The organism is Amycolatopsis sp. NPDC114478 (genome assembly GCF_055633805.1).
Genome location: NZ_JBVKDO010000004.1, coordinates 306085 through 362072, shown reverse-complemented (window position 1 = coordinate 362072; position 55988 = coordinate 306085). Strand labels below are relative to the sequence as shown.

Sequence of the window (55988 nt, the reverse complement as noted above, 5' to 3'; positions counted from 1 at the left end):
CGAGCTCCGCACAGCCCGTGAAGCAGCTCGAGGGCGTCACGGCGGACTGCCTCGGCGACGGCGCGAGCGTCGACGTCGGCAAGGCCCTCGCCGGGGCTCCGGTGCTGGTCAACGTGTGGGCGTCGTGGTGCCAGCCGTGCCGGACCGAGCTGCCCGTGCTCCAGGAGTACGCGAAGCAGCCGGGTGCCGTGCGCGTGCTCGGCGTCCAGGTGCAGAGTCCGGCGAAGGACGGCTTGAACCTGCTCGCCCAGCTGGGCGTGCACCTACCGTCGGTCTTCGACGGCGAAGGGCAGACGGGGCCGGTCCGCACGGCCCTAAAGGTGCCGTCGTCGCTGCCGGCGTCCTACCTGGTCACCGCCGCCGGTGAGGTGCGGTTCATCGCGAATCCCCGCACGTTCGGGAACACTGACCAGGTGCGTGCAGCAGTGGGAGGGACTTCATGATCGGACCGCTGGTCGAGCCGGAGTCCGTCCCCGAGTGGCTCCGGCCGCTGGTCAAGGTCAGCGGCGAGGTCGATTCGAAGACGTTCACCCGGTTCAGCCCGCCCGAGGACAGCTACACGCGCGCCGCCGCGGTGCTCATCCTCTTCGGCGAGCGCGAGGCCGACGGCGAGCCCGACGTCCTGCTGCAGCGCCGCGCCGACACCCTGGGCTCGCACGCGGGCCAGGTCGCCTTCCCGGGCGGCGGCGCCGAAGACGGCGACGGCGGCCCGATCGGCACCGCGCTGCGCGAGGCCGAGGAGGAGACCGGGGTCGTCCCGTCCGGCGTCCGGCCGGTCGCGGTGCTGCCGGAGCTGTTCGTCCCGGTCTCGAAGTTCGCCGTGACGCCGGTGCTGGCGCACTGGGACGTCCCGTCGCCGGTGCACGCCGTGGACCCCGGCGAGACGGCGTCCGTCGCCCGCGTCGCGCTCGCCGACCTGGCCGACCCGGCCAACCGGTTCATGGTCCAGAAGGCCGGCGCGCCGTGGAAGGGCCCGGCGTTCGAGGTGTCGGGCCTGTTCGTCTGGGGTTTCACCGCCGGGTTGCTGTCCGTCCTGCTCGGCCTGGGAGGCTGGGAGCGCGAATGGGACTCGGGCGACGTCCGGGACCTCGACGAAGCGCTCGCCGCGTACCAGGCGCGGTTGACGGAAGGGTGACGCGGTGAACTGGGTCGATGTGCTGGTCCTGCTGCTGGCCGTCTTGGCGGCGGTGTCCGGCGCATACCAGGGCGTGATCGTCGCGCTGCCGTCGCTCGTCGGCGTCGTGCTCGGCGCGCTCGTCGGCATCAAGCTCGCGCCGGTGGTCGTCGCCTTCTTCGACGACCCGGTCTGGAAAGTCGCCTTCGCGGTCGCGACCGTCGTCTTCCTGGTCGCCTTCGGCGAGGCGGTCGGCGTCTACGCCGGCCGCAGGCTCCGCCAGAAGATCAACCCGGACAAGCTGTCCGGCATCGACAAGACGCTCGGCGCGGTCGTGCAGGCCCTCGTCGTCTTCGTGGTGGCGTGGCTGATCGCGACCCCGCTGACGACCGTGTCCGGCGTGCCGGGGCTCGCCAAGGCGATCAACGGCTCGGTGGTGCTCGGCAAGGTCAACGACGCCATGCCGGAGGCCGCGCAGGGCTTCCCGAGCCAGCTGCGCAAGCTGCTCGACGCGTCCGGCTTCCCGTCCATCGTCGACCCGTTCCAGAAGGCCCCGACGGCCGACACCTCGCCCCCGGACCCGACGCTGCAGAGCAGCGGGACCGTCCAGCAGCTGCACGGCAGCGTCGTCAAGATCCGCGGCAGCGCCAGCTCGTGCTCGCGGTCGCTGGAAGGCAGCGGGTTCGTGATCGCGCCGCAGCGGGTGATGACGAACGCGCACGTCGTCGCCGGTACCGACACCGTCGGCATCGAGACCACCCAGGGCGACTTCCCGGCTCGCGTCGTCTACTTCGACCCGGAGGTCGACATCGCGGTGCTCGCCGTGCCCCGGCTGCGCGCCGAGCCCCTCCGGTTCGCGACCGAAACAGCCACGGCGGGCGACAGCGCGATCGTGCTCGGCTACCCGCTCGACGGCCCGTACCGCGCGACGCCCGCCCGCGTGCGCGGCCGGATCAACCTGCGCGGCCCGGACATCTACGACGCCAACACCGTGCAGCGGGACGTCTTCACGGTCCGCGCGGAAATCCGCAGCGGCAACTCGGGCGGTCCGATGGTGACACCGGACGGCCGGGTCATCGGCGTCGTGTTCGGCGCGGCGGTCGAGGACCCCGAAACCGGCTTCACGCTGACCGCCGAGCAGGTGCGCGCCGAGGTCGACGCGGCACCGTCGCAGACGGCGAACGTCTCCACCGGCTCCTGCGCCGCCTAACGCCCGTACCGCATCGCGAGACCGTCCAGCAGCGCCGGCTCGGAACCGCTGCCGCGGATGGCCGTCCCGGAGCAGAAGCGGCTCGCCGCGGACGTCTGCTACTTCGACGCGATGGCTCAGATCCACTTGGACCGCTGGTCGGCCGGCCGGGTCGCGCTCGTCGGCGCGTACGTCCTCGCGCAGGAACTCGGCCGCGCGGAGCACGAAACCGCCTTCGCGGTTTACGAACGGCGGATGCGGCCCTTCGTCGCGCTCAACCAGGCGCTGGCCACGGAGAATCCGACCGAGCACGCGAAGAACGCCATCTCACTTGAGGAAGCCCACTAGCGCCGCCGATGTGCGGTCCGGTGCCTCGAGGTGGGGGAAGTGCCCGACGCCCGGCCAGAGCTCCGGCTCGGCGTGCGGGCCCGCCCAGCGCACCGACGCCGCCGCCGTCTCGGGGAGGATGCAGGTGTCGTCGGCGCCGTGCAGCTGCAGGGTCGGCGCCGCGATCCGCCCGCCCAGGGCGACCGTGAACCGGCGGCCCTCACCGCGGAACTGGGCGCGGAACGCCCACCGGTAGTACTCGAGTGCGCTGTGCGCGACGCCGGGCACGAGCATCGCCTGCCGGAAGGCCCCGACGCTGCGGTCGAAGTCCGAAGTGGACCGCCAGCCGCTGCCGGCCCAGGCGCCGAACAGGTCCGCGACGGCCTGGGCGTCGTCCTTCACGAGCCACTTCTCCGGCGCCATCGGCACCTGGAAGCGGAAGAGGTGCCCGGCCGCGCGGCCCTGGCCGCGCCACGGGCGGACCGACGAGCGCAGCGCGAGGGGGTGGGCGGCGCCGATCGCCGTCACCGAAGCCACGAGCCGGGGGTGCAGCGCCGCGACCGTCCACGCGAGCAGGCCGCCCCACGCGTGCCCGACGAGGTGCGCGCGGCGCGCCCCGAGCGACTTGATCAGGCCGCCGACGTCACCGGCGAGCGTCCACGCGTCGTAGCCGCGGGGCGGCTTGTCCGAGTCGCCGTAGCCGCGCAGGTCGACGGCGACCGCGCGGAACCCGGCGTCGGCCAGCGCCCGCAGCTGGTGGTGCCAGGTCCACCAGAACTCGGCGAACCCGTGCAGCAGCACCACGACGGGCCCCTCGCCGAGCTCGGCGACGTGCAGCCGGATGCCGTTCGCGGACACGTCGCGGTGCGCCCACGGGCCGTCGAGCCGGACGCTCGACGGGTCGGGGGACGGGTGCAACGACTCAGTCGCGCGTGGTCGTCAGGTCGGCGTCGGGCGCCTTGTGCGGCTTGAGCGCGGCGGCCGTCTCCTTGACGCTGGCGATCGTCCGCTCGGGGGCCTTGAACTTCTTCACCTTGCGGTAGCCCAGGAACCCGGCCGCGGCCACGACCAGCAGCATCAGGACGAACACGATGCCGAACGCGCCCCAGCGGTGCAGCGGCCGGAACCAGTCCGCGAGGCCTTCGGACAGGAAGAAAAAGAAGAAGAACGAGCTGTACAGCAGGACCGTCAGCGCGATCAGGAAGTAGATGGCCCCCTTGAGGCCCTTCTTCACCTCGCCGACCAGCTCGGACTTCGCGAGCTCCATCTCGGCCCGGACCAGGGTCGAGATGTGCTGGGTCGCGTCGCCGACGAGCCTGCCGATCGACTGGTCGCCGGGGACGTCGGTGTCGGAGGACAGCGGGAGGTAAGGCACGGCCCCCACGCCGTCGGGGCCGGTGCGTTCGTGTTTGGGGCTGCTCACCGGGTCATCGTGCCATGTGTCGGTAAACCGGGCGCGGCGGCGTCACAGTGTGTCGGAGATTCGGGCGTGCACCTTGCTACGGCGCAGTAGCAGTGCCGCCGCCAGCAGGGACGCCGCCGCCGACGCGATCAACACCGCCGCCTTGGCCAGTTCGCTCGCGCCTTCCGGCAACGCCAGCTCCGCGATCAGCAGGCTGACCGTGAACCCGACCCCGCCGAGCACGGACAACGCGGCCATGTCGCGCCAGCCCATGCCACGCGGCTTCTCCGCCAGGCGCAGCTTCACGGCGAGCGTGCTGGCCCCGAGAATCCCGACGACCTTGCCGCCGAGCAGCCCGGCGAGCACCGCGAGCGGCAACGCCGTCGTGAACACCGCGCCGAGCGCGTCGCCGCTGACCGAGATCCCGGCCGCGAACAACGCGAACACCGGCACGGCGACGGCCGCCGACCAGGGCTGGAGCCGGTGCTCGAGCCGCACCGCGGGCGCCTCGGCCTCGCCTTCGTCGGCGCGGACGCGGGTGAGCAGGCCCAGCGCGACCCCGGCGATCGTCGCGTGGATGCCCGCCGAGTGCACGGCGACCCAGACGACCAGCGCGAGCGGCACGTACAGCCACGGCGTCCGGATCCGGCGGTGCTGCAGGAAGGCGTACAGCGCGAGCCCGGCCACCGCCACGGCCGCCGCGACCAGGTCGAAGCCGGTCGTGAAGACGAGGGCGATGACGACGATGGCGCCGAGGTCGTCCACCACGGCCAGCGACAGCAGGAAGACCCGCGCGCTCGAGGGCAGGTTCGACGCGGTCAGCGCGAGCACGCCGAGCGCGAACGCGATGTCCGTGGCGACCGGGATCGCCCAGGCCCGCTCGATGCCCGGCGTCCCCCAGCCGACCGACAGCGCGACGAGCGCGGGCACGACCATGCCGCCGGCCGCGGCCACGACCGGCAGGATCGCCTGCTTGAACCGCGACAGCTCACCGACGACGAGCTCGCGCTTGAGCTCGAGCCCGGCGACGAAGAAGAACAGCGCGAGGAGGCCGTCCTTCGCCCAGTCGCCGAGTGTCAGGTTCAGGTGCAGGAACTCCGGGCCGAGCCGGAAGTCGCGCAGGGCGTGGTAGCTGTCGCGCAGCGGCGAGTTGGCCCAGAGCAGGGCGACGGCGGTCGCGGCGAGCAGGATCAGACCGCCGGTCGTCTCGGTGCGCAGGTAGCGGGCGAACTCGGTCAGCGGGCGGGACACGGGCGGCTCCAGGGGTCGTCGATCACCGTTGCCGACCAGACTTCCCGGCGCACCGTGTCGTTATTTTAGTACTTTTTGTCACGGATCGTTATGGCCATCGCCACACGGGGTGCCGGTGGTGGGTCACCAAGTGGGCTCATAGCATGCCAAGCGACAACGAAGTCCGAGACAAAGGAAGACAGAGTTGTGAGCACCTCCACCGAGGTCCAGCAGGACACGAGGTTCTTCGGGCACCCACGAGGGCTGGCGAACCTCTTCGGCGTCGAGATGTGGGAGCGCTTCTCCTACTACGGGATGCTCGGCATCCTGCCGATCTACCTCTACTACAAGGTCGAACAGGGCGGCTTGGGCCTGGCGCAGGAGTCGGCGCTCGGCATCGTCGGCGCGTACGGCGGTCTCGTCTACCTCTCCGCCGTCGTCGGGGCGTGGGTGGCCGACCGGCTGCTCGGCTCGGAACGGACGTTGTTCTACAGCGCCGTGCTGATCATGATCGGCCACATCAGCCTGGCGCTGCTGCCGGGCCTGGCCGGCATCGGCGTCGGCCTCGTGTGCGTCGCGGTCGGCAGCGGCGGGCTGAAGTCCAACGCGACGGCGATCGTCGGCACGCTCTACGCCGACGGCGACGAGCGGCGCGACGCCGGTTTCACGATCTTCTACATGGGCGTCAACCTCGGCGGCTTCGTCGGCCCGCTGCTGACCGGGCTGGCGCAGACCGAGGTCGGCTTCCACCTCGGGTTCGGCCTCGCGGCGATCGGCATGGCGCTCGGCCTGATCCAGTACACGCTGGGCCGCAAGAACCTCGGCGAGAAGGCCAAGGAGATCCCGAACCCGCTGCCGTCGTCGCGGCGCGCGCTCGCGGTCGGCGGCGCCCTCCTGCTGGTCGCCGCGATCGTAGTGCTGGTGGTCACCGGGGTCGTCAACCCGGGCAACCTCGCCGACGTCGTCGTGTGGGTGGTCGGCGTGATCTCGGTGATCTACTTCCTCGTCATCCTGACCAGCAGCAAGATCACCGGCGTCGAGCGCAGCCGGGTGTTCTCGTTCATTCCGATGTTCATCGCCAGCGCGGTGTTCTTCTCGCTGTACCAGCAGCAGTTCACGGTCGTCGCGGCCTACACCGACCAGCGGCTGAACCGGAACCTGTTCGGCTGGGAGATGCCGGTGTCCTGGGTCAACTCGATCAACCCGGTGTTCATCATCGTCTTCGCCCCGATCCTGGCGGCGCTGTGGACGAAGCTCGGCGAGCGCCAGCCGTCGACGCCGATGAAGTTCGTCCTCGGCACCGTGCTGATGGGCGCGGCGTTCCTGCTGTTCCTGCCGATGGTGGGCAGCGGCAAGAACGCGAGCCCGATGCTCGCGATGGTCGGCATCCTGTTCGTCTTCACGATCGCCGAGCTGTGCCTCTCGCCGGTCGGGCTGTCGCTGTCGACGAAGCTCGCGCCGGAGGCGTTCCGGACGCAGATGGTGGCGCTGAACTTCCTGTCGATCTCGTTCGGCACCGCGATGTCCGGCAAGCTCGCCGAGTACTACTCGGTCGACGACGAAGCGCCGTACTTCAGCACGGTCGGCGGCGTCGCCATCGGGGTCGGCGTGCTGCTGTTCCTGGGCATCCCCTTCATCCGCAAGCTGATGAAGGGCGTCCACTAGCCGACGGTGACCCCGAAGATCACCCCGACGAAGTAGGTCACCACCATCGTCAGGGCGCCGACGCCGACGTTGCGGAGGATCGCGCGCCCCACCTTCGCGTCGCCGAGCCTCGCGCTGACCCACCCGGTCAGCGTGAGGCCGACGACGACCGCGGCCGCGCACGCCCACACCCGCAGGGAGACGCCGGCCCAGGCGATGGACAGGAGCGGCAGCAGCGCGCCGACGGAGAACGCGAGCAGCGACGCCCACGCGGCCTGCCACGGGCTGGTCAGGTTGCCCGGATCGATGCCCAGCTCGGCCTCGGCGTGCGCCTGCAGGGCGTCCTTTTCGGTCAGTTCGCGCGCGACCTGGCTCGCGAGCTCCGGCGAGAGCCCCTTGCCTTCGTAGATTTCGGCGAGCTCGCGCTCCTCGGCCTCGGGCATCGTCCTGAGCTCCTGCTTTTCCAGCCGGAGCAAAGCCTGTTCGGTGTCGCGCTGGGTGCTCACGGAGACGTATTCCCCGCCGGCCATGGAAAAGGCGCCGGCGACGAGCCCGGCGATTCCGGCGGTGAGGATCGTGGTGCTTTCGGTGGTCGCGCCGGCGACCCCGACGACGATGCCGGCGACGGACACGATCCCGTCGTTGGCCCCGAGAACCCCGGCCCGCAGCCAGTTCAGCTTCCCGCCCACGTCCTGGTGCGGTTCGTGGGTGTGCTCCACGGCGTCACCGTCAATCGTTTCGGTCACCCGACAAGTGAAACACGAACGGGGAATCGTGGCGAGACTTGGGCTTTTTGTCAGGTACGCCTAATTAACGTCTGCCTTACCTAAGCCGTCCTGTGTGGACTCTCAGCCGGCATGGGTCATCATGGCGAGTATGGAGGAGCAGGTGTGGCAGCCGCTGCGGACGGTGGAGGGCCTCCCGCTGAACGGCGGCGAGGGCCGCTTCCGGCTGCTGGAGACGGCGTCGAGCGGGCTGGCGTATTTGATCCACTACCCGGCGGGGGTGGCCTCGCCGACGCACGCGCACGACCACGACTCGATCGCGTACGTCCTGTCGGGCCGCCTGCGGGGCGCGGTGGACGGGGTGGAGGCGGAACTGGAGCCGGGGGATTCGGTGCTGCACCCGCGCGGGGTGGCCCACCACGTCGAGGCGCTGACGGACTCGATGTGGGTGGAGTTCAAGTCACCCCTGCCGGGTAACCCGCCGATCGCCTGAGGTAGCCGTTTTCGGGCTGCGGTGCAACCGGCTATCCACAGTGGCCCTGCTTTTCCGCGGCTTGGCGGGAGTTGTCCACAGATCGCCCAGTGGCCTGTTTTGGCTGGTGGGGGCCGGTAGACTGGGATCGGGACGTCCCCCCAGGGAAGGGTGGGGGCCGCTGTCTTGGCGGGGAGGGCGGATGGGCGAAGATCGACCAGCGCCGACGCGCGGGCAGGTGCGGGACGTTCTCAGTGAACTCGCCGACGGACGGCTCACGCCCGTCGAGGCATCCGACTGGGCCGGCCGATGGTTCGGCGAAGAGGTCGACGACGACTTGGTCCACGAGACGATCGCCGCGCTGTACTCCGCGGACATGCCCGTCGCTCCGGGCGAATACCTCTACGGTCCGCTCGACTTCCAAGCGTGGCTGGACGACTTCGACGCCCAGCCGAACGCCAGCTGAAAGCGGAAACGCCCGGCCCCGCTCGAGGCGGAACCGGGCGCTTCCCTGGAGTGAAGCCTCAGGCGTCCAGCTCGGCGAGGGCCTGCTTGGCCTTCTCGAGCTCGGCCTCGAGCGCCGCGACCTTCGCCGCCTGCGCCTCGCGGGCCTGGTTGATCACCTCGTCGATCGGGCCGGACAGGTCCGCGTGCAGCTCCTTGGCCGCGCGCGACACCGCCGCCGCGGGGATCTCCAGACCCTTCGCGACCCACTTCGAGCCGTTCTTCAGCTCGGCCTGCCACTCGCCGTCGGCGGTGCCGGTGACCGTGAGGATCAGCTCGACCGTGCGGGTCTTCTTCGCCGTCGACGCCGTCGCACCCTTCGGGCGGCCGCGCTTGGGCTTGGGGGCCTCCTCGGCGGCGGGCTCGGCCGAGCCCGCCGAAGAGGGGGACGCGGACTCGGTGACGGTCGCCTCGTCGGCGGAAACCTCCGGAGTCGAAGCCGGAGCCTCGGCCGGAGCCGAAGCCGTTTCCTCGTCGTGCGTCAGGACATCCACGGTCATCGTCGTGTCGTCTCCTTGCCCGGGGAAGGGGGTGTGGTTCGCGGCACAGCGTAGAACATGCGTTCGAGCCGTGCCACTCGGGGGTCATGACAGAGCCCTCCCGGCGCGAAGCCGGAAGGGCTCTGACGGAGCGTAACGCTAGCTCACTCCTCCGACTTGCCCGACTTCAGGCCCGACGAGATCAGGTCCATCACCGACGAGTCGGCCAGCGTGGTGACGTCGCCGACCTGCCGGTTCTCCGCCACGTCGCGCAGTAGGCGGCGCATGATCTTGCCCGAACGCGTCTTCGGCAGCTCCGGCACGACCATGATCTGCCGCGGCTTCGCGATCGGCCCGATCTCCTTGGCGACGTGGTTGCGCAGCGCCTGGATGGCCTCCTCGCCGCCGTCGACCGCGTTGCCGCGCAGGATGACGAACGCGACGATGCCCTGGCCGGTCGTCGGGTCGGTCGCGCCGACGACCGCGGCCTCGGCCACCGTCGGGTGCGAAACCAGCGCCGACTCGACCTCGGTCGTCGAGATGCGGTGGCCGGACACGTTCATCACGTCGTCGACGCGGCCCAGGAGCCAGATGTCACCGTCGTTGTCGTATTTCGCGCCGTCGCCGGCGAAGTAGAAGCCCTGGTCCTTGAACCGCGACCAGTACGTCTCCTTGAAGCGCTCTTCGTCGCCCCAGACGCCCCGCAGCATCGACGGCCACGGCTTGTCGAGCACCAGGTACCCGCCACCGCCCGGCCCGACCTCCGTGCCGGTGTCGTCGACGACCTTCGCGGAGATGCCCGGCAGCGCCTTCTGCGCCGAACCCGGCTTGGTCGAGGTGACGCCCGGCAGCGGCGAGATCATGATCGCGCCGGTTTCGGTCTGCCACCACGTGTCGACGATCGGCGCCTTGCCCGCGCCGATGTTCTCGCGGTACCAGATCCACGCCTCGGGGTTGATCGGCTCGCCGACCGAGCCCAGCACCCGCAGCGACGACAGGTCGTACTTCTCCGGGATTTCCGCGCCCCACTTCATGAACGTGCGGATCAGCGTCGGAGCCGTGTAGTAGAGGGAGACCTTGTACTTCTGGACGATCTCCCAGTGCCGCCCCTCGTGCGGGGTGTTCGGCGTGCCTTCGTAGACGACCTGCGTGACGCGGTTGGCGAGCGGGCCGTAGACGATGTAGCTGTGGCCGGTGATCCAGCCGATGTCCGCGGTGCACCAGTAGACGTCTTCGCCGGCCTTGTGGTCGAAGACGTTGTGGTGCGTGTACGCCGTCTGCGTCAGGTAGCCGCCAGAGGTGTGCAGGATGCCCTTCGGCTTCCCGGTCGTCCCGGACGTGTAGAGGATGAACAGCGGGTGCTCGCTGTCGAAGGCTTCGGGAGTGTGCTCTTCGGACTGTCCGTCGACGAGCTCGTGCCACCACAGGTCGCGGCCGTCGGTCCACGGGACGTCGCCCTCGAGCTTGTCGCCCGTGCGCTTCACGACGATGACCTTCTCGACGGTTTCGGCGCCTTCGAGCGCTTCGTCGACATTGGCCTTCATCGGCGCGGCCTTGCCGCGGCGGAACTGGCCGTCGGAGGTGATCACGACCTTCGCGGCGGCGTCGTCGACGCGGGCCCGCAGCGCCGTCGGCGAGAAGCCGCCGAAGACGACGTTGTGCAGCGCGCCGATCCGCGCGCACGCGAGCATCGCGAAGATGGCCTCGGGGACCATCTGCAGCTGGATCGCCACGACGTCGCCGGCGGTGACGCCGAGGGACGCGAGTGCGTTGGCGGCCTTGGAAACCTCGGTCTTCAGCTCGGCGTAGGTGATGTCCCGCGTGTCACCCGGCTCGCCGACCCAGTGGATCGCAACCTGGTCGCCGTGCCCGGACTCGACGTGCCGGTCGACGCAGTTGTACGCGACGTTCAGCTTGCCGCCGACGAACCACTTCGCGAACGGCGCATTGGTCCAGTCCAGTACCGTGGTCCACTTCGTGTCCCACGTCAGCCGCTCCGCCTGCTTGGCCCAGAACGCTTCGCGATCGGCGTCCGCCTCGGCGTAGAGATCGGCCTTCGCATTGGCCTGGCCAGCGAATTCGTCACTGGGCGGGAACGTGCGGCTCTCGGTGAGCAGGTTGTCCAGGGCTGGGGACTGCTCGGTCATGGTTGCAAGGCCTCCTGTAGTGCGCCGACATGACGGCTAGCGGCACGCTAGCGACGTTAGTCCGCCTTGTAAAAGGTTGCACCCACGTTGCCCTGTCGTTTCACCGAGGCAGGCGAGCGCCGGTGACTAAGCGTTCGTTCAGCCGGGCCTTGGCGGCGGGCCATTCCGGCGCCACCATCGAATAGGTGACGGTGTCGCGCGACGAGCCGTCCGGCCGGATCCGGTGCGCCCGCAGGATGCCTTCGCGAAGCGCGCCAAGGCGTTCGATGGCGCGTTGCGAGCGGAGGTTGCGGATGTCGGTCTCCCACGCGACCCGTTGCGCGCCAAGGGTTTCGAACGCGTGCGTGAGCAGCAGCAGCTTCGACTCGGTGTTCAGCCCGGTGCGCTGCCAGTCCGCGCCGATCCACGTGTGGCCGATCGAGAGGATCCGGTGCGCCTCGACGACCTGGTAGTACGACGTCGTCCCGGCGACGCGGCCGGACGCGACGTCGATCTGCGCGAACGGCCGTCGCGCGGGCTCGGCGAGCGCCTGCTCGACCGTCCGCTCCGCCGCGGCAAGATCCCCCGGCTGACGGATGCTCAGCCACGCCCAGATGCCCGGGTCGGCGCCCGCCTCGAACAGGCCCTTGGCGTGCTCGGGCGTCAGCGGCTCCAGGCGGACGTGCTCGCCGGACAGGGTCGGTCGGGTGCTCCAGTCATTCACGTGATCAGCGTAAGGACGGCTTTGGCTGTCTCTGATAGCCAATTTCCGAGCGTTTCCGCAGTCCACTTCGGCGTTGCCTATGCTCGGTTGACGACGACGAAGGGCGAGATCGATGGCCGAAGAGCGCGAAGAGCTGAGCTGGGAGTTGTTCGGCACGGCGAGCCGTGAACTGGCTCACACCATCGCCGACGACGGCTTCGCGCCGGACCTCATCCTGTCCATCGCCCGCGGCGGCCTGTTCGTGGCCGGCGCGCTCGGCTACGCGCTCGACGTGAAGAACCTGCACGTGATGAACGTCGAGTTCTACACCGGCGTCGACCAGCGCCTCGACCTGCCGGTGATGCTGCCGCCGGTGCCCAACCTCGTCGACCTGACGAGCAAGAAGGTGCTGATCGCCGACGACGTCGCCGACACCGGCGCCACGCTGAAGCTGGTCCGCGACTTCTGCCTCGACCACGTCGCCGAGGTGCGCTCGGCCGTCGTCTACGAAAAGCCGCACTCGACGGTCAAGTGCGAATACGTCTGGCGCCACACCGAAAAGTGGATCAACTTCCCGTGGTCGGTGCTGCCGCCCGTGGTCGCCCGCGAAGGACAGGTGCTCGACGCATGACCGACCCGCTGAAGCCCCTCCTCGACCTCGAAGGCGTCGCCGCGGCCGCGAAGTCCGCGCAGGACGCCGTGTTCGCGGTCCACCGCCTCCCGGCCAACCTCCGCGGCGGCGCGGCGACCGCGGCCGAAGCGTCGGTCCGCGCGGCCCGCGCGTCCGCCGGCATCGAGGGCGCGAACCCCGAGCTGCCCGCCGACGGCGCGGTCGCCGACCCGGTCCTGGCCGGTGCGCTGCGCGTCGCGGAGACGCTCGAAACGCTGCTCCCGACGTGGCGCCGCGCACCGCTGCAGGCCCTGGCGCGCTTGCACGTTCTCGCCGCGGCCGACCTCGTCGACGACCTGGATGCGTTGGGGCGCCCGCATTCCGGCGGTGGGCGCCTGGAGTTGCTCGCCCAGCTCGTGACGGGCGCGACGTCGGTACCGGGGCCCGTCTTGACGGCGGTCGTGCACGGGGAACTGCTGGCGCTCAAGCCGTTCGGCAGCGCGGACGGCGTCGTGGCCCGCGCGGCCGCCCGCCTGACGATGGTCGCGACGGGCTTGGACCCGAAGGCGTTGAGCGTCCCCGAAGTCGCGTTCTTCCGCCGCGTCCCGAAGTATCTCGAGGCCGCGGAGGGATTCGCGAGCGGGAAATCCGACGGCGTGCGCGAGTGGCTGCTCTTCTGCTGCGAAGCGTTCGAAGCGGGTGCGCGCGAAGCGAAGTCCATTTCGGACGCCGCGTCCTAATTGGACAGTTTTGCCGACCACTTCTCTTCGATCCGCCCGAACCGCCACACGGCCAGCGCGACGACCCAGGTGAGCACGAACAGTCCGACGATCCCGAACCCGACGTAGTCCAGGTTCACTGACGCGATCGCGGCGAGCGGCCCGGTCGTGATGGCCAGCTTGTCGGCGAGGATCGACACCAGTTCGATCGTGCCGATGACGAACGCGACGGCGACCGACAGCGCCGTCACCGTGAGGTTGTAGAAGATCTTGCGCACCGGCTTCGCGAACGCCCAGCCGTAGGCGAAGTTCATGAAGCAGCCGTCCACGGTGTCGAACAGGCTCATCCCGGCGGCGAACAGGATCGGCAGGACGAGGATCGCGTACCAGGGCAGGGCGAACGTCGCGGCGCCCGCGGCCAGCACCAGCAGCCCGATTTCCGTCGCGGTGTCGAACCCCAGTCCGAACAGCACGCCGACGGGGTAGATGTGCCACGGCTTGCGCACGGCCTTCGTCGCGCCGCGCAGCAGCCGGTTCATGACGCCGCGGTTGTCCAGCTGGTGCTCCAGCGCGGCTTCGTCGAATTCGCCGTGGCGCATCTTCCTGAACACCCGCAGGATGCCGACGAGCACGACGAGGTTGAGGATCGCGATCACGTACAGGAACACGCCGGACACCGACGTGCCGATGAGGCCGGTGGCGTTGTGCAACGCCGAGGAGTCGTCCTCGACCTGGCCGGCCAGCGCGCGGACGCCGAGGGAGAGCAGCAGGCACAGCGCGAACACGATCGTCGAGTGCCCGAGCGAGAACCAGAACCCGACCGAGAGCGGGCGCTGGCCGTCGGCCATCAGCTTGCGGGTGGTGTTGTCGATCGCCGCGATGTGGTCGGCGTCGAACGCGTGCCGCATGCCGAGCGTGAACGCCGTGACGCCCAGCCCGATCCCGAACACGCCCGTCGTGCCCAGCGCGTAGTGGTGCGGCGCGACGAAGGCCGCCAGCACCACCCAGCCCACGACGTTGAGGAGCAGGACGAACCCCGCCATACCGCCGATCGACACCCACTCGCGACGCGAAAGCCCGCGCCGCGAGTCGTCTTCCGTACCCGTGCCCGCCATCGCCGCCCGCCCTTCCTCATCTGAGAGGTTAGACAGGTGAACAGATGACAGGCAATGAAGTTCTAGCTGGCGCGCACCCGCACCAGGTCCAGCGCCGTGCGCACGTGCCCACCGGACGCGTGCAGTGCCTTCGCGGCGCTCTTGACGTCCTCCCCGGACAGCAAGTGCACCAGCGCCACCTTGAGGTCGCCCCCGGCCTCGGTGAGCGCGTCCGAGCAGTCCGCCATCGTCATGCCGGTGGCTTCCTGCAGGATCCGGATGGTCCGGCCGCGCAGCTTCGCGTTCGTCGCCCGCATGCTGACCATCAGGTTGGAGTAGGTCCGGCCCAGCTTGATCATCGTCGCCGTCGAGAACGAGGTGAGGATCATCTTCTGCGCCGTGCCCGCCTTCATCCGGGTCGAGCCGGCGATCGCCTCCGGACCGGTGTCGACGGCGATGAGCACGTCGACGCCGGCGGGCTTGGCGGCCTTCGGGTTGCCCGAAACGAGCCCGGTGTGGGCACCCTGGCGCGACGCCGCGGCCAGCGCACCCAGCACGTACGGCGTCCTGCCCGACGCCGTCAGCCCCAGCACGAAGTCGCCCGGCTGGACCATGGCAGCCATCTCGGCCGCGCCGGCCCCGTCGTCGTCCTCCGCGTTTTCGACGGCGCTGCGCAGGGCCTTCTCGCCGCCGGCGTGGTGCGCGATGAACCAGTCCGCCGGCACGTTGAACGTCGGCACCAGCTCGGCCGCGTCCAGCGTGGCCAGGCGCCCCGAGGTGCCCGCGCCGACGTAGTGCACGCGCCCGCCCGTCCGCAGGGCCTCGACCGCGTAGTCCACCGCGCGCGCCACCTGGGGCAGCACCGCGGCGACGGCGCCGGCGACCGTGCGGTCCTCGGCGTTGATCGCGCCCAGGATCCCCGCGGTGGACATCAGATCGATGTCCGTGGTGCGGGGATTGCGGGTTTCGGTCGGCGAATCGACGTGCACCGCCTGCGTGGGGACGGTCATCATGCGCCTCACATTTTCTCCGGGCATTACTTGCCGGTTTCCCGCGGACGGCGACGACCGTCCGGCCTGACCCCCAAGCGGTGCGAGCCGACGGCGTCCCTGGTCGCGTCCAGGGCGTTGACGGACGCGTCCATGTGCCGCTGCGCGACGCCGATGAACAGGCAGTCGATGACGGTGAGCTGGGCGATGCGGCTGGCCGTCGCTCCCGAACGGAACGTGGTTTCCCGCGCTGCCGTCGTCAAAACGTAGTCGGCGACCTCGGTGATCGGGGACCGCGGGAAGTTCGTCACGGCGATGGTGATCGCGCCGTGCTCGCGGGCCACCCGCAGCGCCTCGACGGTGTCGGTGGTCGCGCCGGTGTGCGAGACGCCGATCGCGACGTCACCGGGACTCAGCACCGCGGCCGAGGTGAGCATGATGTGCGTGTCCGACCACGCGAAGCACACGCGGCCGATGCGGTGCAGCTTCTGCTGCAGGTCCGCGGCGACGAACGCGCTGGCGCCCACGCCGTAGACGTCCACGCGGCCGGCGTTCGCGACGACCTCGATCACGCGCTCCAGCGTGGCGACGTCGAGCTGGTCGGCCGTCTCCTCGACGGCACGCGCGTCGGCGAAGCTGACCTTGCCGATGACGGCCGCGAGGTCGTCCTCCGGCCCGATCTCGCCGCCGAGGTTGCGCGTGGTGCGCGCCTCGGTGCGCGCGGTGTCCGCGGCCAGCGCGATGCGCAGCTGCGGGTACCCGCCGACGCCGACCGCCTTGCAGAAGCGCGTCACCGTCGTCTCGCTCGTGTTGGCCGCCAAGGCCACTTCGGTGATGCTGCGTCTCGCGACCTGCGCGGGATCCTCCAGCACCACCTTCGCCACGCGCTGCTCGGCGCGGGCCAGGCCGGGGAGCAACGACCGGATCCGGACCAGCGGGCTCGCGTCCGCGTCCCGCACGGTCGGCTGGACCGATACGGGCTCGGACGGTGCCGTGCCGACTACGGATTCGGTATCACTCACCGTCGGAAAGTTACTAACCGTTGGCATCTGCGACAAGGCTACCCACACCCTTCGGTCGGATCGCAACCCGTCCGTGTCTGCGGATCTGGATTTGCGATTAATCACTGACCAGAAAGTCGCCAACCAGGTCGGTCTTGTTAACGAGGTCAAGCTAACGACTTGGCAACTTAGTGTCGCGGTGCAAACGGCAAGCAGACGGTAAATTCGGCCCGAAGTTCGACGGTCGGCGACAGCGCGGTCACCTTGAGCTCAACTGCCAACCCTCCGCGACGAACGCGGCGGGGTTTCGTTCACCGTCGAGGAGTGATCGGCCGCTCTCGGTGACTTTCACACCGTCGACCGAGACACCGCGGCCCGTGTAACTCGGGTCGGTGCTGTAACGCCAGCGCAGGCTCACCGCCGCGCCCTGCGGCAGCGTGCCCGCGGCCCGCCACCAGGCACGGTGCCCGTGTCCGGAGAGCGACGTCACATCTCCGGAGGGTGCGCCCGGCCCCGAAACCGATAGGGCGATCGGTTGCCAGTTCACCCCGTCGGTGGTCGCCTGCAGCTGAAGTGGATCAGTGCTTCCCTCGGTGTCCACGAAGGCGTAAAAGGTCACGTGCGCTTGATCACTTTGCGTAGTAAACGGGCCGGTACTCAGCGTGGCCACGCTCGCGTTACCCAGCGTGCTCGTCCAGGCGTCCTTGCCGACTGCCGGCTTCACCGCCATGGCCCTGGCCAGCGACGTCGCCCACACCTGGCGCGCGGTGTTGATCGAGCCCCAGCTCCGGGTCGGGTGCACGCGGTTGGTCAGCAGGATCGCGAAGGAGCGCGACTCCGGGTCGATGACCAGCGTCGTTCCGGTGAAGCCGGTGTGCCCGGCGGTCACCGGCGACGCCAGCGCGCCCATGTACCAGGGCTGGTCGAGCTCGAAGCCGAGGCCATGGGCGTTGTCCGGGAACTGCTGGTTGTAGTTCGTCAGCATCTGCCGCACGGTCTCGCCGTTCAGGACCCGGTGCCCGCGGTAGCTGCCGCCGTTGAGGATCGTCTGAGCGAGGACGGCCATGTCGTTCGCGGTGCTGAACACGCCCGCGTGCCCGGCGACGCCGCCGAGCGACCACGCGTTCTCGTCGTGCACGCTGCCGCGGACCATCCCGCGCGGCGGGTTGGCCTCGTACTCCGTCGCGGCGATCCGGTTCAGCTTCGACGCGGGCGGGTTGTACCCCGTGTCGACCATGCCGAGCGGCGCGGTGATCCGGTCGTGGACGACCTTGTCGAGGCTCTGCCCGGTCAGCTTCTCGACGATGAAGCCGAGGGTGAGCAGGTTGATGTCGGAGTAGAGGTAGGTCGTGCCCGGCTTGTTCTTCAGCGGGCTGTCGAGCACCGCCTGCCGGCGCGACGGGATGTCCGGGTAGCCGGCCCACAGCGACGGGATCGGGTCGGCGTCGAAGCCAGAGACGTGCGTGAGCAGCATCTTGACCGTGATGGCGGCCTTGTCGCCGGTGGCGAACTCCGGGAAGAAGCGGCTGACCGGGGTGTCGATGGTGAGCTGTCCGCGTTCGACCAGCTGCAGCACGGCGATCGAGGTGAACAGCTTCGAGATCGACGCCATGTCGAAGATGGTGTCGTTGCGCATCGGCACCTGCTGGTCGGCGGGCAGTTCGGTGCCCGTGGCGTCGGCGTACCGCAGCGCGCCGCCGACGGCGTAGCGGTCGACGACCACGCCGTCGTGGGCCAGCAGGCCGACCGCGCCGGAGAAGTGCGGGTGCCCGGTGGTGTCCGGTTTCGTCCAGCTCGCCAGGAAGTCCTCGGCGGCCTTGATCGGCGCCGGGTCGAGGTTGACCTCCTGCGGCCGTCCGTCGCGCAGCGTCGTCCACGGCGCGGCGAAGCCCTGCTGCGGCCGGTCGAAGCGGCCGGCGTCGTCGTCGTGGCGTCCGATGGCGCTGGCTCCCGAGGTCAACGTGGTCAGCGCGACCAGCACTCCGGTGGCCGCGGCGATGACCTTCCTAGCACGCACGAGTTCCCCCTCAGCGGTAGAGCAGGTGGCGACGACGTTTCCGGTCGAACTCGGCGAGCTCGGCCCGCCAGGCCCCGGTGACCTCGTCGACGCCCGCGCCGGCGTCGACCATGGTCCGCAGCCGGTCGGACCCGGAGAGCTTGTCGATGTAGTTGTCCGGTCGCCAGGCGAAGACGTCCGGGTGCAGCGCCTTCGCCGTCACGAGCATGGCGACCGCGGTGCGGACGGCGTCGAAGACGCGCGGGTCGTCGACGCTCAACTGCACGCCCCCGCAGGTCTGGTTGACGAACTTGCTGAACGTCGGCACGAAGTAGATTTCGCGGAACTTCGCTCCGGGCAGCCGCAGGTCTTCGAGCTTCTCGCGCCAGCGCCAGTCGAGCCCGGGCGCGCCGATGATCTCGAACGGCCTGGTCGTGCCGCGGCCTTCGGAGAACACCGTGCCTTCGAACATGCCGGTGCCCGGGTAGACGAGTGCGGTGTCCGGCGTCGGCATGTTCGGGCTCGGCAGCACCCAGTTCAGGCCGGTCTGCGCGAAGAGCGTGTCGCGCTGCCAGCCGCGGACCTGGACGACCTCGAGGTGCTGGAGCTGCACGCCTTCGCCGGGCAGGAACTCCTCGGCGAAGAAGCGGGCCAGCTCGCCGACCGTCATGCCGTGCTGCTGGACGATCGGTTTCTTGCCGATGCCCGAGGCGAACTTCGGGTCGAGCAGCGGGCCGGCCGCCCGGCCGCCGATCGGGTTCGGCCGGTCGAGCACGACGAAGGCAGCGTTCGTCTTCGCCGCGGCCACCATCGCGGTGTAGAGCGACCAGATGTAGGTGTAGAAGCGCGCGCCGACGTCGGCGATGTCGAAGACGACCGTGTCGACGCCCGCTTTGGTGAAGAGCGTCGCGAGCTTCGTCGCGTCGGCGCCGTACGCGTCGTACACGGGGACGCCGGTGCGCGGGTCCGTGTAGTCGCCTTCGGACCCGCCGGCCTGCGCGCTGCCGCGGAAGCCGTGTTCGGGCCCGAAAGCCGCGACCGGCTTGACGCCGGCCGCGACCATCGAGTCGACGATGTGGTCGCCGTTCAGCAGGACGCCGGTCGGGTTCGACAGGACACCCAGCTTGCGGCCCTTGAGGGACCGCCAGCCCTGGGCGGCCAACTGCTCCGCGCCGGTGAGGACCCTTTCCGGGCGGGCTTGGGCCTGGGGCTCGGGTTGCGCACCGGCCACCGCGGAGCCGCCCGCGAGGGCCGGGACCGCGAGCGCGCCCGCGCCGAGGAAGTGGCGCCGGTTCAGGGTCACCAGGTCAGCCCGTGGCCGAAGGGGTACTTGACGGTGTGCACGTCGGCGCCCGCCGGGATGTCGACCGGCAGCTTCCCGACCGGCTTCGTCTCGCCGAGGATCACCTTCGTCAGCGCTTGGAGCGTCGGGCCGATGTAGCCGTAGGTCGCCAGCCAGGTTTGCACGGCGCTCGGGTAACCCGCGTCGTACGGGATCTGCGCGGCGACCGCGACGACCGGCTTGCCGGTGGCGCCCAGGGCGTTCAGCAGCTTGGTCTGCAGGGGGAAGCCGCCGATGTTGTTGGTCAAAACGACGACCAGGTCGACGTTCTTGGCGTTGGCGACCGACTGCGCGATCTGGGCGTCCGTCGGGGCCTGACCGGTCGGGTACGCCGTCGCGGCCGTGCCGTGGGCGGTCAGCTTCTGCGCGAGCGTCGCCGTCGTGGAGACACCCCAGCCGGTGACGAGCGCCGTGGCGGGCTTCTGCTTCAGCGGCAGCAGGCCGGCGTCGTTCGCGACGGCCGTGATGCCGCGGTCGGCGATGTCCTGCGCGGTGGCGAGGTTCGCCGGCGTGCCGACGGTCTTCATCACGCGGTTCGGGTCGACGAACGGCGCGAAGAGGATGCCGCTCTTGAACTTCAGCTTCAGCACGCGCAGCACGCTCTGGTCGATCCGCTGCATCGGGATCTCACCGGACTTGACGGCGGCGAGCACCGAGTTGATGGCGACGTCGAGGTGCACCGGCATGAGCAGCTGGTCGACACCGGCCTTGAGCGCGAGGACGGGGATCTCGGCGTCGCTGTGCATCTCGCGCACGCCCTGCATCTCGAGGGAGTCGGTGATGACGACGCCGTTGTAGCCGAGCTCGCCCCGCAGCTTCCCGGTGACGATCGGCTTCGAGAGCGTCGCGGGCTCGAGCGAGGGGTCGAGGCTGGGGAACTGGATGTGCGCGGTCATGATCGAGTCGATGCCGGCCTTGATGGCGGCCTTGAACGGCGGCACGTCGGTGGCGCGCCACTGGTCCTCGGTGCTGTCGATCCGCGGCAGCCCGGTGTGGCTGTCGGTCGGCGCGGCACCGTGGCCGGGGAAGTGCTTCGAGGTCGCGGCCACGGACTTCTGGAAGCCCCCGACCTCGGCGGTGACGAAGTCGCTGGCCAGGCCCGGCTGCCCGGCGAAGGACCGAACGCCGATGACGGGGTTCACGGGGTTGGAGTTGACGTCGGAGTCGGGCGCGAAGTCCTGGTTGATGCCGACGGCCCGCAGCTCCTGGCCGAGGATGGTCGCGGCCTTGGTGGCGCGGCCGGTGTCCCGCCCGGCGGAGATGGCCATGGCGTTCGGGAACTCGGTCGCCGGCGCGCCCATCCGGGTGACGGTGCCACCCTCCTGGTCGGCGGCGACTTGCAGCGGGATGTGCGCCCCGCTGGTGACGGCGGCCATTTGGAGGCCGTTCGACAGCTTCGAGACCTGCACGGGGTCGTCGAAGTTGTCGCGGGTGTCGTTGTTGAAGTAGATGACGCCGCCGAGGTGGTACTTCCGGACGACCTGAGCCGGGGTGTCGACCCCGAAGTCGGTCTGGTTCTTCGGGTTCACCTCGTCGGCGGACTTGCCGTTCACCCAGGTGACGAACAGCTGCCCGACCTTCTGTTCGAGCGTCAGCCCCCGCAGCGCCTGCGTCGCCGCGGCTTCCGCCTGCGCGTCGGCGCTCACCCGCGGCGCGTCGGCCGCGGTCGCGACACCCACACCGGTGAGTGCGAGCACCCCCGCGACGGGCAGGGCGAGCGCATGGAACCTCCGATTTCGGGTCGTCACGACCAGCCTCCCAGAAAGTTGCGGGCGCCCGGCGGACGTGAGAAGTCCACTCGGAGGCGCCAGTATCGGGAAGCTACTCACCGAATCCGTCGATGTCCATCGACCGACCGCGCGAACGGTCCAGTCGTACCCGGATCGGTAGGAAAGTCGCCGTTCGCAACATGTGCGGCGGCCGAATGGTGGCGGACCACCTCGGCGAGTGGGCTGTACCCGCCTTGCCTCGCTGCCGGACTTTCCGCATAGACGAGGCGGCGCCCGTGACCCCGGAGGGTCGACGGGCGCCGCCTGCAAGCGCGAACTTCTCGGGCGACCAAGCGTGCAACTCTGGTCGTACCTACATGGACTCGGCGTGTGGCGTCCCACTACGCAGTCCCTAGACGACGAGCCTCCCGCGGCGCGCTGCGCGTGGGTACCCGGAGTCCGCGCACGGAGGTTTGCCGGGGTGGAACAGGCTTCTCTTCTACCTGTTCCCTGGCCGACCGAACGTCCGCACCTACTTTCTACGCCGTGAGCCCGGTCACTTCAAGTGCGCGGATGGGTGCACCGGTACAGAGGCTGGATCGGGTGACACCGGCACCCTGCGCGACGGACAATTCGGGGCTGGGCCAAGCAAAGCCGGCGCCCTGCGGCCGTGTGGGTGGCGACCGTGCGGCTAATGGGACCGACGGCGACGATTGAGGCCGTACCAGGTCGCCCCGGCCGCCACCGCGCCGACGCCGAGCGCGACCATTCCCGCCGATCGGACCGGGAGCCGGCTGCGCAGCGACATCGGCCGCTCGAACGCCAGGATCGGCCACCCGTGCTCGAGGGCCTCGCGCCGCAGGAGCTTGTCCGGGTTGACCGCGTGCGGGTGCCCGACGACCTCGAGCAGCGGGATGTCGGTGCTCGAATCGGTGTAGGCGAAGCACTCGGCGAGGTCGTAGCCGTGGGTCGCGGCGAGCTGCTTCGCGGCGACGGCCTTGTTGGCGCCGTAGCAGTAGAAGTCGACTTCGCCGGAGTAGCGGCCGTCGACGATCTGCATCCGCGTGGCGACGCTGCGGGTCGCGCCGAGCATTTCCGCCACCGGCGCGACGACCTCCTCACCGGTCGCCGACAGCACGATGACGTCGTGCCCGTCCTCGCGGTGGCGCGCGATCAGCTCCGCCGCCTCCGCGTACACGAGCGGGTCGACGACGTCGTGCAGGGTTTCGCGGACGATCGCCGAAACCTGGGCGACGTCCCAGCCGGCGCACAGCGCGGAAACTTCGGCCCGCAGCCGCTCGGTCTTGTTTTCGTCGGCACCGGCGAGGGAAAACACCAGCTGCGCGTAGGCGCTCCGCAACGCGGCGCGACGGTTGATCAATCCTTCTTTCAACAAGGGCTTGCTGAACGCCAGCGCGCTCGACGAGGCGATGATCGTCTTGTCCAGGTCGAAGAACGCGGCCACCGCGTGCTCCGGGCCCGGCTTCCGGATGCGCGACGGGGCGCTGCTCGGTTCGGCCACGTGCCCAGGATAGGAGCTTGATCGCGGCGCGTCCCGTTGATCCACCACCCGCGCGGCGCGGCGGGCGGAAAATCCATGACAGCAAGGCACTTCCGGCGCGCTGTGCCGTTATCGAACTGTATGCCTCGCCCGGCGCGCGAAGCGGCCATGAGCGGAGTTACAGTGAGGGAGCCCGGTGTCCAACCGGGCCGGTTCAGTCCGACCCCCCGGGGCTGAACCCACGGCGGCCCCCGTCCCTCCCCCCTGGCGGGGGCCGCCCTCTTAACTTTCCTCTTACCTTTGGCCGCGCTTTCCGCGCAGGCCTTTTGCCTTCGGCTAACCTTTCTCGATTCCGTTTTCCCCAGGCCGCGTCGCGCATTCTTGGATTCGGTCGAAACCATCGAATGCGGATATCCGTCCGGCTTTCCGCCGCACGTGCGGCGCGGGCGGGCGCGATCCTGTCACACCCAACCGGCAGAACCGGCTCGCGAGCCGCGCGCCGGACGCCAGTTGTCCACAACACCCCGGTTGTCCACAGCCGCCCATCCGCCCCGTTGCGCCCCCGAGCCGCCGCCCGCGACGGTGGAACCCGGGCCACCCACGGCCCCCACCGACGACGGGGGAGGAACGCATGACGGGGGAACGACCGCTCGTGGTCGCCGCGGACGAAACCGTGCTCGACGAGATCCTGCGCGTGGCCGCGGTAGCGGGCTGCGAGCTCGACCGGGCACCGGACCTGACGGCGGCCCGCGGCCACTGGGCCCGAGCGCCACTGGTGGTGCTCGACGAAGAAGCCGCGCGGCTGCCACCCGTGCTGCCCCGAAGGAGCGGGATCCTCCTGGTCTGCAAGGGCAACCCGGGGCCGCGGACGTGGGAGAGCGCGTTCCGCGCCGGCGTCGAACGCGTGATCTCGTTGCCGGACGAGGAGACCGAGCTCGCGGGCGCTTTCGCCGACGTCGTAGAGACCCCGGCGGAAGAGGCCGGCCTCGTGCTCGGCGTGGTCGGCGGCCGGGGCGGCGCGGGCGCGTCCGTCTTCGCCGCGACGCTGGCCCTGGCGGCCGACCGGGACCCGGGCGGCGCCCTGCTGGTCGACTGCGATCCCCTCGGCGGTGGCCTGGACCTATTGCTGGGACTGGAAAAGACACCGGGACCGCGCTGGTCGGAGGTCCGGCTGAGCGGCCGTGTCTCGGTACCGGCGCTGGCGGCGGCGCTCCCCCAGCGAAGACATCGCGGCGGCAGCCTGCCGGTGCTGGCGTGCGGCCGGGAAGGCGAAGGCCCGGCGGTCGAGTCGCTGTCGGCGGTCCTCGCCGCCGGCCGCAGGTCGGGCCGCACGGTGGTCTGCGACCTCCCGCGCACGCTGGGCGACGCGGCGGCGGAAGCGGTCGCCGTGGCCGATCTCGTCGTGCTGGTGGCGCCGGTGGAGTTCCGCGCCTGCATGGCGGCGAAACAGGTGCTGCGGTCCCTGTCGGCGCTGACGGCCCGCCTCGGAGTGGTCGCGTGTGGACGGTCGCGGGCCGGCGTCACGCCGGTCCAGACGGCCGGCCTCCTCGGCCCGCCGCTGCTGGCGTCGATGGCGCCGGAGCGGGGCCTGGCGGCGGCGATCGAGCGCGGCGAGTTCCCGGCCAAACCGGCGGGCCCGCTGGCGGCCGCGGCCGCCGACGTCCTGGCGGTAGCGCGCCGCGAAGCCCGGGCGGCGGCCCGATGAGCGCCGGCCTCCGCCCGCCGGCACCGCCGGTCAGGGTGGCCGAGCTCCTGCTGCCGACGGTCCTGGCCCTCGCCGGGCGCGGCCCGGTGAGCGCGGAGAACTTCCTGACGGTGCTGGCGGGCACCCGCGTGACCGCTCGCTCCGGCGACACCCGGCCCAGGGCGGTGCGACCGTGACCACCGACTTCGTCGACCGCGTCCGCAACCGCCTCGCCGGCGACCGCCGCCAAGCCGATCCGGTCGCGGTCGCGACGGCCGTCCGGGCCGAAGCCGGCGGCGCCCTCGGCCACGACGCGGTGCTCGACGCGGCCCGCCGGGCCCGCGACGAGTTCGTCGGCGCCGGCCCGCTGGCCCCGCTCCTGGAGGACCCGGCGACGACCGACGTGCTCGTCACCGGTCCGGCCGAGGTCTGGACGGACGGCCCGGAGGGCCTGATCCGCACGGGGATCCGGTTCCAGGACGAAGAAGCCGTCCGTCGGCTGGCGCAGCGCCTCGCACTCGCGGCGGGGCGCCGGCTCGACGACGCACAGCCCTATGTGGACGGCTGGCTCCCCGGGGCCGGCCCCCACGGCCGCATCCGCGTGCACGCCGTCCTGCCACCGGTCGCGGCGAGCGGCACGTGCCTGTCGCTGCGCGTCCTGCGCCCCGCGACGCACGACCTCGCGAAGCTGCAGGAACTCGGCGCGTTCGACGAGAACGGCGCGAAGGTGCTGCGGGCGGTCGTCTCGCGCCGGATGGCGTTCCTCGTCACCGGCGGCACGGGCGCGGGCAAGACGACGCTCCTGGCCGCGCTGCTCGGCGCGGTCGACCCGGCCGAGCGGATCGTGTGCGTCGAGGACGCCGGCGAGCTGCAGCCGGCGCACCCGCAGTTCGTCAGCCTCGTCGCCCGGCCGGCCAATGTGGAGGGTGCGGGCGCGGTGGGCCTGCCGGAGCTCGTCCGCCAGGCGCTGCGCATGCGGCCCGACCGCCTGGTGGTCGGCGAGGTCCGCGGCGCCGAGGTGGGTGCGTTGCTGGCGGCGATGAACACGGGCCACGACGGCGGCGCGTGCACGGTCCACGCGAACTCCCCGGCCGAGGTACCGGCCCGCATGGAGGCGCTGGCCGCACTCGGCGGCTTGGGCCGCGACGCGGTCCACAGCCAGCTCGTCGCGGCGATCCGCGTGGTCCTCCACATGCGCCGCGACCCGGGCGGCCGCCGACGTCTCACGGAGGTGGGCGTCCTCCGAGCGGAACACGGCCGCGCGCGAGTGGTGCCGGTGTGGCGAGCGGGCCGCTGGACGGTCGACCGCCACCTGTTCGCCGCGACGGGAGCGATCGCATGCTGAGCCTGTTTCTCACCCCATGGTTCCTGCTGGGCCTGGGAGCGGCCCTGGCGTGCTGGCCCCCGGCGCCGACCCGGCTCCAGGCCGCGGTCGAGTCCCCGACGACGTTCCGCCTCCCCGACGTGTGGGCAGCGCTCCGATGGCTGCTGCCGGCCGCCGCGGCGGCCATGCTGGCGGGCGCAGGAGGCGCGATCGCCGCGGGCGTCCTCACACTGGCCTGGCACCAGGAGCGAAGCGCCCACCGCCGCACGGCGGCGGACATCGAGCTGGCAACCCACACGGCAACGGCACTGCGCACGATGGTCTCCGAGCTGCGTTCCGGCACCCACCCGGTAACGGCAGCGGAGGCGGCGGCCGAGGTGGTACCGGCGGTAGCAGGCGACTTGCGGGCATTGGCCACATCAGCCCGCCTCGACGGCGAGCTGAAGGCACCAGTCCTCCCGCAGCTGGCGACGGCGTGGACATTGGCCAAGCGCCACGGCCTCCCCCTGGCCGAGGTGCTGCAGTCCACCCGCCGCGACGCGGAAGCAACCTTGACGTTCGCCCGCAGAACCCGGGCAAAGCTGGCAGGCCCCCGAGCAAGCGCGGCGGTCCTGACCGGCCTCCCAGCCCTGTGCGTACTGCTCGGCGAGGTGATGGGGGCATCCCCACTGAAGGTCCTGACGGAGAGCGCGCCAGGCCAGTTGCTGCTGGTGGCGGGCAGCATCCTGCTCTGGGCAGGAACAGCCTGGTGCCGAGCGCTGACGGGCCAGGTACAGCTCAAATGACCACGAGAGCCTCCTCACACGCCATCCGCGCCCACCTCAAGCGCCGGCAAACGTCACTCGCCGCGCAACGTCCCCTGAGCGGGCCGATGACCGCGACCACCCTTCGCGCAGCCCGCGCCCACCTCGAGCGCCGGCGAGCGTCAGCCCCGATCGGACGGGCCTCCTCGCACGGTGCCGGCGCTCTACTCGAGCAGCCGCGCGCCCACCAGCCAGCAGCGGCCGCACTCCCGTCCGCCGCGCAAGGTCCCCTGAGCGGCCGGAGGTGCAGCCGATGACCGCGACCGCCCTTCGCGCAGCCCGCGGCCACGTCGCGCGCCGGCGAGCGTCATCCCTGATCGGCCGGGCCGCCTCGCGCGCTGCCGGCGCTCTCCTCGATTGGCCGCGCGCGGTCTATCAGCCGGGAGCGGCCGCACTCCGGCCGGTCACGCAATGTCCCCTGAGCGGCCGGAGGTGCAGCCGATGACCGCCACCGCCCTTCGCGCAGCCTGCGGCCACCTCGAGCGCCGGCGAGCGTCAGCCCCGATCGGGCGGGCCTCTTCGCGCGCTGCTGGCGCTCTACTCGAGCGGCCGCGCGCCCACCAGCCGGCAGCGGCAGCACTTTCTTCCGCCGCGCAATTGTCCCCTGAGTGGCCGGAGGCGGGGCCGATGACCGCGACCGTCCTTCGCGCAGCCTGCGCCCACCTCGGGTGCCGGCGAGCGTCATCCCTGATCGGACGGGCCTCCTCGCGCGCTGCTGGCGCTCTACACGAGCGGCCGCACGCCCACCAGCCGGCAGCGGCCGCACTCCCGTCCGCCGCGCAAGGTCCTCTGAGCGGCCGGAGGCGAAGCCGATGACCGCGACCGCCCTCCTTCTCTGTGCCGCGGCTCTACTCATCTGGCCGAACGAAGCCGCGGCGAGGCGATTCACCTGGCTGTCCGGCGCCCCGACCCCCGTACCCCGCAAATGGCCCCGAGCGATCCCCCACCTCGCGACCACCCTCGGCGGCATCTCGACCGCGGTCCTGATCGGCGGCCTCCCCGGAGTGGTCGTCGGCGCCCTGGTGACCGCCGGCGGGTGGTGGGCTGTCCGCCGGACCCGGCGGCCGCGGGCGCCGACCCTCGACCTGGCCGCGAAGCTTCGGCTCGCCCGGACGCTTGATCTCCTCGCGGCCTGCCTCCGCGCCGGGCTGCCCGTCCCCGCGGCCCTCGACGCGGTCGCCGATACCGCGCCGGCCGAGGCGGGCGCGGCCCTCCGCTCGACCGCCGGCCTGCTCGCTCTCGGGTCCTCCGCGGAGGAGGCCTGGGCGCGAACCGGCCTCGGCGAACTGGCGGCCGCGGCGATCCGGACGTCCCGGTCCGGCGCCGCCTTCGCCACGGCGGCCGCCGATCTCGCCGGACGGTTCCGCGAGGAACTCGCCACCGAAGCCGAGGAACGCGCGGAGCGGGCCGGCGTGGCGCTGGCCCTGCCCGTCGGCCTGTGTTTCCTGCCCGCCTTCTTCTGCCTGGGCGTGCTGCCCGTCGTCCTCGGCCTGGCCGGACGTCTCGGCCCGCTCTTCTGACCCACCGACAAGCACTGAAGGGAAACCCATGCGCGCGCCCCGCTCGGACGACGGTTCCACCACGGTCGAGTACGCGATCGTCACGGTCGCCGTCGCGGCTTTCGCGGCCGTCCTCTACACCCTCCTCACCGGCGACTCGGTCGTCTCGTGGCTGACGAACCTGGTCATGAAGGCCCTGACGGTGCCGTCATGAGCCGAAGAGACGAAGGCGCCGTGACGGTCGAAGCCGCGCTCGGCCTCGCCGGACTGACCGTCGTGACGGTCCTGCTCGTCGCGGGTCTCACGATCCTGACGAGCCAGCTCCGCTGCACGGACGCCGCCCGTGAGGCCGCGCGGCTGCTGGCCAGGGGCCAGCCCCACGAGGCCGCGTCGGCGGTCCACCAGATCGCTCCACCCGGGGCGAACCTCGCCATCCGCCAGGACGGCGACGCGATAACGGTCGAGGTGAGCGCCCACCCGGCAGGCGGCCTGCTGCCGGACCTCGACCTGAACGCCACGGCGTACGCGGTGGCCGAACCAGGAACGGAGGCCGCCGATGCACCGCGGTGAACCCCGCTCGGACAGCGGCGTGGCCACGATCTGGACAGCGCTGGCCGTGGCCGCGCTGACCGGAGTCGCGGTCCTCGGCTGCTGGCTCGCCGCCGCGGTCCTCGCCCGTCACCGGGCGGAGACCGCCGCCGACCTGGGCGCGCTCGCGGCTGCGTCGCACGCCGTCGAGGGCCCGGTCCGGGCTTGCGAGCGCGCCAAGTGGGTCGCGGACCGGATGGCGGTCACCCTCGTGGCCTGCAGATGGCAACGGCTGGACGCCTTCGTCGAAGTTCAGGCGCCGGGCCTGGCGCTCGGCGGACTGCCCGGCCCGTCCGCCCGGGCTCGCGCCGGACCCACCGGCCGGCCACCGTGACCGGTCAGCGGGACACCCGGGCGCCGCCCGCTCGCCGGACGCCGACCGGTCGGTATGCCACGGTGACCGGCTGATCCGCCGGGGCGGACGATAAGTGGCGGATTGTCACGGGCAGCGGTCGGTAGTGCACGGTGAGCGGTCGAAGAAGCTGCTCACCTGGGCCGATACGCCCCGGCTCGGCTGCCGTTCGCCCGCCTCGCGGGCTCCCGATCCTGGGGATCCCGCGGTGAACGGTCCGTGGGCGGCTGCCGCTCACCGTCGATCCGCTGCCGCCGGGTTCGGTCGGGCGGTAGGGACTACCGGGCGTTCATCGCCGCGTAACCACCGGTTGTCGCGTGGGGGTTCCGGGCAATGTGCAACTTGCCGTTAAGTGAGATGTGCGACACCACGGCAGGGTTTAGCGGGTAGGTCGCGGAGAACCGGAACCTAAGGCAGGAAAGACAATGTTGGACGCGAATTGGCCGGACAGCTGGCGCGGCGCCTTCCGCATCGAACTGCGGGCGGAGGCGATCGGTCTCGCCTGGCGTGGCTGGCCGGTGCTCCCGGGCGTCAACCCCGCTCCGCTCACCGAAGGCGACGACCTCACGTGGCGCCGTCCGGTCCCGGCCAGTGACGCCTGGCGCGACCAGATCGGCACCCACGCCCACGAGGTCGCCACCTGGTTCTCCGACCGGACCCACAGCCTCCTCGTCGCCACCGGCACCGTGCTCGACGCCATCGAGGTCGACGACGAGCTCGGCAAGCGCGCTTGCCGCTTGCTGCGCGCCCTCGGGCACCCCGCGCCCATCATCGCGCTGCCGAACGGCCGGTGGCTGTTCCTCACCACCGTCGCCGACCGCATCCCGGCCGAGCTGGCCACGCGCTCGTCGATCCAGTGGCACGGCAAGGACAGCTGGATCCCGCTGCCGCCGTCGCCGTTCCAGCACGGAGTCGTGCACTGGCGCGTCAAGCCCGAGGTCTGCGGCTGGCAGCTGCCGGATGCCGCCGAGGTGCACGACGTGCTCGTCCGCGCGCTCGCCGGTGCCGAAGCCCCGCAGCTGGTCCAGTCCACCGCGGCCTGAGCCACCCCGAACCACCGCCGCCGGCCGGTCCCAGCCCGGCCGAGGCGGAGCACGACACAACTCCATGAACCACCAAAGTGGCCGTCTAGGCACCGTGTTGACGCAACGCCCCGAGCACGGTTCCCAAGACAGCCACTGCCCCCGCCTTGTCCAGCGGATCGTTGCCGTTCCCGCACTTCGGCGACTGAACGCAGGACGGGCATCCCGTCGGGCACTCGCAGGAGACGATCGCCTCCCGCGTTGCGGCCAGCCACGGGACAATCGCGGCATAACCGCGTTCGGCAAATCCCGCACCCCCGGGATGGCCGTCATGCACGAACACCGTCGCCTCCCCGGTGTCTTCGTGCCACGCGGTACTCACCCCGCCGATGTCCCATCGGTCGCACGTAGCGAACAGCGGTAGCAGGCCGATCGCCGCGTGCTCGGCGGCATGCAGGGCACCGGGGACTCGTGCCGGATCCAATCCGGCACTCCCCGGTGCCCTGCCACCCTCGTGAACGGGCCCCCGACCGTTCGCCAGGGGTTCCTCCCCGGTCCCCACCGGCCCCGCAGATTCGGTCCCCACCCGATGGCCCCCGGTCCCCGCCTCGCCATCGGCCTCCGATCCGTGGGAAACCCCGGCCGAAGCCCGCGGACGTCCGCCGGCGGCGACGGCCGGCCCCAGCAGCGCAGACGAGATCGTGTACCAGACCGCCCGCGTGTGCAGGCTCTGCTCCGGCAGGTCCAACGGCGTATGGTCCAGCACCTCACCCGACGGACGTCGTCGCAGGTAGCCGACCACCTGCGAGGTCACCGCCACCTCGCCGAGGCACACGCTCACCCCGCCGAACTGCTGCTTCTCCTGCGTGCTCAGCACCGCGATGTCCACGATCTCGCGCGGCGTCGTCGTCCAGTCCGGGTTCTCCGCGTGGACCATCGCCAGCCCCTGGTCCAGGTCCAGCTCGTCGACGACGTACGACGACCCCTGGTGCAGGTAGACCGCGCCGGGGTGGACGGCGAAGCACGCCGATCCCGGATCGACCGTGCCCAGCATCCGCCCGGAGTCCGACTCGACCACCGCGATCTGCTCGCCGCCCGTCCCGCGGATCCCGACCTCGGCGTGCGGCCGGTCCCGCGATGTCCAGTACCAGCCGCTCGACCGCCGGCGCAGCAGCTTCTGCTCCGCCAGCTCGGCCAGCACCTCCTGGGCCGCCGCCCCGCCGAACATCTCCAGCTCGGGGACGGTCAGTGGCAGCTCCGCCACCGCGCACGCCAGCTGCGGCGCCAGCACGTACGGATTCGCGGGGTCGAGCACCGCCGTCTCCACCGGCCGCGAAAGCAGCGCCGCCGGGTGGTGCACGAGGTACGTGTCGAGCGGGTCGTCCCGCGCGACGAACACCACCAGCGCCGAGTCGCCGGAACGACCCGCCCGGCCGGCCTGCTGCCAGAACGACGCGAGCGTGCCCGGGTAGCCGGCGAGCACCACCGCGTCCAGCCCCGCGATGTCGACCCCGAGCTCCAGGGCATTGGTCGTCGCGACACCCAGCAGACGGCCCGACAACAACGCCGCCTCCAACGCGCGACGCTCTTCCGGAAGGTAGCCGGACCTATACGCCGCAACGGTGTCCGTCAACGCCGGGTCCACTTCGGACAGAATGCGACGCGCGCCCAGCGCGGCCAGCTCCGCGCCCCGGCGAGACCGGATGAACGCCAGCGACCGCGCGCCTTCGACGACCAGGTCGGCCAGAATCCGTGACGTCTCGGCGCCCGCCGAACGCCGGACCGGCGCGCCGTTCTCCCCGGTCAGCTCCTCCAGTAGCGGCGGCTCCCAAAGCGCCACCGTCCGGGCGCCGCGCGGCGACGCGTCCTCCGTAACGGCCTCACAAGGAACACCGGTGAGCCGCGAGGCGAACGAAGCAGGCGAAGCCGTCGTCGCCGAGGCGAGCACGAACACCGGCGAAGCGCCGTGGTGCTCGGCTACGCGCCGAAGCCGGCGAAGCAGCAAGGCGACGTGCGAGCCGAAGACGCCGCGATAGCTGTGGCACTCGTCGACGACCACGCAGCCGAGCCGCCGGAAGAACCCCGCCCACCGCCCGTGCTGCGAAAGAATCCCGCGGTGCAGCATGTCCGGGTTGGTGAACACCCAGTTGGCGTGCGCGCGCACCCAGTCACGCTCGACCATCGGGGTGTCCCCGTCGAACGACGCCGCCCGGACCCCCGGAACGTCCAAAGAGGACACCGACCGCAGCTGGTCCGCCCCCAGTGCCTTCGTCGGCGAGAGGTACAGCGCGGTCACCTTCTCGCCCGCGGCCAGCCGGGACAGCACCGGCAGCTGGTAGGCGAGCGACTTGCCCGACGCCGTGCCGGTCGAAACCACGACGTGCCGGCCCTCGTACGCGTGCGCCGCCGCCTCCGCCTGGTGCGCCCACGGCAGCGAGACCCCGCAGTCACCGAACGCGTTCACCACGGCCGGATCGGCCCACGACGGCCACGGCACGCACGTCGCCGAGCGTCCCGGCAGGTCCGCGACGTGCGTGACCGGGTCCTCGCGCGCGGGGATGCCGGCGGTCACCCGCCCCAGCAGCCGCCGACCCCGTGATTCGTCCACCCGCCGAGCTTGGCACAGGGGTACGACAGTTCCGGAGATCCCCGGAACGCCAACGAAATCCGGCCAGAGGGATCGATCAAGTGAGGAGGCTCACAAGGTAACGGAATGTGCTGTCCCGGGGACGCCTTAAAGGTGCTGGTTGCGATACCAATACACTCCCGCAATCCACACCCTCTGTGGTGAGCGTCATGCGAGACGTGCATCGCCGCACGGCTAGCGTGTCGCTCGGTACAGGGTCCATGCCAGCGTCGGCAGTGTCGAACCCTCGGCTTGCCGTCGACGCTGGCGATCGGCGACGTCTCCTGGAGGACGAATGTCACGGCAGTTCCTCGCGGAGGGCGGGTCCATCACGCTCTCCGGAGGTGGCTACACGATTGTCGGTGTAGTCGCCGTGGTCGCGCTTGCCGCACTCGTCATCGGCTACGTCCTGCTCAAGGAGGTGCTGGCCGCAGGCCAGGGCACCGCCAAGATGCAGGACATCGCCAAGGCGGTGCAGGAAGGCGCGGCCGCTTACCTCAAGCGGCAGCGGAACACTCTCGCGATCTTCGGCGTGATCGTGTTCCTCCTGCTCTTCGCACTTCCCGCCGACGACTGGAACGAGAAGATCGGCCGTTCGATCTTCTTCCTGGTCGGTGCGGCGTTCTCGTTCGCGATCGGTTACCTCGGCATGTGGCTGGCGACGCAGGCGAACCTGCGCGTGGCCGCCGCGTCGCGCGAGGAAGGCGGCCGCGAGGTCGCCATGCGCGTGGCGTTCCGCACCGGCGGTGTCGTCGGCATGATCACCGTCGGCCTCGGCCTGTTCGGTGCCGCGGTCGTCGTGCTGGTCTACACCGGCCAGGCGCCCAAGGTGCTCGAAGGCTTCGGCTTCGGCGCCGCCCTGATCGCGATGTTCATGCGTGTCGGCGGCGGTATCTTCACCAAGGCCGCCGACGTCGGCGCGGACCTGGTCGGCAAGGTCGAGCAGGGCATCCCGGAGGACGACCCCCGCAACGCGGCCACCATCGCCGACAACGTGGGCGACAACGTCGGCGACTGCGCCGGCATGGCCGCGGACCTGTTCGAGTCCTACGCCGTCATGCTGGTCGCCGCGCTGATCCTGGGCAGCACCGCCTTCGGCGTGCACGGCCTGATCTTCCCGCTCATCGTGCCGGCCATCGGTGTCATCACCGCGGTCATCGGTGTCTACATCACCAAGGCGCGCGCGGGTGAGGGCGGCCTGGTCACGATCAACCGCTCGTTCTACATCTCCGCGGTCATCTCCGCCGTCCTGTCGGCGATCGCGGCGTTCGTCTACCTGCCGAGCAGCTTCTCCGACTTCGGCGCGGGCTACGAAAACTCCGGCAACCCGGCGGTCATCGCGACCATCGCGGTGATCATCGGCATCGTGCTCGCCGCGGTCATCCTGAAGCTGACCGGGTACTACACCGGCACCGAGTACAAGCCGGTCAAGGACGTCGCGCAGACGTCGGAGACCGGTGGCGCGACCGTCATCCTGTCCGGCATCTCGGTCGGGTTCGAGTCCGCTGTGTACACCGCGCTGGTCATCGGCGCGGCCGTTTTCGGCGCGTACCTGCTGGGCGGCGGCGTCGCGCTGTTCGCCGTGGCGCTGGCCGGCACCGGCCTGCTGACCACCGTCGGCGTCATCGTCGCGATGGACACCTTCGGCCCGGTTTCGGACAACGCGCAGGGCATCGCCGAGATGTCGGGCGACGTCGACGAGAAGGCCGCGCAGATCCTCACGGAGCTGGACGCAGTGGGCAACACCACCAAGGCCATCACCAAGGGCATCGCGATCGCGACGGCCGTTCTCGCGGCGACCGCGCTCTTCGGCTCCTACTCGGACGCGATCACGAAGACGCTGTCGGGCATGGGCAACGGCGTGGTCACCGGCCTCGACGCGACGAAGTCGTTCGTCAACGCGATCGTCAGCCCGAACACGCTCGTCGGTGTCATCATCGGTGCGGCCGTCGTGTTCATGTTCTCCGGTCTCGCGGTCAACGCGGTGTCCCGGGCCGCCGGCGCGGTCGTCTACGAAGTGCGCCGCCAGTTCCGCGACATCCCGGGGATCATGGAGGGCACCACCCGCCCCGAGTACGGCAAGGTCGTCGACATCGTCACGCGCGACTCGCTGCGTGAGCTGACGACGCCGGGCCTGCTGGCGGTCTTCGCCCCGATCGCGGTCGGCTTCGGCCTGGGCACCGGCGCGCTCGCCGGCTACCTGGCCGGCGCGATCGCCTGCGGCACCCTGATGGCGATCTTCCTCGCCAACTCCGGTGGCGCGTGGGACAACGCGAAGAAGCTGGTCGAGGACGGCAACCACGGTGGCAAGGGCTCGTCCGCGCACGAGGCCACCATCATCGGTGACACCGTGGGTGACCCGTTCAAGGACACCGCCGGCCCGGCGATCAACCCGCTGATCAAGGTCATGAACCTGGTCTCGGTGCTGATCGCGCCCGCCGTCGTCCAGTTCTCGATCGGTCCCGACGAGAACGCCGCGGTCCGCATCATCATCTCGCTGGTCGCGGTCGCCATCATCGTGGCGGCGATCGTGGTCTCGAAGCGCCGGGGAACGGTCCTTTCCGACACCCCGACGGAGATCAAGGCCTGACGCACCACCGTTCCCGGGCCCGGCACGCAGCGTCGCGTGCCGGGCCCGGGACGTGTCAGGCCATCCCACACTGGCTCGGCGACTTGCGAAGCAGCACCGAGTCGGTACCGTCGGCCCTTCCGGGACGTCGTCGAGCAGGAGGTGCGCAGGTGCGGCCGCGGTCAACCGTTTTCGCCGCCCTAACCACGACGATCACGATCGGCCTCGCCGGCTGCGGGCAGCAAGCCCCCGCGCAGTCACCGGCGCGGGACCAGGGTCTGTCGGTGACGACCGTGGTGCCGCAGGCCGATCCCGCGGCGAGATGGGCGGACGCCTACTGCGGCGCGGTGACGCACCTCGTCCGCACCCTGGCGGAACTCCCCACAGTCGACCCCAGCACGCCGCAGCAGGCGTCTCGGACGTCCAGCGACCTGCTTTCCTCGGTGGTCGGCGGGCTCGACCAGAGCCTGGCCGGGCTGACCGCGCTCGGCGCGCCCCCGGTGCCGTCCGCGGACGGCGGCCGCGAGAACGTCATCGGCCAGTTCTCCGAGATCCGCACGCAGGCCGAGCAGGCCCGCCAGCGCATCGAAGCGGTCCGCGGCGACGCGGCGGCGACCAAGGAGGCGCTCGGCGAGGCCAAGGCCACGCTCGACCGCATCGACGCCCTCGACTACCTCAAGGGCCTCAGGGGCGTGCCGGCGCTGGCCGCGGCGGAGCAGCGCGCGCCGGCGTGCCGCCAGCTCGATCAATCTCCCAGGTGAAGATCTCGCGCCGAATCGAACTTGTGTTCTAGTATGGCGCGGTGGATCGGACGATCTCGCTCTTCTCCGCCGAGGCCAGCGGGCCGGGCCTGGGCGACCTGGCCGGCCTGTTGTGCTGCCACGGCCAGATCACCGGCTTCGGGCGCACGGCCGCCCGGCTGTCGGTGGTCGTCGAGGAGCCGTGGCGGGCGCACGTCCTGGCGCGTGAGTTCCGCTGCCGCGGTGCCGACGCCCAGGTCTCGAAGGCCGACTGCGGCAACCCGCAGGTGCGCACCTCCTTCCGCGTCGACCTGCTCCCGCTGGCGCTGAGATGGCTGCGGGAGGGCTGCGCGGGCCCGGCGGAGGACGACTCGGGCAAAGCGGTGCCCGACGGCTTCCGGCTGAGCGGGGCGATGCTGCGGATGTGGGTGCTGGCCGGCGGCCGCCCCGGCACGCAGGGCTACCTGCTGGGCGTCGACCCGCTGGCGCCGGGCATGCACGAGCGGCTGGTCGAGGCGCTCACGCCGCTGGGCGTCGCGGCGAAGCTGACCGGCCCCAAGGCCGAGGTCCCGGCCGTCAAGGTCACCGGGAAACGCCGCTTGGAGGCGCTGCTGGAACTGATCGGGGAACCACCACCGGGCGCCGAAGCGGCGTGGCCGGGCGCGGAGCCGCTGCCGGTCCCGCACCCGGAGGCCGTGACGAGCACGGCCTGACCGGGCGCGGACGGCGCGTCACGGCCGGGGCAGGGTGCAGCCGGCCTGCGTGAGGGCGATTTCGTTGGCCGCGGTGAGGCACGCGGGAATGCCGTACGTCTCCTGGCCGTAGTTCGTCTTGTAGTGCACGGTGACGTTGCCGGCCTGGTCGACCTCGCACGGGTTGTTCTCCGTGCAGCGCGCGCCGTCCTCGTTGCCGGTGTTGTTCACGCCGACGACCTTGCCGCCGGACACGATCGGCGACCCCGACGTGCCTCCGATGGTCTGGCAGGCGGACGTGTAGCGGATCGAGTCCTTCCAGGTCCAGCTGCCCTCCTTCAACCGGTACACGAAACCGTCGATGTTGCAGGAGTAGATCCGCTTCCAGTAGCCGGAGACGACGTCGATCGCGGAGCCGGCCGCCGGGTGCGCGTTGGACAGCTCCAGCGGCGAAATCCCGTAGCTCGACTTGATCTGCGCGTAGGTGGTGGTGAGCTGGTAGAGCGACACGTCGGTGTCGGTCATCGTCCCGTAGACGATCTTCCTCGCGCGCAGCGTGCCGGCGTTGCCGCCACTGGCGTTGAGCAGGGTGAACGTCCGGCTGGACGACCGGTTGGTGATGACCTGCCCGGGGCCGGGGAAGCCGGTCTCGAGGCAGTGCCCGTTCGACATGACGAGCGCGGGGGCGGTGTCGGGTGTCGCGGCCGGCTTGACCACCGAGCCCGAGCAGTTGGAGAGGGCTACCGTGCCGGCGAAGTTCGCCGCGGCCGCGCTCGCCGGAGTGGTCCCCAGTAATACTGTGGCGGTCGCGGCGGTGAGCAGGGCGCCGAGGAGGCGTCGGGTCATGGCGGATCCTTTCGGCTGGACGGGGAAACCAGTGAAGCGGTGACGTCCCCGCGCCCACCACCGTCGAACGGAGGGTATCCGGACGGTCACGCGCTAGGCTGCGCGGGACGTGGCCGAAATCACGTGGCGGGTACGTTGGGGAAACATCGTCGAGGTCAGCGGCGATGCGTTGGGCACAGGACCGGCGGCGTGTTGGGCCACCTCCACGCCGTCCGGGCCGGAACAGCGTGCACACTGGCAGGTCGAGACGCGGGCCCTGGGCAGGGACGTGGTGCAGTTCCGCCTGGCGGGACGAGATGAGCGGAGAGCAGGACAGCGTGGCAGGAGCACGGACCAACAAGAACGGAGCTTCGGCGGACAACGGCGCCGGGCACCGGCGGCTGGTGATCGTCGAGTCCCCGACGAAGGCCCGCAAGATCGCCCCCTACCTGGGCGGCGGGTACGTCGTCGAGTCCTCCGTCGGGCACATCCGCGACCTGCCGCGTGGCGCTGCCGACGTGCCCGCCCAGTACAAGGGCGAGTCCTGGGCGCGCCTCGGCGTCGACGTCGACAACGGCTTCAAGGCCCTCTACGTGGTGACCCCGGACAAGAAGTCCAAGGTCACCGAGCTCAAGGGCCTGCTCAAGGACGTCGACGAGCTCTACCTCGCCACGGACCCCGACCGCGAGGGCGAAGCCATCGCGTGGCACCTGCTCGAGACGCTGAAGCCGAAGGTCCCGGTCCGCCGGATGGTCTTCCACGAGGTCACCGAGCAGGCCATCCGCGCGGCCGCCGACTCGACCCGTGAGCTGGACGCCGACCTCGTCGACGCCCAGGAGACCCGCCGCATCCTCGACCGCCTCTACGGCTACGAGGTCTCGCCGGTGCTGTGGAAAAAGGTCATGCCGAAGCTCTCGGCGGGCCGCGTCCAGTCGGTGGCGACCCGGATCGTGGTCGAGCGCGAACGCGAGCGGATGCGCTTCACCTCGGCGTCGTACTGGGACGTCTCCGCCACGATGGATGCCGGCGAGGAGGCTTCGCCGCGGAACTTCTCGGCCCGCATGGTCGCCGTGGACGGCGCGCGCCTGGCCACCGGCCGCGACTTCGGCTCGGACGGGCAGCTCAAGGCGTCGAACAACGAGGTCCGCGTGCTCGCGGAGGCCGACGCGCGGCGCCTGGCCGACGCGCTAAAGCAGCGTGACTTCAAGGTTTCGAGCGTTGAAGAGAAGCCGTACACGCGCAAGCCGTACGCGCCCTTCATGACCTCGACGCTGCAGCAGGAGGCCGGCCGCAAGATGCGGTTCACCTCCGAGCGCACGATGCGGATCGCGCAGAAGCTGTACGAGAACGGCTACATCACCTATATGCGTACCGACTCCACGACGCTGTCGGAGTCGGCGATCTCGGCGGCGCGCAGCCAGGCCACGCAGCTGTACGGCAAGGAGTACGTCTCGCCTTCGCCGCGCCAGTACACGCGCAAGGTCAAGAACGCGCAGGAGGCCCACGAGGCGATCCGGCCGTCGGGCGAGGTCTTCCGCACGCCGGGCCAGGTCGCGGGCGAGCTGGACACCGACGAGTTCCGGCTCTACGAGATGATCTGGCAGCGCACGATCGCGTCGCAGATGGCGGACGCCAAGGGCACCACGATGTCCGTGCGCATCGTCGGCAACGCGACTTCGGGCGAGGAGTGCACCTTCGCCGCTTCGGGCCGCACGATCACCTTCGCGGGCTTCCTCAAGGCGTACGTCGAGGCGGTCGACACCGAGACCGGTGGCGAGGCCGACGACAAGCAGAGCCGCCTGCCGGTGCTGGAGAAGGACCAGGCGCTCACCGCGTCGGACCTGACCCCGGACGGCCACACCACCTCGCCGCCGGCGCGGTACTCGGAGCCGAGCCTGGTCAGCAAGCTGGAAGAGCTGGGCATCGGCCGCCCGTCGACGTACGCGTCGATCATCAAGACCATCCAGGACCGCGGGTACGTCTGGAAGAAGGGCTCCGCGCTCGTTCCGTCGTGGGTCGCGTTCGCCGTGATCGGCCTGATGGAACGGCACTTCGAGCGGCTCGTCGACTACGACTTCACCGCCGGCATGGAGGACGAGCTCGACCGCATCGCCAACGGCGACGAGCAGCGCGGGCAGTGGCTGTCGAAGTTCTACTTCGGTGGTGACATGGGCGTCGACGGCTCGATCGGCCGCCTGGGCGGACTGAAGAAGCTGGTCGAGGGCAGCGTCGAGGACATCGACGCGCGCGAGATCAACTCGATCCCGCTGTTCAGCGACGCCGACGGGCACACCGTCGTGGTCCGCGTCGGGCGCTACGGGCCGTACCTCGAGCGCGAGGTCAACGGCGAGTCGCAGCGCGCGAACCTGCCCGAGGACCTGCCGCCGGACGAGCTGTCGCAGGAGATCGCGGAGAAGCTGTTCGCGACCCCGCAGGAGGGCCGCACGCTGGGCACCGACCCGGTGAGCGGGCACGACATCGTCGCGAAGGAAGGCCGCTTCGGGCCGTACGTGACCGAGGTGCTGCCGGAGATCGAGATCCCCGAGGACGCCACGGCCGCGCAGAAGAAGGCCGCGAAGGCGAAGGCGCCGAAGCCGCGTACGGGCTCGCTGTTCAAGTCGATGGACATCGAGACCATCACGCTGGACGACGCGCTGAAGCTGCTCTCGCTGCCGCGCGTGGTCGGCAAGGACCCGGAGTCCGGTGACGAGATCACCGCGCAGAACGGGCGCTACGGGCCGTACCTGAAGAAGGGCACGGACTCGCGCTCGCTCTCGACCGAGGACCAGCTCTTCTCGATCACGCTCGAAGAGGCGCTGAAGATCTACTCGGAGCCGAAGCAGCGTGGGCGCTCCGCGACGGCGAAGCCGCCGCTCAAGGAGCTCGGCGAGGACCCGGTTTCGAAGAAGCCGATGGTCGTCAAGGACGGCCGCTTCGGCCCGTATGTGACCGACGGCGAGTACAACGCGACGCTGCGGAAGGGCGACGAGATCGAGTCGCTGACCGCGGAACGGGCCTCCGAGCTGCTGGCCGAGAAGCGGGCGAAGGGGCCGGCGCCGAAGCGGAAGGCGCCGGCGCGCAAGCCTGCTTCGACGACGGCGAAGACGGTCAAGGCGGGCACGAGCAAGACCGCCAAGACCGCGGCCGCCAAGTCCACGACGACGAAGCGCAGCTCGACCGCGACGAAGGCCAAGTAAGACCGCTCGTGAAGGCCCCTGGTGCGCCGGGGGCCTTCATCGCGTCCGGCCACACTTTCGGGTGACATCTCGAACGGATGTTCGGGAAATGGTCGGTGGTCCCGGGTTCCATGGACGCGTGACCAAGACGCCACGCACCGTGCGCACGGTGACCACCAAGATCCTCAAGCCGGTCCGGCCGGCGGCCGTCGGCAGCGCCACTGCCATGACCGTGATGGAGTCGCTGACCGGCTTCATCGGCACCGGCGGCGTCTGCGGCGTGGCCGTCGCGATGTCCGGCGAGCCGTGGACTTCGGCTTTCTTCGACGACCGAGAGCGCTTCGCCGTGGCCGGAGACGGCCTGGAGCTTTCCGGGCCATCTCCGGGGTCGACGGCGGAGCTGCTCCGGCTGGCGCTCACGCGGCTGCCGCCTCGCCCGCCGGCGCCGGGCGTCGGCCTGTGGCTCGACATGGACGAGCGCGGGGTGTTCGAGCCCGAGCAGGACTGCCTGCTCTTCGACCTGGCGGAGGACCTGCGCCGGCCGCGGCTCGGCACTGTGCAGCTCGACGTCGTCCGTGACGGCTCGACGCGGCCGTGGGAGATGCTCGCACTGGTCGACGACGACCGTGGCCGGCACCTGGCGGCGCTGGGCCGGCGCCGGTTCTGGTGGGTGCCCGGGAGTGTCGGCCGGCTCGCGGAGTTCGTCGAAGGGCGGGTGCCGGAGCATGTGTGAGCCGCTCGCCGACCGTTCACCGATGGGGATCACCCTCTCGAACATATGTGCGAGAAATTGTCGGTGCCAGGGTGTTCAATCTAGGGGTGAACACTTCAGTCGCCGTCTTCGACGTCATCGACGAGGTCATCGCCCCGCTGTCGGCCGAGGTGCCGGAGCGGCCCTCGGTGATGGAGTTCTACGACCCCGAGTTCGAGATCCCGCCGGTGCTGGCGGACACCGAACCGCTGCCGGGGCGGCGCTCCGCGCCCGCGTCGAGCCTCGCCGACGAGGTCGAGCAGTACACCCGGTTCGTCGCCGGGATGGCCGCGATCGGCCTCGCCCCGGGTGGCGAGGTCACGGCGGAAGCGGTCGGGCTGTACCGGGCGCTGCGCGGCGGGTTCATCCGCGGCGTGGTCACCGGCGTCTTCCCGGCCCGGCAGGAGCCGTGGGAGGTGCGGTTCTTCGGCGACGAGGACTACACCACGGTGCTGCACAAGCTGGGCAACCGGGCGCGGCTGCGGTCCGGCTTCCTGAGCGAGCTGCCGGGCTGGGTGTTCGACGGCCTGCCCGACCGGCCGCCGGGGCCCGGGCCGCACCTGCTCATCGAGACCGACGAGGGCGGCCTGATCCCGCGCCGGTGCGAGCGGGCGGTGGAGCAGATCCGGGAGTGCGCGGCCCGGCCGCGGCTGGGCACGGTGCTGGTCGACCTCGCGGTGCGCGACGCGATCCTGGCCGAGTACCCCCACGGCGCGTTCGGGCTGGTGGACAACGACCTGGGCCGGTACCAGTTCAGCGCGGCGGTCGGCCGGACCGGGCGCTGGACGGTGACGTGGGGTCCGGCCTCGCGAAGCACGGCCGAGCAGTGGATCGTCGAGGCGGTGCAGAGCCATGCCTGAACACGCGGCGGTGCGGACGACGGCCGGGGAAGGAGTGGACAGGGTGGTCGCGGCGGCCCCTCGGGACCTGACGGTGCGCGACGCGATCCTCGAAGCGGCCGAGCTGAACAACAGTGTCCCGGAGCCGCGGGAGGCGGCCGGCCCGGAGGAGGAGCCAGATGCGAGCGAGAGGCGGCGGCATGGCTGAACGCACGGCGGCGCGCGAGCTGCTCGAGCTGGCCGCCGGCCCGGTGCTGGCGGCGATGCCGGACCGGGACCCGGTCGACCGGCTCTACAACCCGGACGTCAGCGACCACGACATCCTGGTCCACGGCCCGGTCTCGGACGACCCGGCGGACCTGGTCGCCGAGGTCGAGCGGCACACGGCGTGGGCGGCCTGGATAGACGGGACCCCGTTCGGCGAGGACGGCGAGCTCAACGAGCTCGGCTTCGAGGTGGTGTCGCTGATGCTGCGCGGCTCGGTGCGGGCGGCGCTGTGCGGCGTGTTCGACGGCGAGCCGGAGACTGCGGACATCCGCTGCTACGCGGACGGCGAGCGGGCGTTCATGATGGGCTCCCTCCCCGGCCGCACGGCGATCCACCTGGCCGACTTCGAGGAGCTGCCGGAGATGCTGGTGGCCGAGCTGCCGGAGGTCCCGTTCGGAGCATCCCCGCGCGCGATCTGGGTATCGGTGGACAACGACGGCCTGGTCCACGACGGCCAGGACGACGACGTATGGGCGATGCGCGAGCTCCTGGGCAGGCCCCGCTCGGGCACGGCGGTCCTGGACATGCTGGCGTTCGGAGGCCTGTGCGCGGAGTTCCCCGACCACGGGTTCGTGTTGGTGGACACGGACCTGGGCAGGTTCGCCCTGGCAGCCTTGGACCGCGGCGACGGCCTCCGCCAGCTGGTATTGAGCCCCTTCAGCCGCGGCATGCTCCGCGACTGGTGCCGGAAGATGATCGACTTGGGCCAGGAGGAGGTGCCCTAAGCGCAGAGGACGCAGGGTCGGCTGGCGCGGCGGCACGGGCTCGGTGCGGTCGGTGAGCTGAGCGCGGGCCGAGCTGAGTCCGCGGCCTGGTGCGGCAGTTCGGGCCGGGCTGGGGTGCGGGCCTGGGCGCGGCGGTGGCCTCGGTGTGCGCCGAGCCGCTCGCGGGGGCCCAGCGCAGCCTGCTGCGGGCTGACCTGGTGCAGGCGCGAGCGGTCGGCGCCCCTGGCGTGCTGGGCCGCCTCGCGGCAGTCCTGCGCCTCGGCCGAGCGTGGCCGGTTCGTCGTCGGTGAGCCTGATTGGTGAGCCCGCGTTACCCCGAGCCGAGTGCGGCCAGCTTGCTGTGAGCTGACTTGGTGCGTTGTGCGCCGCTGGCGGCTCACCACCGGCGCCTTCCCGCGCGCCTCACTCAAGCTCGCGGCAGCCGCCGTTCGCCCCAACCCGGCCGCTGCTCCAACCGGCCCACCCGCACCCCCAACCGGCCCCCTCAACCTGCCTCCACGGAGTCGCGAACTCATGTCCAACTCGACCCGAAACCGGCAAACTGGTCACCACAGTCCACCGCCTGGCCACCCTCCCGCCGACGGCCGCTGTGATCGGACTCACTACGATCCGTCACCATTGGCGGTCGACCGGACCTCCGGCGGACTGGACACTGCAGGGGGTTCGGGCACGGGCTTGCGCTGCGTGACCGTCCCTCCAATTCAGACAGAGCCATTGGGCGGATGCGTTATCCGCCATCGTCGCTACCCTGGAAAGGCGAGGACATTCAGTAGTGAGGTGGTCACCATGAGCGCGAACGGTGAGGCTCCCTTCTTCAATGCCCCCGAGCTCACTCAGCGCGACGGCACTCTGTCCGCAGTACCCGGCGAAATGTTCGCCGACCCCGTCTCGGGACTGGTCACGGCCGATCCCCAGCCACGCACCGCGGTCGCGAATGGCCACGAGCCCGCCGCCATCCCGGTGGCCGGGCCGGTGCCGCCCGACGAAGAGGCCGTGCGCCGGATGGTCGAGGAAACCCTCCGGGAGGAGGAAGCCAAGACCCCGGACGCAATCCCGCCCGCCGGCACCACGAGCACCGCCGGCGAACAAGTCGCGCCGCCGATGGGGTTGCTCCCGCGGCAGCGGAACCGGCGGCGCACCTGGCCGAACCGGCCGCCGCTGCAGCGGCCCGTGCGGCAGCTGCCGCCGGTGGACGACGACTTCGACGAAGACCTCGAGGTCGTGCCCGTCAAGCGGCGGCGACTGCCGTCCATGGCGATGCCGGCGTTCAACCGGCCGTCGTCGAGTGCGGCCGGGGTCATGCTCGCCGTGGCGTTGCTGATCGTGTTCGGTTTCGTCGCCATCGAGATGGTGTCGAGCCTGGTCAGCAGCGTGTCCGCACTGTTCGACTAGCGTTCGCTCGCTGGTCCCCGTCCCGCTGGGACCTCGGGGCCGTCCGCGCGGCAAGGGCCGATCGGGCTACCCTGACTTCACGGTCGGGCGACCTCACCACGGCGCCCGGCATCGCGGTGACTAGTGGGGTGGGCGTATCAGCGAGGGCGTGCGATCGGTACCCGGGGCCGGCCCGGGTGGGTCGTCGGGCGCCGAGGCGTCCACGATCAACCGGGTCCGGCGGGTACTGGCGATCAAACCGTTCCGGCGCCTCTGGGGCGTCACGTACCTGTGCAGCGTGGCCGACTGGCTGAACATCCTCGCCCTGACCGGCCTGGCCACGAAGCTGACGAACAACTACTTCGCGCAGAACTTCGCCTTCGTCGGCGTCGTCCTGACGGGCCTGGCACCGGGGCTGCTGTTCGCCCCGGTCGGCGGGTTGCTCGCGGACCGGTTCGACCGCCGCAAGGTCATGGTGGTCGCCGACCTGCTGCGCTGCGGCTTCCTGCTGTCCATCGCCTTCGTCAGCGCGCCGTGGTGGCTGCTCGTCGGCAACTTCCTCGTCGGCAGTGCGGCGAGCATGTGGATCCCCTCGAAAGAGGCCGCGGTCCCGAACCTGCTCCGCCGCCCCGACCAGGTCGAGACGGCCAACCAGCTCGGCATGGTGATGACCTACGGCCTCGCCGTCATCACCGCGGCCGGCGCGAACGCGATCATCACCGGCGTCAACACGACCTTCCACCTCTTCCCGGGGGAGAGCGCGAGCCTCAGCATCGCGAAGCTGGTCGTCATCATCACCGGCCTGCTCTACCTGGCCAGCGCGATCCTCATCGCCACCCGCATCCCTGAACTTTCCCTGCGCAACGTCCACGCGCTGCCGGAGCAGAAGGTCAAGCCGGCCGACGAGGAGAAGCTCGGCGTCGGCACGATGATCGCCGACGGCTTCCGGTTCATCCGCAGCACGCCGCTCGTGCGCGGACTGCTGGTCGGCGCCTTCGGCGCGTTCGCCGCGGGCGGCGCGGTGATCGGCTCCGCGAAGCCGTACTCCTCGAGCCTGCTGGCCGGTGACTCGGCGTTCAGCCTCCTGGTGCTGGCGGTCTTCCTCGGCCTGGCCTCCGGGATGGCGTTAGCACCCAAGCTCTCCCGACGGCTCCCGCACGACCGGTTGTTCGGCGTCTCCATCATCGCGGCCGGGCTCTCGCTCGCGCTGGTGGCGTTGTCGCCGCACCTGTCGATCTCGCTCATCACCGTGGTGCTGGTCGGCTTCTGGGCCGGGACGGCCTTCCTCACCGGTGTCACGATCATCGGCTCCCGCGTCGAGGACGCCATCCGCGGCCGGATCAACGCGATCTACCAGCTGATGATGAAGCTGGTCCTGTTCGGCACGACGGTCACGGTCCCGGTCCTGGTCGGCGTGGTCGCGCCGCACACCATCAACGTCTGGGGCAGCCCGGTCACGATCGACGGCACCCGGCCGATCATGCTCGCCGGCGCCGCGATCGCGCTGGTCGCGGGCCTCTTCGCCTACCGGCAGATGGACGACAAGCGCACCGAGCCGATCCTCTCCGACCTGCGCAACGCGCTGCGCCGCACGCCGCGGCGCGTCAACGGCTTCCTCATCGCCGTCGAGGGCACCACCGCGATCAACACGGCGATCCAGGCCGTCAACCTCGCCGACTGGATGCGCGGCGGTACCCGGCCCGTGGTGGTCGCCGCCGACCCCGCCCTCGACGACCAGCGGCTCACCGCCCTCGTCTCCGGCGCTTCGCTGACCGGGGCGCGCGCCCAGGCGCTGGCCGCCGCCGCGGTGCGAGCGGACATCGTCGAGCGGCACGTGCAGCCGGCGCTCGACGCCGGTTCGGTCGTCGTGATGGAGCGGTTCGTCGACTCGCCGCTGGCGCACCTCTCGGCCGTCGCCGGGCTCGACAGCGACGAGCTCGAAGGCCTCGCCGACTGGGCGACCGGGCGGCTGCGCCCGGACCTGACCGTCCTGCTCGACTCCGCCCCGCACGGCGCGCCCCGCGACCGGGCAAACACGATGAACGACCAGTGGCGCGTTCAGCACCTGCTCACCGAGATGGCCGCGGCCGACCCCGACAGGTACGTCGTGATCGACGCCGACGGCACCGACGCCGAGGTCGCCGGGCGCATCCGCACCGCGCTGCGCGCCGTGTTCGTCGGCCGCCTGTCCGCCCTCGCGCCGGCGACGGACGGGCCGGCCATCGCGGTCCCGGCGACCACCGGCGCGCCGGCGACGGACCAGCCGTCGACCCTGCCGCTCGACCTCGGCGACCCCGTCCCGGAAGAGCCTCGCGTGGAGGCGAAGTGACGACGACCGAGCGCATCGGCGTCTGGAACCAGCTGGTCGGCCAGGAGCCCGCGGTCGAGACGCTGGCCTCGGCTGCGTCCGCCGCGGCCAAGATCGTCGCCGGCGAGCCCGCCCCGCCCGGCGCGATGACGCACGCGTGGCTGCTCACCGGCCCGCCCGGGTCCGGCCGCTCGGTGGCCGCGCGGACGTTCGCCGCGGCCCTGCAGTGCAGCACCGGCACCGGCTGCGACGCCTGTCCCGGCTGCCACACGGTGATGGCGGGCACCCACGCCGACGTCCGGCTCGTGGTGCCGGAAGGCCTGTCCATCTCGGTCGCCGAGATGCGCGCGCTGGTGCAGGCGGCCGCGCGCCGCCCGACCACCGGCCACTGGCAGGTCGTGATCATCGAGGACGCCGACCGGCTCACCGAAGGCGCGTCGAACGCGCTGCTGAAGGCCGTCGAGGAACCGCCGGACCGCACGGTCTTCCTGCTCTGCGCGCCGTCGGACCACCCCGATGACGTCTCGGTGACGATCCGTTCGCGCTGCCGCCTGGTGACGCTGCGGACGCCGCCGCCGGAGGCGATCGCGGACGTCCTGATGCGCCGCGACCACGTCGACCCCGAGCGCGCGCAGTGGGCGGCTTCGGTGTGCGGCGGCCACGTCGGCCGCGCGCGCCGGCTCGCGACGGACGAGGCCGCGCGGCAGCGGCGTGCCACCGTTTTGCGGATCCCGCTGGGCCTCAGGCGCCCGAGCGATGTCTTCACCTGTGCGGACCAGCTGATCAGCGCGGCCGAGGCCGACGCGGGTGAGGCGAGCAAGGGCCGCGACGAGGACGAGCGCAACGAACTGCGCACCGCGATGGGCGGCGACGGCGTCGGCAAGGGCGTCGCCGGCGCGAAGCGGGCCGCCGAAGCGGCGGTCAAGCAGCTGGAGAAGAAGCAGAAGTCCCGCGCGACCCGCACCCAGCGCGACACGCTCGACCTCGCCCTGATCGACCTGGCCGCCTTCTACCGCGACGTCCTGGTGACGGCGACCCGCTCCGGCGCGACGCTCAACCACCCCGACCACGCCGACCAGATCCGCGAGGCGGCGCAGGCGTGGACACCGGAGTCGACGCTGCGCCGCCTCGAAGCAGTGCTGGAATGCCGGGAGGCGATCGACTTGAACGTCAAGCCGCGCATCGCGATCGAAGCGATGGTCACGACTCTTCGCCAAGGCTGAGGTCCGCCCGAAAGGACATTGTTCCGGGTAGGTATTGCGGTGACCCTGGTTCCGTTGCGGTTTCCGCGCGGAAGGACCGGAAAATGCCCCACCGAGATGGTGACATAGAGGTCAAAGTCAGTCAGCAAATCCTCTGGGTGGGCGGTGAGGCGTATCCGCTGCGCAACATCGCGCGGGCGCGGGTGGTGCGCCTGACGGTCCGCCGCGGCGCGGCGCTCGGCCGGTTCCTGGGGTTCGCGCTGCTGTGGCTCGTCCTGGGTCTGGGCGCCACTGCCGGGTTGCGGGCGGCCAGGAGCCAGGGCGTGCACCTCGACCGGAACCTCGACGAAGCCGTGGTCATCGTGACGGGCGTCCTGATCGCGCTCGCCGTGCTGCGGTTGCTCTACCTCTTGCTGCGCCCGGCCCTTTTCGCGCTCGTGATCGAAACGGCGGGAAATCCGCACACCGCGTTGGTGACCACCGACGAAGCTGTCGTCGAGAGGATCGTCCGCGAAATCATGGCGGCGATCAACAATCCGGCCGCGCGGTTCAGGTACACCGTCAACAACATCCACAACGGAAACAAATACGGGGGCGACCACGTCGCGGTCAGCGGATCCGGTATCGGCAAGATCGTGCACTGAAAGAGAAAGGACCGATCGATGAGCGGTACCTACCACTACGGCGACACCTACGGCGGCGACCGCGTCGAAGTCAGCGGCCCGGGCATCGGCAAGATCGTGTACCAGGGACCGGCGGACCAGAAGGTGGCGCTGCGGGAGCTGCTCGAGGCGGTCCAGGCGTTGCGGCCCCAGGTGACCGGCACCGACCGCCAGGTCATCGACGAGTCGCTGGCCACCCTCCAGGCGCCGCGGCCGGAGCCGGCCCGGCTACGGCGCGCGCTCGGCGCCGTCTCCGGTGTCGCGATGATGGTCGGCCAGGTCGGCGCCCCGGTTGTCGAAGCCGTGCGCAAGGTCATGACCGCCCTCGGCAGCTGAAGACGAAGGAGCCCGCCAGGCGCGCCTGGCGGGCTCCTTCACACCCCTCGGGTCACTCGCGCGGACGCGGTGACGGCTTGAACGGCTTCTCCTCGATCGCGACCGCCAGCGGACGCCGGCGCGTGCCCGGCATCGCGGCCACCATCACCACGCCGAGCAGCAGCATCGCCGTGCCCGACCAGAACAGCGGCACGGTGTCGTACGCGCCGCCGGTGTAGGCGAGGTTCTTCACCGGCCCCTTCGGTGCCTGACCGCCCGCGGGCGGCGTCGAGGTCGACCCGCAGACCACGCCGCCGGTCGGCGCGTAGGCCCGCGCGACCTGCTCACCCAGCGACAGCTGGGCCAGCGACGACGGCAGGTTCTTCGCCTGGTCAGCCGGCAGCAGGTTCTTCAGGTTGACCGTCGGCAGCAGCTGCAGGTCGAACAACCGCGCCGACGCGCCCAGCTGGAAGCCCTTGAACGGCGTCGTCATGTTCGCCGACTTCTGGTCCAGCCCGGCGATGCTCAGCCGCAGGACGCCCAGGTCCAGCACCGTGCCGGCGGTGTTGTCGACCTGCTGGATGCCGTTGGTCAGCGTCGAGACCAGCCCGCCGACCACCGGGATGTCGTTCAGCTGCCCGAACTGGTCGCTCAGGCCCTTCAGCGGCAGCCCGATCGGGATGTCCTTCGTCGGGTGCGCCGCGTCCAGCGTGTACAGCGTCTTGCCGCCGGCCTCGATGGTCAGCACCGGCGCGGTGTAGTCCACTTTGGACGTCTTCGCGTCACCGGTGGAGGTCACCTTCAGTGTCGGCTGGCTGGCCACCTTGAGGCTCAGCGCCAGCGGCGTCCCCTTGAGGATCTCGATGTCCGCGGCCTGCAGCGTCGACGTCGACTGCACGGCCTTGTTCTTCGAGCCCGGCATGTCGACCAGCTTCACCTGCGACCGCGACGACAGCGTGTTCGGCAGGCTCAGCAGCGAGCCGGTGCCGTTCGCGGGCGTCTGCCCGCCACCCTGCAGCAGGCCACCCAGGCTCTGCAGGCCCTTCGTCAGGTCGAACCCGCTCGCCAGCGAGTTCGGGTCGAGCTTCGGCTTCAGCGCGTCCAGACCGAGGTTCGGCATCGACGGGACGACGTTCAGCAGCGACAGGCTCGCCACCGACGTGCTCGCGTCCGCGATGGTGTCGACGCACGGCCCGAGCGTCGGGCTCCACCGCGCGTGCGCGCTCCCGTTCAGCAGACCGACGTTCAGCAGCGGGTTCGACGGCGCGTTGAGGCCCCCGCTGATCGGCTGCGGGTTGTCCGGCAACGCGGTCTGCACGACGCTGCCCGGCGTCTGCGGCGCGTTCCCGCCCACCGACAGCCCGAACGGCGACGCCTGCGCGATCGCCTTCTCGTAGCTCAGGTAGGCGTCGGAGTTCGCCGACGCGCTCGACAGGCCCATCCCGGCCTCGAGCGCCGACTGCTTCGGCAGCGTCTCCCCGAACCCGGGCAGGATCGTGCTCGTCGGCACGGCGTTGGGCAGCAGCCGGATGATCCCGAGCGCGGTCCCGGCGTCCCCGACGGCCTGCCCCAGCGGCTGCGGCCCGATCGGCGCCGAGATCGGCGCCTGCCCCGGGTTCGCCGGCTGCGGGATCGGCGTCGTCGGATAGGTCGGATCGGCGTTCGCCGGCGCCGCGCTGAACAGGAGCAACGCCGCAGCCGCCGGCAGGGCCACCGAACGGGGCAGTCTTCGCCGCATGTGCCAGAGCCTCCAGATAGGTCGACCGGGGAGTGAGACCGACGTCATAGGGCCCTAACGACGGTCCCCCCGGAAAGTGACGCGCACAGCCTCCGCTACACTTGCCATCGTCGCCAGCGCGAGCCGGAGACATGCCGCCTTAGCTCAGTCGGCCAGAGCGATTCACTCGTAATGAATAGGTCGGGGGTTCGATTCCCCCAGGCGGCTCGCAGGTCAGCGGTACCCCCGGACGGGTTCGGGGGTACCGCGTGGACCCATTTGTGGACCGAAGCCGCGTACGATCCGGTCCATGGCCACCTCATCCAAGCCCAAGCGGCGTCCTCGCGGCATGATCGAGACCCTGCCCAGCGGGTCACTGCGGGTGAGGATCAAGGCAGGTATCGATCCGGTAACCAAGAAAGAACATCACCTGACCGAGGTAGTTCCCGCGCTGCCGGATGGGCGCTCGGACTGGGACCAGGCGGAGAAGGTCCGGACGAAGCTCCTCAACCAGCTCGACGAACGTCGGGCTCCGAAGACGCGCGCGACGCTCAATCAACTCTTGGACAAGCACTTTGAGTTGCTCAAGGTCGAGCCGAAGACGATGGAGGGGTACGAGTCGGTCACCCGCAACCACATCCGTCCGCTGCTCGGCGAGCAGCCGCTGAGCAAGATCGACGGAAACATCCTTGACTCGTTCTACTCGGTCCTCCGCACATGTCGCGCGCACTGTGGCGGGCGCAAGTTCGTCGAGCACCGCAAACAAGGCGAACACCAGTGCACGACGAAATGCCGACCGCACGAGTGCAAGGGACTCGGCGTCGGCTCTCTCCGCAAGATTCAGGCCGTGCTGTCCGGAGCGGGCAAGCGCGCGAAACGTTGGGGCTGGGTCGGCGTCAACCCGTTCGAGCTGACCGAGTCACTTCCGGGCGCCCAGTCGAACCCGCAACCGCCGAGCGTGGAGCAGGCTGCGCGGATCGCGACCGAGGCGTGGCGAGATCTCGACTGGGGAATGCTCGTTTGGCTCGCGTTCATCACGGGCGCACGTCGGGGCGAGCTGTGCGCGCTCGCGTGGGATCGGCTCGACTTCTCGACCCGCGTTCTGACGATTCGGAGCAGCATTGCTCAGTCAGGCGCCAAGACGTGGGAGAAGGAGACCAAGTCGCACCAGCAGCGCCGCATCTCGCTCGACGAGCGCACGGTGGCCCTGCTGCGCTCGTATCGCGACCACTGCGCGGAGCGCGCCGGCCTGAAGACCATGAAAGCCGACGCGCGGATCTTCTCACTCAAGCCTGACGGCAGTACGTGGCTGAAGCCCGACTCGGTGAGCCAGCGGTACGCCCGTATGTGTGCTCGTCTCGGCTGGGACATGAACATTCACCAGCTCCGGCACTACTCGGCAACGGAGCTGATCGCGGCGGGCACGGACATTCGCACGGTCGCCGGACGCCTTGGCCACGGCGGAGGCGGCACGACGACGCTGCGCGTCTACAGCGCTTGGGTTGCCGAAGCCGACGACCGCGCGTCCGGCACGCTCGCCGGGCGGCTGCCTGATCTACCCGTCGCGCTCAGCACTGACGGCAAGCTTGCCCCGGTCACGCCGGTTGTCGCGTCCGAGGATGAGAGTCCGTACAAGCGCATCGCGAAGGATCTTCAGGGAGCGATCGTGTCCGGCGTGCTCGCGCCCGGTCAGCAGCTTCCTACGGTCGCCGACCTGGCGAAGCGGTACGAAGTGTCATTCGGGACAGCTCAGCGCGCCATAGCGCAACTCAGGGCCGCCGGGCTGGTGAGCGTGAGCCGTGGCAAGCGCGCAGTGGTCGTCGACCCGGCTGCCACCGCCGACGCCGAACCGGCGAAGGTCGTCGGCCTGCACGAGCGTCGCCGCAAGTAGCCCTGCTTACGAGCACTCCGGCGATCGCCGAAGTTGGGCCTCCTTTACTTGCCGGATCGGGCTCGTGCCGAGCATTGCCATGTTTGTATCTCGTCGTTTGCTGCTGCCGCGTGGTTGGTTATCCCAGCTCGGCCCGTTGATCATGTGTCTCCGGAGGACTGTGGACGACCTGTCAGGCGAGCGCGGGTCTCAACCGGGCCGTCATCCACGCGCTTGCCGTAGATGGGGCTACCCTTGACCTGGGCGTACGGAAGTAACGTCCATTCCGGATTTTCAAGTAGCCTTGGAAGTAGGAATTGATCTTGCCCAAGAAGCAGCTCGTGCTCGAAATCGGCTTGCCCTTCGAGTCTCACGGGCAACTGGCCGCCGGCGTCGTCGCTTGACCAATACTGAATGTCGTGACCTCGCGGCCGACGTCCTTTCGGCATAGCTTGGTAGCCCACTTCGGTCACCGTTGCGGGATACCGTCCATGGTTGATGACGTGGACACGAAGGATGGTTTGTTGGCCGAAGTCGTACACGTACCCGTAGACCGAGATCTGAGCGCCGGACCGTCGCCAGGACAGGATTTGCCAGGCCAGCGTCGTAGTTGACACCAGCAACGCTAGCCATGCCACCGCAGTCGTCACATGCGCCATCCTAGATCAGTCGGCGAGTGGTGGTCCTGGGCAACTGGAGCGCGTGTGGAATGGCGGGTGGTCGTGTATGATCACTGTTACAACTGAACACCGACGCTAAGCCTAGAGCTTCAGACAGGGCTGGGATGAGCCAGGCGCGATAGACCAGCCGCCGCCGTTTGTGTGGCAAAAGTGAGTTGAAGCCGCGAGCTTTACGGTGTGTGCAGGGAACCTAGTGTTCCCGCCCCGCGACGGGGTCACCGGGCACGATAGGACTACAGGAGTCCGTTCGCTGCTCGGTGTTCCTGCGTTTGGGAGTGCGAATGACTGCCGCTGTGGTTGTTCAACTTGTGTCGTCGACGCTGCTGGCTGTCTCTACGGTCATTGCGGCCTGCATAGGACGAGGCAAGGGCAAGGGTAAGGAGCGCGACAAGTAATTCCTGCCCAAGAGGCCACACCCCTTCAAGGGGCGTGGCCTCTTCGCCATCTTGTCGACTTGGCAACGTCCCAATCGCACGGGGGTCAAGGGGGCACATGCCGCAGTGGCGGAGTGCTCCGGGAAGCCGCTTCCTTTGCTCTGTGTGACAACTCTGCCGGAGGTTGGCGAGATGGCGATGGCCGTTCGCAAACGCGAACTTACCAAGCCGTGCGCGCTAGCGTATTTCACGATTGGTTAGATTATGAATTCACAACGTAGTTGAGAGCCCTGAGTACGGGCCCGTAGACCTGCGCGGTTGGAACGAAACGCGTTAGGTCGGCCTGGCTAATCCAGATGACGTCCACGTTCTCGACGACGTCGACGTTACGTGCCTCCCCTGCCACGTAGTCGCATAGGACGTACTCGCAAAGGACGCCCGTCGTCGGGTGCAGTCGAGTGCCGAGCTTGCGCGTGACCACGCAGTGGACACCTGTTTCGGCGAGTGTTTCGCGCACCGCGACGACAGCCGGACGAGCACCCGGCTTGACCACCCCGGCCGGGAACTGCCACGCGATGCCGTTCGCGTCGTCACCGCGCCGACAAACAATCAGCACCTCGTCACCGCGCACGACCACCGCGACCGCGACGCGGAGCGGCTGAAACGTCGTGCCGGCAGGACGGTCGAGTGGGGCAAGTAGCTCATCGATGCTGAACCCGAAAATCCGTTCGAGAAGCCGTGCCGTCGCCGGTCGTACCGGGCCGAGCGGCTTTCCGTCGGGGTGGGAGCCCGCCACGAGCCGCTGAAGGTGGCGGACGCTGAGTGTGCCCGGCTCGTCGTGCTCCCTGGCGAACTCCTCGGCGAACTCGGCGAACTCCTCGAAGGTCTGGCGACGCTCCCAGATCAGTTGTTCGAGCAACGTGCGGGGTGCCGACTCGTCCCTGTCCGCGTCTCGCATCGTCCTACTCCCTGTACGCCCTGAGTCGTGCTTATGGCGCCCACAAGTCGTGTGCGAGTCCTGGTTGTCCACCCGCGCTGACCTGAGACTCATTTCATTCTGTCACGAAGGTCAATTTCGACCCAGTTCGGGAAGGTGCGCGGGTGAGCTACGAACGGCCGGGGAAGGTCGCCGGGTTGTACGTCGGTTGGTATCGGTCCATGTCCGACGGCCGCGATCATGCGGTGACGGACGAGCAGTTCCTAGCCGGAATGCAGGCGGGCCGTGGCCAGTATGAAGCAGTCTGCGGGCACGTCGTCGAGGTGGCGTCGCTCCTGATACCGCCTGGTACACCGTGCGCACGGTGTCACGCCTTCCTGACCGCGCTTGCCACGCTTCAGGACGCGTCCGAGCGGATCGCGCCGACGCGGCATCGAAAGCCCGGTGTCTGGCGTCGCCTGTTCCGACGCTCGTGCACTCCGGAGGTCGTCGGCCGGAGCCCGATTCCGGCGGGAACGGATAGCGTCCCGATCGCGTCCGTTCCCGCCGGGCGTCACGCGTCGCGGGGTGTGCGGTGACGGTCCGGCTGCTGTTTGGACGTCCGTTGCCGGGCACGGTCGGCGAGACGCGTCGCGTGGTGCACGTGTTCGAGGTGCCGACCGGGGACGCGGTTCCGGAGCGACTGACGGCATTGTGCGGGACGTCGTTTGGGGCCGGGGAACTGGAACGGCTCGACGCAGTGCGAGGCATGCCGTGTGAGTCGTGCTTGCGTCGGACGCCGACGGCCGATCCGGAGCAGACCGACAGCCCGCCGGACGCGAGCGAGGCGTGGACACCTGCTCCCGCCGATATCCCCGACGACGTCGCGCGAGACCTTGCGGAGCACTACACCGCCGGGGAAACGATCGACAGCCTGGTCGCGCGCCACCCATACAGTTACCGCAAGATCCGCACCGCCCTGATAGACGCTGACGTCTCGCTGCGCCCACCCCGGATCCCGCTGCCGCCAACCCCGCCTGGGATGGTCAACGCGTACGTCAATGGGCGTTCGATCCGGCAGCTCGCATCCACCTACGGCATGTCCTACAACCAGACCCGGAACATCCTGCGTGCCGAAGGTGTCGAACTTCGCCGCAGGGGCCAGCCATGAGCAAGACGAACCGAACTGACCCCTGCGGAACCTTGGCCAAAGGG

54 protein-coding genes and 1 tRNA gene (1 of these 55 running past the window's edge) are annotated in these 55988 nt (G+C 70.5%); 36 read left to right on the top strand and 19 right to left on the bottom strand.

The genetic code is table 11. The annotated features are described in order from the left end of the window. The 4 genes in view from ACZ7OH_RS14390 to ACZ7OH_RS14375 are tightly spaced (at most 57 nt apart) and all read left to right on the top strand, a layout consistent with a single transcriptional unit that may run on beyond the window. Positions 1-443, top strand: partial view of a TlpA family protein disulfide reductase gene (locus tag ACZ7OH_RS14390; protein ID WP_470281211.1) — the 3' portion only. 157 nt of this gene lie to the left of the window's left edge; only the last 443 of its 600 coding nucleotides appear in the window; the start codon falls outside the window, past its left edge; the stop codon is at positions 441-443. Continuing rightward, positions 440-1135 (top strand): NUDIX hydrolase, encoded by a 696-nt coding sequence (locus tag ACZ7OH_RS14385; RefSeq protein WP_400896398.1) that lies wholly within the window; start codon positions 440-442, stop codon positions 1133-1135. Before ACZ7OH_RS14390 ends, ACZ7OH_RS14385 begins: the two co-directional genes overlap by 4 nt. A 4-nt stretch (positions 1136-1139) precedes the next feature. After that, the gene (locus ACZ7OH_RS14380) at positions 1140-2324 is read left to right on the top strand and encodes a MarP family serine protease (RefSeq protein WP_470281210.1); all 1185 of its coding nucleotides are present in this window, start codon (positions 1140-1142) and stop codon (positions 2322-2324) included. A gap of 57 nt (positions 2325-2381) precedes the next feature. After that, on the top strand, positions 2382-2651 hold the full coding sequence (locus ACZ7OH_RS14375; protein WP_470281209.1) for a hypothetical protein: 270 nt from the start codon (positions 2382-2384) through the stop codon (positions 2649-2651). Here ACZ7OH_RS14375 and ACZ7OH_RS14370 read toward each other — a convergent pair. Genes ACZ7OH_RS14370 through nhaA form a run of 3 tightly spaced genes read right to left on the bottom strand, consistent with a single transcriptional unit; the run spans position 2631 to position 5283 of the window. Next, positions 2631-3548 (bottom strand): alpha/beta fold hydrolase, encoded by a 918-nt coding sequence (locus tag ACZ7OH_RS14370; protein WP_470281208.1) that lies wholly within the window; start codon positions 3546-3548, stop codon positions 2631-2633. The two genes, ACZ7OH_RS14375 and ACZ7OH_RS14370, sit on opposite strands and share 21 nt — an antisense overlap. A gap of 4 nt (positions 3549-3552) precedes the next feature. Continuing rightward, positions 3553-4053 carry a phage holin family protein gene (locus ACZ7OH_RS14365; protein ID WP_400896390.1) on the bottom strand — a complete coding sequence of 167 codons (501 nt, stop codon included), beginning with the start codon at positions 4051-4053 and terminating at the stop codon, positions 3553-3555. A gap of 42 nt (positions 4054-4095) precedes the next feature. Further along, positions 4096-5283: a Na+/H+ antiporter NhaA gene (gene nhaA / locus ACZ7OH_RS14360; RefSeq protein WP_470281207.1), complete on the bottom strand. Its 1188-nt coding sequence runs from the start codon at positions 5281-5283 to the stop codon at positions 4096-4098. 186 nt (positions 5284-5469) lie between these two features. On the opposite strand from nhaA, the gene ACZ7OH_RS14355 reads away from it, so the two are divergent. Next, on the top strand, positions 5470-6927 hold the full coding sequence (locus ACZ7OH_RS14355; RefSeq protein WP_470281206.1) for a peptide MFS transporter: 1458 nt from the start codon (positions 5470-5472) through the stop codon (positions 6925-6927). Here ACZ7OH_RS14355 and ACZ7OH_RS14350 read toward each other — a convergent pair. Further along, positions 6924-7652, bottom strand: coding sequence for a VIT1/CCC1 transporter family protein (locus ACZ7OH_RS14350; protein WP_470281205.1), 729 nt, complete (start codon positions 7650-7652; stop codon positions 6924-6926). The genes ACZ7OH_RS14355 and ACZ7OH_RS14350 overlap by 4 nt on opposite strands. Positions 7653-7770: 118 nt before the next feature. On the opposite strand from ACZ7OH_RS14350, the gene ACZ7OH_RS14345 reads away from it, so the two are divergent. Beyond that, positions 7771-8124, top strand: a complete 354-nt coding sequence (locus ACZ7OH_RS14345; RefSeq protein ID WP_470281450.1) for a cupin domain-containing protein — start codon at positions 7771-7773, stop codon at positions 8122-8124. Between the two features lie 181 nt (positions 8125-8305). After that, entirely contained in the window at positions 8306-8569 is a 264-nt protein-coding gene (locus tag ACZ7OH_RS14340; RefSeq protein ID WP_470281204.1) for a hypothetical protein, read from the top strand. A 58-nt stretch (positions 8570-8627) separates the two neighbouring features. Here the strand turns inward: ACZ7OH_RS14340 and ACZ7OH_RS14335 are convergent, their stop codons facing one another. From ACZ7OH_RS14335 to ACZ7OH_RS14325, 3 genes are all read right to left on the bottom strand, one after another. Continuing rightward, the gene (locus ACZ7OH_RS14335) at positions 8628-9107 is read right to left on the bottom strand and encodes a DUF6319 family protein (RefSeq protein WP_470281203.1); all 480 of its coding nucleotides are present in this window, start codon (positions 9105-9107) and stop codon (positions 8628-8630) included. 143 nt (positions 9108-9250) lie between these two features. After that, positions 9251-11233 (bottom strand): acetate--CoA ligase, encoded by a 1983-nt coding sequence (acs, locus tag ACZ7OH_RS14330; RefSeq protein WP_470281202.1) that lies wholly within the window; start codon positions 11231-11233, stop codon positions 9251-9253. Positions 11234-11333: 100 nt separating this feature from the next. Next, the gene (locus tag ACZ7OH_RS14325; protein WP_470281201.1) at positions 11334-11936 is read right to left on the bottom strand and encodes a GNAT family N-acetyltransferase; all 603 of its coding nucleotides are present in this window, start codon (positions 11934-11936) and stop codon (positions 11334-11336) included. Positions 11937-12048: 112 nt separating this feature from the next. Here ACZ7OH_RS14325 and ACZ7OH_RS14320 point away from each other — a divergent pair, with 112 nt between their 5' ends. Together ACZ7OH_RS14320 and ACZ7OH_RS14315 are read left to right on the top strand one after the other, a co-directional pair. Next, a complete protein-coding gene (locus ACZ7OH_RS14320) occupies positions 12049-12546 on the top strand; it encodes a phosphoribosyltransferase (protein WP_400896376.1) in 498 nt (165 codons plus the stop codon). Continuing rightward, on the top strand, positions 12543-13265 hold the full coding sequence (locus ACZ7OH_RS14315) for a Fic family protein (protein WP_470281200.1): 723 nt from the start codon (positions 12543-12545) through the stop codon (positions 13263-13265). Before ACZ7OH_RS14320 ends, ACZ7OH_RS14315 begins: the two co-directional genes overlap by 4 nt. On the opposite strand, the gene nicT is transcribed toward ACZ7OH_RS14315, so the two are convergent. The 7 genes from nicT to ACZ7OH_RS14280 all read right to left on the bottom strand — a co-directional run bounded on the left by nicT (position 13262) and on the right by ACZ7OH_RS14280 (position 22897). Next, positions 13262-14359 (bottom strand): Nickel transporter NicT, encoded by a 1098-nt coding sequence (nicT, locus tag ACZ7OH_RS14310; protein WP_470281199.1) that lies wholly within the window; start codon positions 14357-14359, stop codon positions 13262-13264. The two genes, ACZ7OH_RS14315 and nicT, sit on opposite strands and share 4 nt — an antisense overlap. A gap of 62 nt (positions 14360-14421) precedes the next feature. Next, positions 14422-15351: an N-acetylmuramic acid 6-phosphate etherase gene (locus ACZ7OH_RS14305; protein ID WP_470281198.1), complete on the bottom strand. Its 930-nt coding sequence runs from the start codon at positions 15349-15351 to the stop codon at positions 14422-14424. A gap of 23 nt (positions 15352-15374) precedes the next feature. Next, positions 15375-16349, bottom strand: a complete 975-nt coding sequence (locus ACZ7OH_RS14300) for a MurR/RpiR family transcriptional regulator (RefSeq protein WP_470281197.1) — start codon at positions 16347-16349, stop codon at positions 15375-15377. Between the two features lie 238 nt (positions 16350-16587). Continuing rightward, positions 16588-18309 (bottom strand): serine hydrolase domain-containing protein, encoded by a 1722-nt coding sequence (locus ACZ7OH_RS14295; RefSeq protein WP_470281449.1) that lies wholly within the window; start codon positions 18307-18309, stop codon positions 16588-16590. A gap of 46 nt (positions 18310-18355) precedes the next feature. Further along, positions 18356-19627, bottom strand: coding sequence for an exo-beta-N-acetylmuramidase NamZ family protein (locus ACZ7OH_RS14290; protein WP_470281196.1), 1272 nt, complete (start codon positions 19625-19627; stop codon positions 18356-18358). Beyond that, complete coding sequence (locus ACZ7OH_RS14285) at positions 19624-21363, bottom strand: glycoside hydrolase family 3 protein (protein WP_470281448.1); 1740 nt, start codon at positions 21361-21363, stop codon at positions 19624-19626. The genes ACZ7OH_RS14290 and ACZ7OH_RS14285 overlap by 4 nt, the downstream gene beginning before the upstream one ends. A gap of 703 nt (positions 21364-22066) precedes the next feature. Continuing rightward, complete coding sequence (locus ACZ7OH_RS14280; protein ID WP_470281195.1) at positions 22067-22897, bottom strand: HAD family hydrolase; 831 nt, start codon at positions 22895-22897, stop codon at positions 22067-22069. Between the two features lie 610 nt (positions 22898-23507). Between ACZ7OH_RS14280 and ssd the strand changes: the two genes are divergently transcribed. The 9 genes from ssd (at position 23508) to ACZ7OH_RS14235 (ending at position 30169) form a co-directional block, all read left to right on the top strand. Beyond that, positions 23508-24581, top strand: a complete 1074-nt coding sequence (gene ssd / locus ACZ7OH_RS14275) for a septum site-determining protein Ssd (RefSeq protein WP_470281194.1) — start codon at positions 23508-23510, stop codon at positions 24579-24581. Continuing rightward, a complete protein-coding gene (locus ACZ7OH_RS14270) occupies positions 24578-24757 on the top strand; it encodes a hypothetical protein (RefSeq protein ID WP_470281193.1) in 180 nt (59 codons plus the stop codon). The genes ssd and ACZ7OH_RS14270 overlap by 4 nt, the downstream gene beginning before the upstream one ends. Next, the gene (locus ACZ7OH_RS14265) at positions 24754-25905 is read left to right on the top strand and encodes a TadA family conjugal transfer-associated ATPase (protein ID WP_470281192.1); all 1152 of its coding nucleotides are present in this window, start codon (positions 24754-24756) and stop codon (positions 25903-25905) included. The genes ACZ7OH_RS14270 and ACZ7OH_RS14265 overlap by 4 nt, the downstream gene beginning before the upstream one ends. Then, entirely contained in the window at positions 25899-26669 is a 771-nt protein-coding gene (locus ACZ7OH_RS14260) for a type II secretion system F family protein (RefSeq protein WP_470281191.1), read from the top strand. Before ACZ7OH_RS14265 ends, ACZ7OH_RS14260 begins: the two co-directional genes overlap by 7 nt. An 830-nt stretch (positions 26670-27499) precedes the next feature. Further along, the gene (locus ACZ7OH_RS14255) at positions 27500-28207 is read left to right on the top strand and encodes a type II secretion system F family protein (RefSeq protein WP_470281190.1); all 708 of its coding nucleotides are present in this window, start codon (positions 27500-27502) and stop codon (positions 28205-28207) included. 28 nt (positions 28208-28235) lie between these two features. After that, positions 28236-28400: a DUF4244 domain-containing protein gene (locus ACZ7OH_RS14250; protein ID WP_091389387.1), complete on the top strand. Its 165-nt coding sequence runs from the start codon at positions 28236-28238 to the stop codon at positions 28398-28400. Continuing rightward, positions 28397-28756: a TadE family type IV pilus minor pilin gene (locus ACZ7OH_RS14245; RefSeq protein ID WP_470281189.1), complete on the top strand. Its 360-nt coding sequence runs from the start codon at positions 28397-28399 to the stop codon at positions 28754-28756. Before ACZ7OH_RS14250 ends, ACZ7OH_RS14245 begins: the two co-directional genes overlap by 4 nt. Continuing rightward, positions 28743-29108 carry an Rv3654c family TadE-like protein gene (locus ACZ7OH_RS14240; RefSeq protein WP_470281188.1) on the top strand — a complete coding sequence of 122 codons (366 nt, stop codon included), beginning with the start codon at positions 28743-28745 and terminating at the stop codon, positions 29106-29108. Before ACZ7OH_RS14245 ends, ACZ7OH_RS14240 begins: the two co-directional genes overlap by 14 nt. A gap of 443 nt (positions 29109-29551) precedes the next feature. After that, positions 29552-30169 (top strand): bifunctional DNA primase/polymerase, encoded by a 618-nt coding sequence (locus ACZ7OH_RS14235; RefSeq protein WP_400896351.1) that lies wholly within the window; start codon positions 29552-29554, stop codon positions 30167-30169. 85 nt (positions 30170-30254) lie between these two features. Here ACZ7OH_RS14235 and ACZ7OH_RS14230 read toward each other — a convergent pair whose 3' ends face one another. Further along, positions 30255-32756 (bottom strand): DEAD/DEAH box helicase, encoded by a 2502-nt coding sequence (locus ACZ7OH_RS14230; protein WP_470281187.1) that lies wholly within the window; start codon positions 32754-32756, stop codon positions 30255-30257. Between the two features lie 313 nt (positions 32757-33069). On the opposite strand from ACZ7OH_RS14230, the gene ACZ7OH_RS14225 reads away from it, so the two are divergent. From ACZ7OH_RS14225 to ACZ7OH_RS14215, 3 genes are all read left to right on the top strand, one after another. Beyond that, a complete protein-coding gene (locus tag ACZ7OH_RS14225) occupies positions 33070-35364 on the top strand; it encodes a sodium-translocating pyrophosphatase (RefSeq protein ID WP_470281186.1) in 2295 nt (764 codons plus the stop codon). Positions 35365-35513: 149 nt separating this feature from the next. After that, positions 35514-36104: a hypothetical protein gene (locus tag ACZ7OH_RS14220; protein ID WP_470281185.1), complete on the top strand. Its 591-nt coding sequence runs from the start codon at positions 35514-35516 to the stop codon at positions 36102-36104. Positions 36105-36145: 41 nt separating this feature from the next. Continuing rightward, on the top strand, positions 36146-36796 hold the full coding sequence (locus tag ACZ7OH_RS14215; RefSeq protein ID WP_470281184.1) for a hypothetical protein: 651 nt from the start codon (positions 36146-36148) through the stop codon (positions 36794-36796). Positions 36797-36814: 18 nt separating this feature from the next. Here the strand turns inward: ACZ7OH_RS14215 and ACZ7OH_RS14210 are convergent, their stop codons facing one another. After that, positions 36815-37621 (bottom strand): S1 family peptidase, encoded by an 807-nt coding sequence (locus tag ACZ7OH_RS14210; RefSeq protein WP_470281183.1) that lies wholly within the window; start codon positions 37619-37621, stop codon positions 36815-36817. 296 nt (positions 37622-37917) lie between these two features. Between ACZ7OH_RS14210 and topA the strand changes: the two genes are divergently transcribed. The 11 genes from topA to ACZ7OH_RS14155 all read left to right on the top strand — a co-directional run bounded on the left by topA (position 37918) and on the right by ACZ7OH_RS14155 (position 49237). After that, a complete protein-coding gene (topA, locus tag ACZ7OH_RS14205) occupies positions 37918-40797 on the top strand; it encodes a type I DNA topoisomerase (protein WP_470281182.1) in 2880 nt (959 codons plus the stop codon). Between the two features lie 118 nt (positions 40798-40915). Beyond that, a complete protein-coding gene (locus ACZ7OH_RS14200; RefSeq protein ID WP_470281181.1) occupies positions 40916-41509 on the top strand; it encodes a hypothetical protein in 594 nt (197 codons plus the stop codon). Positions 41510-41595: 86 nt separating this feature from the next. After that, positions 41596-42387 carry an ESX secretion-associated protein EspG gene (locus tag ACZ7OH_RS14195; RefSeq protein ID WP_470281180.1) on the top strand — a complete coding sequence of 264 codons (792 nt, stop codon included), beginning with the start codon at positions 41596-41598 and terminating at the stop codon, positions 42385-42387. Continuing rightward, positions 42380-42574 (top strand): hypothetical protein, encoded by a 195-nt coding sequence (locus tag ACZ7OH_RS14190; protein WP_470281179.1) that lies wholly within the window; start codon positions 42380-42382, stop codon positions 42572-42574. The genes ACZ7OH_RS14195 and ACZ7OH_RS14190 overlap by 8 nt, the downstream gene beginning before the upstream one ends. Beyond that, positions 42567-43358: a hypothetical protein gene (locus tag ACZ7OH_RS14185; protein ID WP_470281178.1), complete on the top strand. Its 792-nt coding sequence runs from the start codon at positions 42567-42569 to the stop codon at positions 43356-43358. Before ACZ7OH_RS14190 ends, ACZ7OH_RS14185 begins: the two co-directional genes overlap by 8 nt. Positions 43359-43447: 89 nt before the next feature. Next, entirely contained in the window at positions 43448-43648 is a 201-nt protein-coding gene (locus ACZ7OH_RS14180) for a hypothetical protein (protein WP_470281177.1), read from the top strand. A 496-nt stretch (positions 43649-44144) separates the two neighbouring features. Next, on the top strand, positions 44145-44750 hold the full coding sequence (locus ACZ7OH_RS14175; RefSeq protein WP_470281176.1) for a hypothetical protein: 606 nt from the start codon (positions 44145-44147) through the stop codon (positions 44748-44750). A 148-nt stretch (positions 44751-44898) separates the two neighbouring features. Beyond that, positions 44899-47058, top strand: coding sequence for a bifunctional MFS transporter/dTMP kinase (locus tag ACZ7OH_RS14170; protein ID WP_470281175.1), 2160 nt, complete (start codon positions 44899-44901; stop codon positions 47056-47058). Continuing rightward, complete coding sequence (locus ACZ7OH_RS14165; protein ID WP_470281174.1) at positions 47055-48260, top strand: DNA polymerase III subunit delta'; 1206 nt, start codon at positions 47055-47057, stop codon at positions 48258-48260. Before ACZ7OH_RS14170 ends, ACZ7OH_RS14165 begins: the two co-directional genes overlap by 4 nt. Positions 48261-48343: 83 nt before the next feature. Continuing rightward, positions 48344-48883, top strand: a complete 540-nt coding sequence (locus ACZ7OH_RS14160) for a DUF6232 family protein (protein WP_470281173.1) — start codon at positions 48344-48346, stop codon at positions 48881-48883. A gap of 18 nt (positions 48884-48901) precedes the next feature. Beyond that, the gene (locus ACZ7OH_RS14155; protein ID WP_470281172.1) at positions 48902-49237 is read left to right on the top strand and encodes a hypothetical protein; all 336 of its coding nucleotides are present in this window, start codon (positions 48902-48904) and stop codon (positions 49235-49237) included. A gap of 52 nt (positions 49238-49289) precedes the next feature. On the opposite strand, the gene ACZ7OH_RS14150 is transcribed toward ACZ7OH_RS14155, so the two are convergent. Next, complete coding sequence (locus tag ACZ7OH_RS14150; protein WP_470281171.1) at positions 49290-50954, bottom strand: hypothetical protein; 1665 nt, start codon at positions 50952-50954, stop codon at positions 49290-49292. Between the two features lie 133 nt (positions 50955-51087). Here ACZ7OH_RS14150 and ACZ7OH_RS14145 point away from each other — a divergent pair. Together ACZ7OH_RS14145 and ACZ7OH_RS14140 are read left to right on the top strand one after the other, a co-directional pair. Then, positions 51088-51161 (top strand) — tRNA-Thr (locus tag ACZ7OH_RS14145). An 82-nt stretch (positions 51162-51243) separates the two neighbouring features. Continuing rightward, positions 51244-52824, top strand: coding sequence for a tyrosine-type recombinase/integrase (locus ACZ7OH_RS14140; RefSeq protein ID WP_470281170.1), 1581 nt, complete (start codon positions 51244-51246; stop codon positions 52822-52824). 140 nt (positions 52825-52964) lie between these two features. Here ACZ7OH_RS14140 and ACZ7OH_RS14135 read toward each other — a convergent pair whose 3' ends face one another. Further along, complete coding sequence (locus ACZ7OH_RS14135) at positions 52965-53453, bottom strand: hypothetical protein (protein ID WP_470281169.1); 489 nt, start codon at positions 53451-53453, stop codon at positions 52965-52967. Between the two features lie 666 nt (positions 53454-54119). Next, complete coding sequence (locus ACZ7OH_RS14130; RefSeq protein WP_470281168.1) at positions 54120-54815, bottom strand: NUDIX hydrolase; 696 nt, start codon at positions 54813-54815, stop codon at positions 54120-54122. Positions 54816-54958: 143 nt separating this feature from the next. Here ACZ7OH_RS14130 and ACZ7OH_RS14125 point away from each other — a divergent pair, with 143 nt between their 5' ends. Then, positions 54959-55372, top strand: coding sequence for a hypothetical protein (locus ACZ7OH_RS14125; protein ID WP_470281167.1), 414 nt, complete (start codon positions 54959-54961; stop codon positions 55370-55372). Continuing rightward, positions 55369-55944 (top strand): helix-turn-helix domain-containing protein, encoded by a 576-nt coding sequence (locus tag ACZ7OH_RS14120; protein WP_470281166.1) that lies wholly within the window; start codon positions 55369-55371, stop codon positions 55942-55944. Before ACZ7OH_RS14125 ends, ACZ7OH_RS14120 begins: the two co-directional genes overlap by 4 nt. The last annotated feature ends 44 nt before the right edge of the window (positions 55945-55988 follow it).

Coding starts and splice junctions, on each gene's coding strand:
- ACZ7OH_RS14385 (WP_400896398.1), top strand. CDS start 440: ATGATCGGACCGCTGGTCGAGCCGGAGTCCGTCCCCGAGTGGCTCCGG.
- ACZ7OH_RS14375 (WP_470281209.1), top strand. CDS start 2,382: ATGGCCGTCCCGGAGCAGAAGCGGCTCGCCGCGGACGTCTGCTACTTC.
- ACZ7OH_RS14340 (WP_470281204.1), top strand. CDS start 8,306: ATGGGCGAAGATCGACCAGCGCCGACGCGCGGGCAGGTGCGGGACGTT.
- ACZ7OH_RS14335 (WP_470281203.1), bottom strand. CDS start 9,107: ATGACCGTGGATGTCCTGACGCACGACGAGGAAACGGCTTCGGCTCCG.
- acs (WP_470281202.1), bottom strand. CDS start 11,233: ATGACCGAGCAGTCCCCAGCCCTGGACAACCTGCTCACCGAGAGCCGC.
- ACZ7OH_RS14320 (WP_400896376.1), top strand. CDS start 12,049: ATGGCCGAAGAGCGCGAAGAGCTGAGCTGGGAGTTGTTCGGCACGGCG.
- ACZ7OH_RS14315 (WP_470281200.1), top strand. CDS start 12,543: ATGACCGACCCGCTGAAGCCCCTCCTCGACCTCGAAGGCGTCGCCGCG.
- nicT (WP_470281199.1), bottom strand. CDS start 14,359: ATGGCGGGCACGGGTACGGAAGACGACTCGCGGCGCGGGCTTTCGCGT.
- ACZ7OH_RS14305 (WP_470281198.1), bottom strand. CDS start 15,351: ATGATGACCGTCCCCACGCAGGCGGTGCACGTCGATTCGCCGACCGAA.
- ssd (WP_470281194.1), top strand. CDS start 23,508: ATGACGGGGGAACGACCGCTCGTGGTCGCCGCGGACGAAACCGTGCTC.
- ACZ7OH_RS14270 (WP_470281193.1), top strand. CDS start 24,578: ATGAGCGCCGGCCTCCGCCCGCCGGCACCGCCGGTCAGGGTGGCCGAG.
- ACZ7OH_RS14260 (WP_470281191.1), top strand. CDS start 25,899: ATGCTGAGCCTGTTTCTCACCCCATGGTTCCTGCTGGGCCTGGGAGCG.
- ACZ7OH_RS14255 (WP_470281190.1), top strand. CDS start 27,500: ATGACCGCGACCGCCCTCCTTCTCTGTGCCGCGGCTCTACTCATCTGG.
- ACZ7OH_RS14250 (WP_091389387.1), top strand. CDS start 28,236: ATGCGCGCGCCCCGCTCGGACGACGGTTCCACCACGGTCGAGTACGCG.
- ACZ7OH_RS14245 (WP_470281189.1), top strand. CDS start 28,397: ATGAGCCGAAGAGACGAAGGCGCCGTGACGGTCGAAGCCGCGCTCGGC.
- ACZ7OH_RS14240 (WP_470281188.1), top strand. CDS start 28,743: ATGCACCGCGGTGAACCCCGCTCGGACAGCGGCGTGGCCACGATCTGG.
- ACZ7OH_RS14235 (WP_400896351.1), top strand. CDS start 29,552: ATGTTGGACGCGAATTGGCCGGACAGCTGGCGCGGCGCCTTCCGCATC.
- ACZ7OH_RS14225 (WP_470281186.1), top strand. CDS start 33,070: ATGTCACGGCAGTTCCTCGCGGAGGGCGGGTCCATCACGCTCTCCGGA.
- ACZ7OH_RS14210 (WP_470281183.1), bottom strand. CDS start 37,621: ATGACCCGACGCCTCCTCGGCGCCCTGCTCACCGCCGCGACCGCCACA.
- topA (WP_470281182.1), top strand. CDS start 37,918: ATGAGCGGAGAGCAGGACAGCGTGGCAGGAGCACGGACCAACAAGAAC.
- ACZ7OH_RS14190 (WP_470281179.1), top strand. CDS start 42,380: ATGCCTGAACACGCGGCGGTGCGGACGACGGCCGGGGAAGGAGTGGAC.
- ACZ7OH_RS14185 (WP_470281178.1), top strand. CDS start 42,567: ATGGCTGAACGCACGGCGGCGCGCGAGCTGCTCGAGCTGGCCGCCGGC.
- ACZ7OH_RS14175 (WP_470281176.1), top strand. CDS start 44,145: ATGAGCGCGAACGGTGAGGCTCCCTTCTTCAATGCCCCCGAGCTCACT.
- ACZ7OH_RS14160 (WP_470281173.1), top strand. CDS start 48,344: ATGCCCCACCGAGATGGTGACATAGAGGTCAAAGTCAGTCAGCAAATC.
- ACZ7OH_RS14155 (WP_470281172.1), top strand. CDS start 48,902: ATGAGCGGTACCTACCACTACGGCGACACCTACGGCGGCGACCGCGTC.
- ACZ7OH_RS14150 (WP_470281171.1), bottom strand. CDS start 50,954: ATGCGGCGAAGACTGCCCCGTTCGGTGGCCCTGCCGGCGGCTGCGGCG.
- ACZ7OH_RS14140 (WP_470281170.1), top strand. CDS start 51,244: ATGGCCACCTCATCCAAGCCCAAGCGGCGTCCTCGCGGCATGATCGAG.
- ACZ7OH_RS14130 (WP_470281168.1), bottom strand. CDS start 54,815: ATGCGAGACGCGGACAGGGACGAGTCGGCACCCCGCACGTTGCTCGAA.